This is a genomic window from Bacteroides stercorirosoris, assembly GCF_900142015.1.
Lineage (GTDB): Bacteria > Bacteroidota > Bacteroidia > Bacteroidales > Bacteroidaceae > Bacteroides > Bacteroides stercorirosoris.
In genome coordinates, this window is sequence record NZ_FQZN01000014.1 from 57672 (window position 1) to 115342 (window position 57671).

41 protein-coding genes and 1 pseudogene (2 of these 42 cut by a window edge) are annotated in these 57671 nt (G+C 47.7%); 20 read left to right on the forward strand and 22 right to left on the reverse strand.

The window, feature by feature from the left end; all coding sequences use genetic code 11:
• Both BUC01_RS11890 and BUC01_RS11895 read right to left on the reverse strand, forming a co-directional pair.
• Nucleotides 1-352, reverse strand: partial view of a SusC/RagA family TonB-linked outer membrane protein gene (locus BUC01_RS11890; RefSeq protein ID WP_073313825.1) — the start only. 2648 nt of this gene lie to the left of the window's left edge; 352 of the gene's 3000 nt are visible here — the first part of the coding sequence; the start codon lies at nt 350-352; its stop codon lies beyond the left edge, outside the window.
• A gap of 248 nt (nt 353-600) precedes the next feature.
• On the reverse strand, nt 601-2259 hold the full coding sequence (locus tag BUC01_RS11895; RefSeq protein ID WP_025832302.1) for a DUF6377 domain-containing protein: 1659 nt from the start codon (nt 2257-2259) through the stop codon (nt 601-603).
• Nucleotides 2260-2618: 359 nt separating this feature from the next.
• Here BUC01_RS11895 and BUC01_RS11900 point away from each other — a divergent pair, with 359 nt between their 5' ends.
• Nucleotides 2619-3092: an alanyl-tRNA editing protein gene (locus BUC01_RS11900; RefSeq protein ID WP_025832301.1), complete on the forward strand. Its 474-nt coding sequence runs from the start codon at nt 2619-2621 to the stop codon at nt 3090-3092.
• A gap of 240 nt (nt 3093-3332) precedes the next feature.
• Nucleotides 3333-3761 carry an Hsp20/alpha crystallin family protein gene (locus tag BUC01_RS11905; RefSeq protein ID WP_175560878.1) on the forward strand — a complete coding sequence of 143 codons (429 nt, stop codon included), beginning with the start codon at nt 3333-3335 and terminating at the stop codon, nt 3759-3761.
• 99 nt (nt 3762-3860) lie between these two features.
• Here BUC01_RS11905 and BUC01_RS11910 read toward each other — a convergent pair whose 3' ends face one another.
• A complete protein-coding gene (locus BUC01_RS11910; protein WP_025832299.1) occupies nt 3861-5003 on the reverse strand; it encodes an acyltransferase family protein in 1143 nt (380 codons plus the stop codon).
• Between the two features lie 189 nt (nt 5004-5192).
• Between BUC01_RS11910 and BUC01_RS11915 the strand changes: the two genes are divergently transcribed.
• On the forward strand, nt 5193-6638 hold the full coding sequence (locus tag BUC01_RS11915; protein ID WP_025832298.1) for a S41 family peptidase: 1446 nt from the start codon (nt 5193-5195) through the stop codon (nt 6636-6638).
• Nucleotides 6639-6687: 49 nt separating this feature from the next.
• On the opposite strand, the gene BUC01_RS11920 is transcribed toward BUC01_RS11915, so the two are convergent.
• From BUC01_RS11920 to BUC01_RS11940, 5 genes are all read right to left on the reverse strand, one after another.
• Complete coding sequence (locus BUC01_RS11920; RefSeq protein ID WP_025832297.1) at nt 6688-7806, reverse strand: ABC transporter permease; 1119 nt, start codon at nt 7804-7806, stop codon at nt 6688-6690.
• A gap of 12 nt (nt 7807-7818) precedes the next feature.
• A complete protein-coding gene (locus BUC01_RS11925) occupies nt 7819-8922 on the reverse strand; it encodes an ABC transporter permease (protein ID WP_025832295.1) in 1104 nt (367 codons plus the stop codon).
• A gap of 13 nt (nt 8923-8935) precedes the next feature.
• Nucleotides 8936-10396 carry an ATP-binding cassette domain-containing protein gene (locus tag BUC01_RS11930; protein WP_073313789.1) on the reverse strand — a complete coding sequence of 487 codons (1461 nt, stop codon included), beginning with the start codon at nt 10394-10396 and terminating at the stop codon, nt 8936-8938.
• Between the two features lie 69 nt (nt 10397-10465).
• A complete protein-coding gene (locus tag BUC01_RS11935) occupies nt 10466-11371 on the reverse strand; it encodes an HlyD family secretion protein (protein WP_025832292.1) in 906 nt (301 codons plus the stop codon).
• 20 nt (nt 11372-11391) lie between these two features.
• Nucleotides 11392-12654 (reverse strand): TolC family protein, encoded by a 1263-nt coding sequence (locus tag BUC01_RS11940; RefSeq protein WP_025832290.1) that lies wholly within the window; start codon nt 12652-12654, stop codon nt 11392-11394.
• Between the two features lie 180 nt (nt 12655-12834).
• On the opposite strand from BUC01_RS11940, the gene BUC01_RS11945 reads away from it, so the two are divergent.
• A complete protein-coding gene (locus BUC01_RS11945) occupies nt 12835-13728 on the forward strand; it encodes a helix-turn-helix domain-containing protein (protein ID WP_025832288.1) in 894 nt (297 codons plus the stop codon).
• A gap of 21 nt (nt 13729-13749) precedes the next feature.
• Here the strand turns inward: BUC01_RS11945 and BUC01_RS11950 are convergent.
• The 13 genes and pseudogenes from BUC01_RS11950 to glmS form a co-directional block, all read right to left on the reverse strand.
• A pseudogene (locus BUC01_RS11950) lies at nt 13750-16866 on the reverse strand (ATP-binding protein).
• Between the two features lie 267 nt (nt 16867-17133).
• Entirely contained in the window at nt 17134-18456 is a 1323-nt protein-coding gene (fucP, locus tag BUC01_RS11955; protein WP_073313791.1) for an L-fucose:H+ symporter permease, read from the reverse strand.
• 21 nt (nt 18457-18477) lie between these two features.
• Nucleotides 18478-18867 (reverse strand): L-rhamnose mutarotase, encoded by a 390-nt coding sequence (locus tag BUC01_RS11960; protein ID WP_025832287.1) that lies wholly within the window; start codon nt 18865-18867, stop codon nt 18478-18480.
• Nucleotides 18868-19018: 151 nt separating this feature from the next.
• Nucleotides 19019-20467 carry a rhamnulokinase gene (locus BUC01_RS11965; RefSeq protein ID WP_025832285.1) on the reverse strand — a complete coding sequence of 483 codons (1449 nt, stop codon included), beginning with the start codon at nt 20465-20467 and terminating at the stop codon, nt 19019-19021.
• A complete protein-coding gene (locus BUC01_RS11970; protein WP_025832283.1) occupies nt 20467-21105 on the reverse strand; it encodes a class II aldolase/adducin family protein in 639 nt (212 codons plus the stop codon). Before BUC01_RS11970 ends, BUC01_RS11965 begins: the two co-directional genes overlap by 1 nt.
• A 19-nt stretch (nt 21106-21124) precedes the next feature.
• Nucleotides 21125-22897 carry an L-fucose isomerase gene (gene fucI, locus BUC01_RS11975; protein ID WP_025832281.1) on the reverse strand — a complete coding sequence of 591 codons (1773 nt, stop codon included), beginning with the start codon at nt 22895-22897 and terminating at the stop codon, nt 21125-21127.
• 100 nt (nt 22898-22997) lie between these two features.
• Nucleotides 22998-23978 (reverse strand): GntR family transcriptional regulator, encoded by a 981-nt coding sequence (locus BUC01_RS11980; protein WP_025832280.1) that lies wholly within the window; start codon nt 23976-23978, stop codon nt 22998-23000.
• 191 nt (nt 23979-24169) lie between these two features.
• Nucleotides 24170-24376, reverse strand: coding sequence for a hypothetical protein (locus tag BUC01_RS11985; RefSeq protein ID WP_009127263.1), 207 nt, complete (start codon nt 24374-24376; stop codon nt 24170-24172).
• Nucleotides 24363-24947, reverse strand: coding sequence for an ATPase (locus BUC01_RS11990; protein WP_073313793.1), 585 nt, complete (start codon nt 24945-24947; stop codon nt 24363-24365). The genes BUC01_RS11985 and BUC01_RS11990 overlap by 14 nt, the downstream gene beginning before the upstream one ends.
• 128 nt (nt 24948-25075) lie before the next feature.
• The gene (gene carB / locus BUC01_RS11995; protein WP_025832279.1) at nt 25076-28309 is read right to left on the reverse strand and encodes a carbamoyl-phosphate synthase (glutamine-hydrolyzing) large subunit; all 3234 of its coding nucleotides are present in this window, start codon (nt 28307-28309) and stop codon (nt 25076-25078) included.
• Nucleotides 28310-28320: 11 nt separating this feature from the next.
• Nucleotides 28321-29397 carry a glutamine-hydrolyzing carbamoyl-phosphate synthase small subunit gene (gene carA / locus BUC01_RS12000; RefSeq protein ID WP_025832278.1) on the reverse strand — a complete coding sequence of 359 codons (1077 nt, stop codon included), beginning with the start codon at nt 29395-29397 and terminating at the stop codon, nt 28321-28323.
• Between the two features lie 2 nt (nt 29398-29399).
• Entirely contained in the window at nt 29400-31283 is a 1884-nt protein-coding gene (locus BUC01_RS12005) for an amidophosphoribosyltransferase (RefSeq protein WP_073313795.1), read from the reverse strand.
• 87 nt (nt 31284-31370) lie between these two features.
• Nucleotides 31371-33215 carry a glutamine--fructose-6-phosphate transaminase (isomerizing) gene (gene glmS, locus BUC01_RS12010; RefSeq protein WP_073313797.1) on the reverse strand — a complete coding sequence of 615 codons (1845 nt, stop codon included), beginning with the start codon at nt 33213-33215 and terminating at the stop codon, nt 31371-31373.
• Between the two features lie 387 nt (nt 33216-33602).
• Here glmS and BUC01_RS12020 point away from each other — a divergent pair, with 387 nt between their 5' ends.
• The 16 genes from BUC01_RS12020 to BUC01_RS12095 all read left to right on the forward strand — a co-directional run bounded on the left by BUC01_RS12020 (nt 33603) and on the right by BUC01_RS12095 (nt 57130).
• Nucleotides 33603-34271, forward strand: a complete 669-nt coding sequence (locus BUC01_RS12020) for a lipoprotein signal peptidase (protein ID WP_025832276.1) — start codon at nt 33603-33605, stop codon at nt 34269-34271.
• Nucleotides 34272-34553: 282 nt separating this feature from the next.
• Nucleotides 34554-39161: a glutamate synthase large subunit gene (gene gltB, locus BUC01_RS12025; RefSeq protein ID WP_073313799.1), complete on the forward strand. Its 4608-nt coding sequence runs from the start codon at nt 34554-34556 to the stop codon at nt 39159-39161.
• A gap of 135 nt (nt 39162-39296) precedes the next feature.
• Nucleotides 39297-40637, forward strand: coding sequence for a glutamate synthase subunit beta (locus BUC01_RS12030; protein ID WP_025832275.1), 1341 nt, complete (start codon nt 39297-39299; stop codon nt 40635-40637).
• Between the two features lie 57 nt (nt 40638-40694).
• Nucleotides 40695-42389 (forward strand): asparagine synthase B, encoded by a 1695-nt coding sequence (gene asnB, locus BUC01_RS12035; protein ID WP_025832274.1) that lies wholly within the window; start codon nt 40695-40697, stop codon nt 42387-42389.
• 323 nt (nt 42390-42712) lie between these two features.
• Nucleotides 42713-44137: a polyamine ABC transporter ATP-binding protein gene (locus BUC01_RS12040; RefSeq protein WP_025832272.1), complete on the forward strand. Its 1425-nt coding sequence runs from the start codon at nt 42713-42715 to the stop codon at nt 44135-44137.
• A 16-nt stretch (nt 44138-44153) separates the two neighbouring features.
• Nucleotides 44154-44927, forward strand: coding sequence for an ABC transporter permease (locus tag BUC01_RS12045; protein ID WP_034524337.1), 774 nt, complete (start codon nt 44154-44156; stop codon nt 44925-44927).
• Nucleotides 44924-45715, forward strand: a complete 792-nt coding sequence (locus BUC01_RS12050; RefSeq protein WP_073313801.1) for an ABC transporter permease — start codon at nt 44924-44926, stop codon at nt 45713-45715. The genes BUC01_RS12045 and BUC01_RS12050 overlap by 4 nt, the downstream gene beginning before the upstream one ends.
• A 194-nt stretch (nt 45716-45909) precedes the next feature.
• The gene (locus BUC01_RS12055; protein ID WP_025833294.1) at nt 45910-47223 is read left to right on the forward strand and encodes an ABC transporter substrate-binding protein; all 1314 of its coding nucleotides are present in this window, start codon (nt 45910-45912) and stop codon (nt 47221-47223) included.
• A 61-nt stretch (nt 47224-47284) separates the two neighbouring features.
• Nucleotides 47285-48055, forward strand: coding sequence for a glycerophosphodiester phosphodiesterase family protein (locus BUC01_RS12060; protein ID WP_073313803.1), 771 nt, complete (start codon nt 47285-47287; stop codon nt 48053-48055).
• Between the two features lie 375 nt (nt 48056-48430).
• Entirely contained in the window at nt 48431-49246 is an 816-nt protein-coding gene (gene dapF / locus BUC01_RS12065) for a diaminopimelate epimerase (RefSeq protein WP_025833291.1), read from the forward strand.
• A gap of 14 nt (nt 49247-49260) precedes the next feature.
• Nucleotides 49261-50493: an LL-diaminopimelate aminotransferase gene (locus BUC01_RS12070; protein ID WP_025833290.1), complete on the forward strand. Its 1233-nt coding sequence runs from the start codon at nt 49261-49263 to the stop codon at nt 50491-50493.
• Between the two features lie 131 nt (nt 50494-50624).
• Nucleotides 50625-51344: a hypothetical protein gene (locus BUC01_RS12075; protein ID WP_073313805.1), complete on the forward strand. Its 720-nt coding sequence runs from the start codon at nt 50625-50627 to the stop codon at nt 51342-51344.
• 88 nt (nt 51345-51432) lie between these two features.
• Nucleotides 51433-51789 carry a P-II family nitrogen regulator gene (locus tag BUC01_RS12080; protein ID WP_025833288.1) on the forward strand — a complete coding sequence of 119 codons (357 nt, stop codon included), beginning with the start codon at nt 51433-51435 and terminating at the stop codon, nt 51787-51789.
• A 128-nt stretch (nt 51790-51917) separates the two neighbouring features.
• Entirely contained in the window at nt 51918-53345 is a 1428-nt protein-coding gene (locus tag BUC01_RS12085) for an ammonium transporter (RefSeq protein ID WP_025833286.1), read from the forward strand.
• Nucleotides 53346-53408: 63 nt separating this feature from the next.
• Nucleotides 53409-55598, forward strand: coding sequence for a glutamine synthetase III family protein (locus BUC01_RS12090; protein ID WP_073313807.1), 2190 nt, complete (start codon nt 53409-53411; stop codon nt 55596-55598).
• 236 nt (nt 55599-55834) lie between these two features.
• Nucleotides 55835-57130: a S28 family serine protease gene (locus tag BUC01_RS12095; protein WP_025833284.1), complete on the forward strand. Its 1296-nt coding sequence runs from the start codon at nt 55835-55837 to the stop codon at nt 57128-57130.
• A gap of 167 nt (nt 57131-57297) precedes the next feature.
• Here BUC01_RS12095 and BUC01_RS12100 read toward each other — a convergent pair whose 3' ends face one another.
• On the reverse strand, nt 57298-57671 hold the 3' portion of the coding sequence (locus BUC01_RS12100) for an HdeD family acid-resistance protein (protein ID WP_025833281.1). It continues 202 nt past the right edge of the window; the window shows 374 of its 576 coding nt (coding positions 203-576); the start codon falls outside the window, past its right edge; its stop codon occupies nt 57298-57300.

A 57671-nucleotide genomic window follows, 5' to 3' on the forward strand; every position in this document is an offset into this window, starting at 1 on the left:
TGGTTCCATAGCCTATCACCACCACTTCATCCAGCATCTCACTGTCCTCGGACAGCATTACCTGAATTTGTTTCTGTCCTTTGACGGAGATTTCCGCAGTCTTGTAACCCACAAACGAGACTACCAGAACGGCATCCGAAGGCACATTCAACAGGAAATCGCCATCGATACCTGTTATCGTTCCGTTCGTCGTGCCCTTCTGCACCACACTGGCCCCGATAACGGTTTCACCCGTCTGGTCCTTCACTACACCTTGTACTGTGATTTGCTGTGCGAACATGCACATCGGAAGTAACATTCCTATCAGACAAACCATGATTCGAAGCCTGATTGGCATTTTGTACTTTTGCATAATATAAGAATTTAAAGTTAATAATAAAACATAAGTCACATGCTGTTGCCCCTCCGTAAGAGGAACAATGCAAATGTATCGGATAAGAAGAACCGATGAAGGAGGAAAGAGTGAAAAAGTAGTGGCATCAGCCGTTTTACAAATCGCAAACAACTAATATCCAACAAAATACGATAGTAGTATTATCTCAAAAAAGTAGTAAGAATATAAGCGTAAAAAGGACACTAATAGGACCTGAAAGCGGCATTTCAGTCTTTAGATTTACCTATCTTCATCACTTCCTGTTCCAATAAGTCACGGTCGCCGGCAGCTTTGTTGCGAACCTTGGTACGGTAATTATATATGGTAGTCACAGAATAGCGCAGGAACTGGGCTATCTTCACACTATCGGTAATGCCCAAACGAATCAGGGCGAAAATGCGTAACTCCGTACTCATCCGTTCGTTAGCTTTCGGATAAATCTGTTCGCCATCGGCAAGCAAGGCATTGAAGTCTTCTACAAAGGTGGGGAACAGTTGCAGGAAGGTATTGTCGAAGTTCGCATAGAAGTCTTTCAGCTCTTCGTCTATGAATTTGGAAGATTTGATGTGTTTATACAGTTCGTCCACCTTACCACTTGCCGCTATCTTGCCCAACGAACGGCGGTAGTTATCCATCTTTTCCAGATATACGGAACACTGGTCCATGTATCGTCCGATGTATTCCTCTTTCAAATAGGAATTTTCGGCAATGATGTGGTTGGCCTCTTTCAGTTGCAGGTTGTAGCGGTGGAGTTCTTCATTCAATTCTTTCAGTCGCTTATTGGCATCCACCACTTCATGGCGTGCGGCGGCCACACGTTTCATCTGCTTATATACATAGAAGATGGCTATCAGAAGGAAGATGGACAACAGGCTGATAGAGACTAACGCCCACTCCATTTGTTCCTGTTGTTTCTCGGTCTTTTGTTGGTAAGCGTCGTTGATAAGGGGGAAGATTTGCAGGATTTCCAGAATACGCAACCGGGCATTGCAGAACACGGCATCGTCCATACAGAGCTTCAGATAAGAATAGGCACGGTCTATATCTCCTTCCTGATAGAGCAACACAGCCAGCTTTCGCAGAGAAATATATTCGCGCACCGCAGACTTCATATCTGCGATGGAGGAAAGAATCAGATATTCTTTCTCTTTTTCGGTGTCTTCTTTCAAGCGGTATGATTCCGATAATGTGTAGGCACAGATGGCTACATCGTGTACATTATCTATCTGTCCTGCCAGATAGTCCGTCAATAACTGAATGGCATTCTCAAACTCACCCCGCACATTGTACTGGTCGGACTGAATCAGCGTGTACACCAGAAGGTTGTCTTTGTTGACCAATAGCAAGGAATCGCGATATTTGTCCGTTATTTCGGCATAGAGTTTTTTCTCCTGCTCCGTAACGGCATAATCAGCCATCAGGCCGTAGACTGTACGGTAGATATGATAATAGTATGGGTGAAGCTCATCAGGTAATTGATTGATATGTACGTTTTGCATCAGGTCAATGGCTTCTTTGTACATGCCTGCCGTACCCATAATCTCGGCGGTATTCATAAGGGCGTTGTCCTGATGTTCTTTGTTCTTCATCCGCAGTGCCACCTGGTATCTCTCGCGGGAGATGTAAAGGGAAGAGTCTGTGTTATAGGAACGGTATTCATCCAGGTACTCTCCTAACAGGGTAAAGCGGTTCTCGTCGGAAATACGTTGTCTGAGGGCTTTTCGCAAGTCATTCAGTTTCTTTTCTTTTTGTTCTATGTATACGGGACGGTTTTGGATTACTTGGTCCAGTTGTGATAAAAGGGAGTCTACAACATTATTGGTAGCAGCATGAAGCTGGCACATACATACACCACATATATATAGGAATATGATTATTTTCTTCATCCGATTCTCGATTAGTTAAAGGTTACTTCTATAGGAAGTTCTATGCAAAAATAAGTAAATTCTGATAGATTCCTATTTATAGTAGCATTTAAATCACAATATCTTTAAAGGTAAAGCGACGTTTCTTTAAAGAATAGTGTTACCGACATGGGGGTGTAAGCACTACCAACACCCCCATGTTGGTATGACTGACATCCCCATGTTAGTAGTACCAACACCCGGGTGTTGGTAAGATGATTGTTTAAAGATAAAGAGAAGAAGGTTAGTAGATTCCATTGCTAATACTTACCTTTGTAGGCATCACAAAAAGATAGGAACAACAAATGCTATTAGCATTATATTAACTATTGAAATAATTTATGGAACAACAAATTCAACTCAACGACCACAACAAGCAGGAATACCCGCCGATGCACACCTGCGAGCATATTATCAACCGAACCATGATGAACCTCTTTGGTTGCGGACGATCAGTATCGGCACATATAGAAAGAAAGAAAAGCAAATTGGATTATGCATTGGAGTCCGCTCCTACCGAAGACGATGTGAGGCGACTGGAAGAAGCAGTAAATATAGTGATAGCACAAGGATTGGATGTTACCACAGAATTCATCACCCAAGAAGAAGCCCAGGGACGTTTCGACCTGAAACGGTTGCCGGATGACGCTTCGGAAACGGTACGCGTAGTGAAAGTAGGCAATTATGATGAATGCCTTTGCTTGGGAACACACGTAAAGAATACCTCCGAGATAGGGACCTTCAAAGTCATCAGTCACGACTGGAATGAAGAAGCCAAGCGATGGAGAATGCGTTTCAAATTAGTAGCCCCATAAAGCAATTTTATATAAAAAACGTACAAAACGGCATAAACCAAGTAATTTTGTCAGAAATTTAGTGACATTTTGTTAATCAGCGAAACCAAAAGCAATTGGCACGCGTTTTGCGATAACGTTTATGAACAACGGTTCAGAAACCGCACGAAAGCAGTTGAAAAACAGCAACCGAAAGGTAAATACGGACCGGAAGTTCAAAACTAACTGAATGTTTAACTTAAAGGATAGGAGACTAAAATTATGATGCCTGTTAGAAGAACTCAAAGTTGGTTACCAAGTATCTTTAATGATTTCTTTGATAACGAATGGATGGAAAAAGCCAATGCAACCGCTCCGGCTATCAACGTGATGGAAACGGAAAAGGAATACAAAGTAGAGTTGGCTGCTCCGGGAATGACCAAAGATGATTTCAACGTTCATATCGACGAAGACAACAATTTGGTTATCAGCATGGAAAAGAAGACTGAAAACAAGGAGGAAAAGAAAGACGGTCGCTATCTGCGCCGCGAATTCTCATACTCTAAGTTCCAACAGACCATGATATTACCGGACAATGTGGACAAGGAAAAGATTGCAGCACAAGTAGAAAACGGTGTGCTGAACATCAACCTGCCGAAGTTCTCAGCCGAAGAAAAACAAAAGAACAAGAAATCCATTGAAGTGAAATAAATTTTTCCACTGAAACCAACAGATGAATTATTAAAAATGAGAACGGGCAACTTCCACAAAAAGAAGTTGCCCGTTTCCTTATATCATCAGGAGAATAATTCATTTCACCTTGCGACTACCTTTCAGAAAACGATTCGTCAGCCATTTGCGTACAGGCTCATCGTAGAGTTTCAGACAGGCGTAAGCAAGAACAAAGGCACCAACAAAGGTCAGTATCATATAAGGAAGACCTTCGGCTATCGTAGCATTGTTGTTGCACGCCCATGCCGTGTAAGTATATATCAGTGGATAGTGAGTGATATATACAGGATATGAAATATCACCCAGAAACTTACAAATTCCTACGGAACGTTTGCCAGTCACCTTTCCGCCCGCTCCCATAGATACAATAACCGGGAAGATGAAAATGATGCAGAGAGCTTCATAGAGTCCGTTCATCCAGAAATGGTCTTCACCACCGATGCGGGGAACAGAAAGAATCACCACAATCATCAGGCTGCACCACCAGAATGCACGCTTCTTCACTCGTATCAGCCAACCCAGACGAGACAACAGCAACCCGGCAAAGAATGGATAGAGCAAGCGGACAAAGCCCACATACTGTTGTTCCCAATTCAATGCCCAACCGCCAACAATGTCACCCTTCGGAGCCGTGAGACAAAGATGCAACGTAGCGCAAGCCGCCAGGAAAACAAGTACAGACAGTGCAACCTTATTGAACTTACGTACAAACAAAGCATACAGTATGTTACCGATATATTCATAATAAAGTGACCACGCCGGACCATTCAACGGATGCATTTCCGTCCATCCACGAATGTCCCACTTCAAAGGAAGCGGAAGCAACGTACAACCATAAAGCATAATTATCAGCACGGTTCCCACTGAAACATTATCCATCCCTGGGAAACAAGGGGACTTCTGAAAGAAAAAGAAAGCAGCACCGATAATGCTACCCATAATCACCATAGGATGCAGACGGATGACACGGCGTTTAAAGAAAGTACCGATGCTCATCCGGCTCCAGCGATCATCATAGGCATAGCCGATTACGAAGCCCGAAAGCATAAAGAAAAAGTCTACGGCAAGATAACCGTGATTGATAATTTGCGTGAGATGGCTGCCACCCGAATGTGCTTCGAAAAGGTGGAAAGCTACGACCATAACAGCGGCTACACCACGTAATCCGTCAAGAATTTCATAATGTGGCTTAGAGGCAAGATAAGTTGTCTGCGTGTTCATTGAGGTATCAGATATTTTAAATTTGATTGCAAAAGTAGGATAAAAAACAATAAAACGAAATTACTCACTATATATATTGCCGTAAATAAGAATAAATCACTCTATTATCCTATTAAATTAATCTTTTTACTTGTTTATATGGCTAATTTTACGTTCGTTTGTAGTTGCTTAATTATAAAAACATTACATATGAAAAAAATATCTTTATATGCAATCATCGCTTGGTTAGGCTTGCTATGCGGCCCAGCCCTGTTTATTTCATGTTCCGATGATGATTCCGGGAAAACACCTGATACTCCCAACGAAGGTTTGGAAGTAAATCACTGGATAGAAGAGACTATGCGGGAAAACTATTTGTGGTATAATGAAATCCCACAAGAAAGCAAACTGAACTTCGATGCCGAACCGGAAACATTCTTTCGTTCTCTGCTTAGTCTGAAAGATGGAAAAGCTCGCAATGGAACACATCACTACTATTCATATATTGAGAAAAACAAAGACTATGTGTCCGGTACACGTACCAGTATTGATTCGGATGATACATACGGGATGGAGTTTGTGACTTTCAATATGGTGGATCAGAATGGTAAACCTTTGGGGTATTACCGTTCATGGGTGCTATACGTCCTCCCCGACAGTCCGGCAGAAGAAGCCGGAATTAAACGGGGAGACTGGTTGACCTACATAAATGGTGTCAAATTGAATCAGAACAATTTTACGCAATTGCTCAAAGGTCCGGCAATTGAGTTAACAATCATGTTAGATCCATCGGATGAGAATAAAACAAAAAATGTGGCATTATCCGCCTCTCGAAAGGTAGAAGATAATCCGCTATACTGTCACACAACGCTTGACGCAGGTGGCAAAAAGGTTGGATATTTACTTTATAACCATTTTACAACAGGACCAGATGGCTTTAACGACAAAGCTTATGATAATGAAATGAAAGAGATTCTCGGTGAGTTTGCTTCACAAAATGTAGATGAATTCATACTTGATTTGCGCTATAATGGGGGTGGATACCTAAGTTCGGCAACCATACTTGCCAGTTTATTAGTGGATGAAAGCCATAAGAATGATATATTCGGGATAGAGACAGACAATAAAGGTAAATCTTTTAACATCAGGTTCAATGCTGAGGGAGAAACTACACATTTAAAGTTGAATCGACTGTTCATTCTGACAAGTTCATCAACTGCTTCCGCATCTGAAGCTGTAATAAACGGATTGATACCTTATTATGGAAAAGATAATATCATTCTTATCGGTGAAACTACGGAAGGTAAAAACGTAGGTTCCCTTCATTATTCTGATAAGAAATACGAATGGGCTATTCAGCCGATTGTGATGCGTATCACGAATAAAGAAGGAGCAAGTAACGATTATAGCGCAGGACTCGATCCGAATTATCCGCTTGACGAATTTGAGAGCAAGCAGTTACTTCCCTTAGGTGATCCTAACGAATATATGCTGAATTATGCATTAAAAGTGATTAATGGTACAGTGCCCTCCTCGCGTGCTGTTGATTCTCCCAAAGAAGGAATGCGCATACCTGTTTACCAGTCTATTGAAAGACACAGTACAAACGGGGTATTACTGCCTCCGGATTATCTGAAAAGCAGAGTTACTGAATAATACTAAAGAGGTCGGAAAATTAAGTTTTCCGACCTCTTTGTTACTTACCCTAACTACTTTTCCGATAACTCTTCACAGCCCACAGGTTAAAGAAAACCGCAAAGACAAGCAAGGTTCCCAACTGCGGTAAGAGATCCGCAAAACCACCTCCACGCAGATATATAGTACGCATTACTTCTACAAAATATTTCAGCGGATTGAGGGCGGCTATAAATTGTGCCCATTGCGGCATGCTATGTATAGGCGTAAACAAACCGCTCATCAGAATAAGAATCAGCATAAAGAACCACATGACAAACATCGCCTGTTGTAAAGTGCCCGAATGATTGGAAATTACCAGCCCAAAGCCCGAAACCACCAGCAAAAAAACCATCGAGAAAAGATAAATAGTCAGGAAGTGCCCGGCGGGCAAAATGCCATAAAGCAACCAAGCCAAGAAAAAGCAGATAGTAAGTACTATATACCCAATCAGCCAGTAAGGGATCAGCTTTGCGAGAATAAAGGTGAATTTCCCGACAGGAGTCACATTGATTTGCTCAATAGTCCCCGCCTCTTTCTCGCCAACCACATTGAGAGCCGGAAGAAAACCGCAAATCATTGTCAGCAACATAACCATCAATGCCGGTACCATGAATAGTTTATAGTTCAGGTTAGGATTGAACAAATTCTGAGTCGTTATACTCACTTTCGGGAGTGCCCTGCCGGAATGCATTCCATGTGAAGAAGATTCCGCCTGCAACTCGCGTGTATAATCACTGATAATGGAGGAAAGATAAGAACTTCCCAAACCACCCTTAGTCCCATTCACCGCATTGGCAGCAATCAGCAGACGGGGACTTTTGCCATGCACCCAATCCTTTTCAAAGTCACGGGGAATCTCCAAAATGATGTCAGCAGTGCCAATCTCCACGCTTTCCAAGCCCTCGTCATATGTCTTGGGAAGGGCCGTCGTGCGGAAATAGGTGGATGCACCTATCTTGTCTACAAGGCGGCGGGAAAGGGTACTATGGTCATTATCCACAATATTCAGGTTGATGTTCTTTATTTCCAGATTCGCGGCCCACGGCATCAGTATCATAATCATACACGGGAAAATGAAAATCATCTTCGGCAGGAATGAGTTGCGCAGTAATTGCTTGAATTCTTTTTCTATCAGAAATTTTATCATAACAGCTCCCTCCTATTCTAATCGGTTCTTAAACTTCTTGAAACTGATAGTTATCAGTATCGTTGCCATTGTAGCAAGAATGCCGACTTCCATCAGAACAAGCGAAATATCCACTCCCTCAATCATCAGTTTACGTACAGCCTGAATGTACCAACGGGCAGGCAGCACGGCTGAAATGCCTTGCAGTATCACCGGCATACTCTCTATCGGAAATATCATGCCGGAGAGCAACATGGTAGGCATCATCAATATCAATCCGGACGCAAGCATGGCGGCAACCTGTGTCCGCGTCACCGAAGAAATAAGCAATCCTAGAGCCAGCGAAACAAAGATAAAGAGCAATGACACCGTTATGAGCCAGAACAGACTACCTGCTACGGGTACATCGAGCACATAGACTGAAAGCAACAGGATAGTCGTAAGATTGACAAACGACAATACAAAATAAGGCACCGCTTTTGCAAGAATGATGAACAAGGGTTTCACGGGAGATACCAACAGAATTTCCATCGTACCCGTTTCTTTCTCACGGACAATGGAGATGGAAGTCATCATTGCACAAATCAGCATCAGGATAAGCCCCATCACACCCGGCACAAAGTTGTACGCACTCTTCATCTGCGGATTATAAAGCAGCTTGACTTCGGGAATAATGGAAGCAACCCGCACACCCGGAGGAAGCATTTCCCGTCCGGCAGCGGTTATGATATTGGCAGCATATCCCTCCTGCGTAGTTGCCGTATTAGGGTCGGTAGCATCGGAAATCAACTGCACGCGGGCCTCACCTGTATAAACACGGTTGGCAAACTGCTCGTTAAAGATGAGCGCCAAGTCTATGTCTCCCCGCTTGAAAGTAGCTTCCACCTCTCCGGGAGAATGCAGGTAAGTAGTTACGGAAAAGTATTCGCTGGCATCCAGACGGTCGATGATACGGCGGGTAACCATATCGTTGGACGGGTCTAGAACCGCTACACGTACGTTCTTCACTTCCGTTGTGATGGCAAAGCCGAAAAGGATAATCTGTACAACAGGCATACCCAGCAATATGAGCATCGTACGCCTGTCGCGGAAGATATGGAAGAATTCCTTTCGGACAAAAGCTATGAATTGTTTCATTGTCTATTCTTTATTAATCCGCCGTCCGCACTGCCTCCCGTGCAAGTTTCTGGAACACATCATCCATAGTGACGGCATTGAATTGTCGTTTTAGTTCATCAGGCGTATCAAGGGCGCGAATCACACCGTCCACCATAATGGAGATACGGTCGCAATATTCAGCCTCATCCATAAAATGGGTGGTGACGAAGACAGTGATGCCACGGTCGGCTGCTTGGTAAATAAGCTCCCAGAACTGGCGTCGGGTGGCAGGGTCCACACCGCCGGTAGGTTCATCCAGAAAGACGATTTTCGGCTCATGGAAGATGGAAACGGAGAAAGCAAGTTTCTGCTTCCAACCTAAAGGAAGGCTTTTCACTAGCGTATCACGTTCCGCACCCAAGCCGATACGCGTAAGGAGTTCATCGGTCTTCCGTGCTATTTCATCTTCCGCTATGCCGTAAATTCCGGCAAAGAGGCGGATATTCTCCCATACTTTGAGATCCTCGTAAAGAGAAAACTTCTGGCTCATATAGCCGATGTTTTTCTTCACTTCTTCCGTTTGGGTAGCTACGTCGAAACCTGCTACATGTGCCATGCCTTCCGTCGGGTGACTCAGTCCGGTGAGCATACGCATGGCAGTGGTCTTTCCGGCGCCGTTGGCACCCAGGAAACCAAAGATTTCTCCTTTATGAACGCGGAAAGAGATATGATCGACGGCGGTGAAATTTCCGAAACGCTTGGTAAGTCCGTCCACTTCAATGACGTATTCCTCTTTCTGTTCTGCCTTGCCATGCTGCAAGCCTGCCGGACAAAGTATATCTGAGAATTGTTCCAAAATACGCTTCGGAGTATCTATTCCATGTATCTGCCCTTCATTGATGAAGGCGATGCGGTCGCACTGGCGCGCTTCGTCAATGATGGGTGTAGAGGCAATGATGGTGATACCCTGCTCTTTCAGACGACGAAGCATTTCCCAGAATTCCTTACGGGAGACAGGGTCGACACCCGTAGTAGGCTCATCGAGAAAGAGAACGTCCGGCTTGTGGATAAGCGCACAACTAAGGGCGAGTTTCTGCTTCATGCCTCCGGACAATGCTCCGGCACGGCGTTTCTTGAAAGGTTCTATTTGCTGGTAGATATCTTTCACCAGGCCGTAGTTTTCTTCAATGGTGGTGTGAAAAACGGTGGCAAAGAAGTTCAGGTTTTCCTCCACCGTCAGGTCTTGATAGAGGGAGAAACGTCCGGGCATATAGCCCACACGGCGACGGATTTCCTTATAATCCCGCACCACATCCAGGCCGCAGACGGAGGCAGTCCCGCTATCGGAAAGCAGCAAGGTGGTGAGGATGCGGAAAAGAGAAGTCTTCCCCGCCCCGTCGGGCCCGATGATTCCGAACAACTCCCCGGAAGGAACCGTCAGGGAAACACCCTTCAACGCCTCCACCGCCCCATATTTCTTGGTAACGTTATCTACAACAACCGCATGTTCCATAAACTTATCACTTTATCACTCATCACTTTATCACCTATCACTTTATCACTCTATCACTCTATCACTCTATCACTTATCACTAAACTCCACTCCTCCATACATACCTATCTTCAGATAGCCTTCATTCTTCACGGCTATCTTGACGGCATACACCAGATTGGCACGTTCATTCTTAGTCAGAATGGTCTTCGGAGTAAACTCGGAAGTGTCCGAAATCCAGGTGACAACGCCCGGATATTGCTTATGCTCATCGGTGCCATAATCAGAGAAAACGGTAACCTTCTGCCCCAGCTTCACTTGTGACAATTGTTCGGAAGTGATGTATGCGCGAAGATACATCTGCTGCGTATCGGCAATCTTGAAAAGTGGCGTACCCACAGCGGTCAGCTCTCCTGCTTCGGCATATTTAGCCAGCACGGTTCCGGTTATCGGAGAAGTGATATAACACTTCTTCAATTGGTCTTCCACCTGAGCCACCTGGATGCCGACAGAAGAACTCTGCCATGTCAGGCTCTGGTGACTATTGGATAATGTGGAGTTCTGTGCCACGAGTTGTTTCCGGAGCACTTCAAGCTGGTCGTCCGCATCATCCAGTTGTTTCTGGTTGGCGGCACCCACTTTTAGTAAGTTTGCCACACGGTTACGTTCCCGTTCAGCAGCCGTTATCTGCTCTTTGGTGGCAGCCACTTGCTTCAAGATATCGGGACGCTGTTCTTCAACGGATTTGATGTTGGCTTCCAGTTGCAGCTTTTTCAGATAGAGTTGCACAGTGTCCACCACACCAACTTCCTGACCTGCTTTCAGCACAGTGCCCTCTTCTATATTGAAGTAAAGCAACTTGCCCGATGCTTCGGCGGACACCAGTACTTCGGTGGTTTCGAATGTTCCGGTAGCATCATATTTCGGAGTACCATTTCCACAAGCGGAGAAAAGGGCCAATAGGGAACAAAGTCTCAGTAAATTCTTTGATTTCATAATGATGTATATTTTTGCCTTTAATTATTCAATGTATATTTCAAATTCCAAAGATTCATCAGCAATTGCACTTCATGTGCAGCTTTAGTCTGGCGTGCCAGATTCTCTGATGTAATTTCACGTAACATATCGGTAACGGTGAGTGTTCCGTTCGCAACTTTTGCCTCGGCAGCCTTTCTGATGTTGACACGCAAACGGATAATCTCGTCATCATCCGCCATCTGTTTGCGCATGGAAAGTATGGCGGAATTCTGTTGGGTGGATTGCAGATGGGTATTGAACAGAAAAACATCGCGGTTTGTCTCCAACAGCCTACGATTATTGTCAATCAGCTTGCGGTCGTTGCGCAAAGTATACAGACTGCCAAAGTTCCATGACATACGGACTCCCGCCACATAATATGCAGAGAAATCATCCTTCAGCATATTCAGCCCCGGATTGCCGTAAGCTCCCTGCACAAACAGCCCGAAGCGAGGACGCAAACGAGTTTTCAAGGCAGACTCCTGCACATTCAGTTGGCTCCCCTGTGCATCGAACCAGCGAAGTTCGGGACGGTTGTTCACAAGTGAAGCTGATTCAAGAATATCCGCAGGTTTCTGCAAGGTAGTTCCGGCAGCGATTTCCTTTCCTATAAATATGGAAAGCATACTCAAATATGCTTGTCGTGAAGACTCCAATTCTATGCGCTTCTGGCGGGTATTCAGTATCTCCACGCTCACGGCATCCAGGTCGCTCTGATTGGCAATGCCATTCGCCATATAGTCAGAAACCTGTTTATGGGTACGCTCCAGGTCTTCTTGCAGAAGCTGGTTTTGTCGCAACTGTTCGTCCAGTAATAAAATACCGAAGTAAACCTGATTCACACGGTCGTTCAATGCATACATATCCACATCCTGTTTCTCACGATCTACGTCCGAAGTAGCCCGCATCAGTTGCTTTTTTGAGTGTATGTCGCCACCATCCCAAATGTTCTGCGATACTTCAAGCATCACCTGATACTGGTCTTTAGGCATACTTTTTATATCAACGCCCGGTATCTCCACCGGAAGTTTCGTGACATCGCTCTGATACGTCGCTTTTCCCGAAATAGAAAACTGCGGCAAATATCCCTTTCCGGCATTGGCAAGATTATATTCACGTGCCTTCTCTATCAGCCCGTACTGGCGTACCAGCGGATAGTTGACCTGTGCTTGATGATGACATTCTTCCAGTGTCAACTGGGCGTGCATCAGCGCAGCCGTGAACAGAAAAGCAAAAGAAAAAATCGTTCGTTTCATGTCTATATCTATTTCTTGTTAATTAGCTACGAATTACAGTGCAAAGATAGACCATAAAGCTACACAAATACTTTCCATTAATCGAATGATATGTTCCATTTGTTCGATATATGATCGAATAGAGCATTAAATAACACTATTTTCTTACCTTTGCCACAGATACACATCCTTAACAGAAACCAAACAATGAAGAAAAATAAACCTCTGAATCTCGATTTTCAGGAAATAAAAGATAATGCAAACCTCATCACCCGTGCTGAATTCCGTTCTATCCACCGGGGCATCGGAATGGTTATCAGCTTTGCCCAGATGCAAAGTTCACTGTTCCGCGTCGGACAACCCTACCGCGCAAAAGAGAGCCGCATCATTCGCGTCACCCAAGGCGTAGGGAGAATCTCCATCAACTTGGTAGAGCATGATGTGAAAAAGCAGACAATAATCGTCATTCCCCCGAACTCACTTATAGAAGTAATAGATATAAGTCCGGATTATGATTTTCAAGTCATTGTCCCTGAGAATGATTTCCTGCCGGCTGTGCAGAGCAATAGTATAACAGACTTATACGGCAGACAGGAAATTGTACTCTCCCTAAGTGCGGAAGAATGGGAACATACCGGCGAGTTTTTCTCTCTGCTTTGGGAAAGCATGCACCGTTCACCCTTCCGCACCGAAGTGGTACAGCATCTGGTGACTGCCGTGCTATATGATATACGATATATGCTCGACCAGAAACAGACAGCCTCCCGCACACACTTTTCCCGTCAGGAAGAGACGTTCAACCGTTTTATAACTTTAGTAAACGAGCATGGCAAACATGAACGTAACATAAGCTTTTACGCCGACAAACTATGCCTGACACCCCATTACCTGAGTACGGTGATTCGTGAAACCAGCGGACAAACGGTCATGCAATGGATTAACCAGGCAGTAGTGCTCGAAGCGAAAGTGCTACTTAAACATAGTGATATGCTGGTATTCCAGATTTCGGATGAACTGAATTTTCCCAATCCATCGTTCTTCTCAAAGTTCTTTAAGCGAATGACCGGAATGACTCCGGCAGAGTATCAGAAGAATACGTAAAAAGACAAAATAAAAAGTGTCTTACAACAGGATAATGCGTTTCTGCATGATATCTATCAACTGCGCTTTCAATTGTTTGGCATTAATAGGTTTGGGCATATATCCATCGAAACCGCTTTCCATAACCTTTTGTTCGTCCGAAGCATAGGCAAAGGCCGTGACGGCAATAATGGGAGTCTTTGCCGAGTACTTGCGAATTTCCTGGGTAGCTTCGTAACCATCCATCACAGGCATATTGATATCCATCAACACAATCTGCGGATTATGTTCCCTGAACATCTCTACCGCTTCCCTGCCATCCCAGGCATGAATCAACTGATAGTCGAATTTCAGGATAGACTCAAACAGTTTGTAATTACTTGCATTGTCTTCGGCAACCAGGATGGTTAACTTGCCCTTTTCCACTACGATGGGTTGGGCGTCCTCCTGTTTCCTCGTTTTATCTACATCCACAGCCGATGAATAAGGCAATGTGAACCAGAAAGTCGAACCTTGTCCTTCTTCCGACTCCACACCGATCTTTCCACCCATGTGCTCCAGCAGCGTCTTGCAGATGGAAAGCCCCAATCCGGTCCCCTGTGCAAAAGAATTCAGTTTGACGAAGCGTCCGAAGATGTTCTGCTGCTTATCTTTAGGAATACCGCATCCGGTATCCGCTACATAAAAATACAATTCCTTTTCCCGCAATTCATAGCCGAAACGGATACTCCCCTTTTGGGTGAATTTAATGGCATTAGTCACAAGATTTATCATCAACTGGGATAACCGGTTTTTCTCCGTATGGGCTATGCAAGGTTTTGCCGGTTCCACAAATTCCAGTTTCACCGCATTTGATTTCACTCTCAGCAACAAGCCACATTCCAATTCTTTCATCAATGCATTCAGATTGACATTGGAATATTTTAAATCCAGCGTGCCGGCTTCTATCTTCGATAGGTCGAGAATATCACTTATCAGTTGCAACAACAACGTGTTATTATTCTCGATGATGCTGACGTATTCCTGTTTCTCCTGCTCCTCTTCAGTAGATGCCAATATCCCTGAAAAGCCGACAATCGCATTCAGCGGAGTACGTATCTCATGGCTCATATTGGCAAGGAAAGCCGATTTCAGACGATTGGATTCTTCGGCACGGTCTTTCGCCGTGGTGAGTTCCTGCTCCATCTTCTTGCGATTGGTAATGACGAGGGAAGACCCAACCAACGTAAGCGGCTTCCCATTCTCGTCGCGTGTTTCGACGGCAGCCTGGGCTTCTACCCAATCTATCTTGCGCAAATTGTTTTTCTGTACGTTGACTATCCGGTATTCCTCTTTTACTTTCTCCGAACGTCCCTCAATCAAGTCCTGATATGCCTTTTCCACCCGTTGGCGGTCTTCCTTGAATATCTTGGCAAAATATTGCGAATCGGGCACAGCCAGTTGCTCTTCTTCCACTTCTTTCCCGGTGATACTCAACTCTATCGGTTTATTGATGTCGCATAAAATGGTTTTGCTCAATAAATCCTACTTCCAAGGAACAATGTTGGCTACATCAAGAGCCATGGCAAGCTTGTTGTTCGTAGCACTCAGTTTCTGCTGTGCTTTATGTAGTTCCGTACTGTTCAGGCAGAACACATCAATCATATTGCCTTGATTCGTACCTTTCAATATCACATCATAGAAAGTATTAATGGCCTTAAAGTAATAAGGGAATGTAATTGCCCTGTTCTCCGCCAATGCAATCTTGGTGAAGTGCAGGAACTCAGCCATAGATTCAGGAAATATTTCACTGGCTTTTTTGCCGACAACCTCTTCTTTGCGATAGAAGTGTTTCTCAAATTCTGAATTTACATTCCTGTAAATCAGTTCGACAGGCGTACCATTTTCATCGGTAACCAGTTCCTCCCGCATATAAAGCAGAGGCATATTATTCACCAGATTCTTATAGGTAGCCATCATGTCTATCTCTTTCTGTTGTGCCTTCTTTAGCTCATTCAGGTTGCGAATGCGATAGAGGAAAAGCAGTGTCAGTAACAAGATACTGAAAAGCATTCCCAAAATGAAATATCGGTAGTGCTCCCAGAATGTAAGAGGCTTATTCAGGAAACGAGTATTTGCAGGACACCGTGAAGGAGAAAGCCCCTTGCGCAGCAACACTTCGTAATTAATGACAGGTGCTCCATCAACCGGAATATAAAACGGTATGTCACGCGCTTGTTTTCCTCCCAGTATTTCCGCCATTACCTGGGTCAACCTTCGATTATAATACTCCTGATCATTGGTATATCCGCCTACCATACCATCTTTTCCGCTCGCAATATCTATAAAATTCAAAGAAAACAGAGGAGCGTTAGCCGTAGCTATGAGTTTATGAGAATTAGTAGCCAGCGAAGTATTGCCTGCAAACGTGGATTTATAGTACCATGAAGCGAACAATACTCCTGTCGTCTTTGAGTCTACATAATATAAGGAGTCCAGCAACTGATTCGTGGTCATCTTTTCAGAAGACAGAAACTGGAACTTGATGTGCGGATAGTTCGCTCTCAACTCTTCTTCTATAATTGCCGCATTGTTCTGATTGATTTGCCGTCCATCACCGATATATACCAGTTTCTTCATATCGGGGACGATCTGTTTCATCAATTGAATATTTTCGGGAAGATAGAGGTCGGCATACAAGAAAGTCAGGTTATAAGGGTCAGCCAATTCGGAGACAGGAACCCTGTCGAACTTCCTGATAGGCTGTTTCCGAAGATATACTTCCTTGGGGCCTACGTAATCTTCCTGTGCACAAAGGATGATAGGAATATCTCCCCACATCTTTCTCAATTCATCCCGCAACATCAATGCCGGATTTCCCAGTAGAACTAACATACGGGGGCGCTTCTGATATTTACTTAAAACATCATGCTTAAATTCTTCCAGAATGGTATCCTTATCAATCAGCAGCACATTCATATGCTCTGCATAAAGAGTGAGGTTAGGGTCTTTCTGCACAAATTCCGTCATACATGAAATTACCCGGCTGCTCCAGGGGGAAGCATCTGTATATGAGTTGATACATAAGATGTAACATTTCGCATCTATTTCATCTCCCTGTGCACAAACTGTATTTATAGTCAAAAGGCACAGAAGAAAAAAAGAATATAGTACTTTCATCCGTGTTAGGGGGCTTTTATGTTCCGCAAATATTTGCTCGTTTTACCTTGCGCTGCAAAAGTAGTGAAAAAGAAGAAATAAGAAACAGTCTTTGTTTATTTATTCCATAATGCCACACTTTAATGCCCGAAATGCCACACTTCAACAACTGGAATGCCACACTTAAAGACCATAAATGCCACACTTCGGCTCTCTCCGAGTGTGGCATTCCAGTTGTTGAAGTGTGGCATTTATCTGCATTATCCAACAGCAGATAAAAGATGTGATTTACAATTTTCTTTTCTCCCTGCAATACGACCGGTGTCCATAAACAACAATCACCACGAAACAGATGAACGGAAGGATAAATGAAAGGTTGACGGCAGGCATACCCAGCAATGTATGGCAATCGATGATACTTGCCTGAACCGGAGGCAATACCGAACCTCCCAGAATAGCCATAATCAATCCCGCAGCACCAAATTTGGCATCATCACCCAATCCCTGCAAAGCGATACCATAAATTGTGGGGAACATCAGAGACATACAGGCAGATACGCCCACCAGACAATACATTCCCCAGATATTCTGGAAACCGATTACTCCGGCAGTAAAGAAACAAGCTACAATAGCCAACACCTTCAATAACAGCCCCGAACTGAGGTATCGCAGAATAAATGTACAGATGAAGCGGCTGGCACAGAAAATAATCATAGCTATGATATTATACTGTTGCGAAAGGACTTCCGCCGCTTTCTCTTCCATGCCTTGCGACATGAACAAGCGTGTACCGTACTGGATGACAAATGTCCAGCACATGATTTGCGCTCCCACATAGAAAAATTGGGCAACCACTCCTTCACGGTAATGGTGTATCGTGAATATCCGCTTCAACGTAGGCAGAAAATTAATGCCATGAGACTGGTCGCCATTCTTCGGCATCTTCACCATTCGGATTACGAGCAACATGGCCAGAATAACAAGCCCGATGATGAGATAAGGGGCGATCAATACCATCAGATCAGAATCGCGCACAGCGGCAAATTCCGTATCCGAAAGCTGACTGCGTTCCACCGTATCCATCGGATTGAGGCGGTTCTGGATGAAATTCATAGCCACATACATGCCCAGCAACGAGCCCATCGGGTTGAAAGACTGCGCCAGGTTCAGGCGGCGAGTAGAGGTAGCCTCATCACCCATAGAGAGGATGTAAGGATTACAACTCGTCTCCAGGAATGACAAACCGCACGTCAAAATAAAATAAGCAATGAGAAAAGGATAATAATTTCCCGTCAGCATGGCGGGATAGAACAGGAATGCCCCTATGGCATACAGTCCCAATCCCAGCAGCACACCCGCCTTATAGGAATACCTGCGGATGAAAATAGCCGCCGGAAATGCCATAGCGAAATAGCCGCCATAGAAAGCCACCTGCACCAATGCCCCGTCAGTGACGCTCATACGGAAGATTTTGGAGAAGGCTTTCACCATCGGATTAGTGATGTCGTTGGCAAAGCCCCACAAGGCGAAGCAACTGGTGATAAGTATGAACGGAATGAGATAACTTACTCCGTCTTTGCTGATAATACTGGTTTTCTTGGTGTTGTTCATGGTATTTCTGTCTTTTGTCAGTTAGTCATATAAGTGGAAAATTCGTTCCATCGGCTGCCATTTCTCTGCGGCAGTGGAACCGGGTTTCACAAGCTGGAAGATAGCCATATAGTCTTCCCATTCCTGTTGCCGGGGCAGGGAGGCAAGGCGTTCCATAGCCATATCCCAGTCGAAGCCCACAGGTACTTCGACAATCATGAACAGGCGGGTGCCTAACAGATAGATTTCCATTTCCAGGATGCCGACTTCACGAATGCCGGCGGGTATTTCGGGCCAGATGGCTGCCTGGCTGTGACGGCGACGGTATTCGGCTATCAGTTCCGGGTCGTCACGAAGTTCCAGTGTCCGGCAAATGCGTTCCACAGGTTGGTGGTGCTCTTTGGCAGGATAACGTTTGATTGGTGTGTCCATAGTTATTTTATTAAAATGCAAATAAAAGCAGATTTTTACAGAATAAAAAGCTGCGGGATAATTCTTTTTTGAGGAAAAATGTTTTTTTCCAATAGGAGAAAAATATTTCTCTTATTGGGAGATAAATTATCATTTATGTACCCAGTCGTTTTTAAGTGTTACTATACTCTTTTATCTCCTCCCGACTAGCAATTTCTCCTTTTGCTATAGCTTGCACCAGAATATTCCCGATAGCAGTTGCCTCCACAGGTCCCGCTATGATAGGAATGCCCAATGCATCGGCAGTCAGGCGATTCAGCAATGCATTGCGGCAACCACCGCCGATGATGTTCAGTTGCTCTATCGGAGACGGAAGTAGGCGGTTCAGTTGCTCAATAGCCCGTTTATAACGTTGAGCAAGTGATTGAAGTACGCAACGCACATACTCGCCCGGAGTGGCAGGAATGGGTAACTGATGTTCACGGCAATACCCGGCTATGGCAGCTTGCATATCTGCCGGATTCTGGAATACTTTATCGTCCACATCAATGACGGAAGAAATATCTGCACTTCCGGCAGCAGAAAGCAGTACATCATAGCCACACTCCTCACCCCGCTCCTTCCATTGCGCCATGAGGCGTTGAAGTATCCACAGCCCGGTGATATTCTGGAGAAAACGAATCTTTCCGCCTACTCCACCCTCGTTGGTGAAACCGCATATCCGGGCTTCTTCCGTGAGGATGGGTTCGTCCAACTCCACGCCCAGCAAAGACCAGGTTCCCGAACTGAGAAACGCACAACGCGACTTATCCACATGAGTTTCAGGAATGGCAAAAACGGCGCTTGCCGTATCGTGAGAGCCGACGGCAATCACATCCACTTCTTCCGTGAGGCCTATTTCTTCGGCAATCTCCGGTTTCAGTCTGCCGCGCACGGTGCCCGGCATCACAATATCACCAAAGAGATGTTCAGATACTCCCAAACGACGGATTAACGCTCGGTTCCAGCTACGGCTACGGGCATCAAGCAATTCGGAGGTAGAGGCAATGCAATACTCATTGTTCGCCACCCCGGTCAGGAAGAAACTGAAAAGATCGGGCATGAACAAAAGGCGGTCTGCCACTTCCAACTGCATATCATCACTCTTCTTCATACTGTAGAGTTGAAAAAGCGTATTGATAGACATCACCTGTATCCCCGCTTCGGAATAATGACGGGAAAGGCTTCCACCGGGATGGTTATTGGAAACCTTAGCATCCATGCACGAGGCATTCATCTCCAAAGTATCAAAGAATTCTTCCGGCAAACCATCCGTCCGCAAATCGCGGTAGCAAACAGGATTTCCCAGCAGATTTCCCTTCCTGTCTATCAAAGCAAAATCCACGCCCCAGGTGTCGATACCGATACCTCTGATATGATACCCTTTGCGCACAGCCTGCCGAAGCCCGTTCTTCATTTCATCGAACAAGGCAAGGAAGTCCCAATACACATGATTTCCCATCCGCACCTGACGGTTCGGAAAACGGTACACCTCCTCCAGTTTCAGCGTACCCTGGCAGATGGAACCGGCCATCACGCGACCGCTTCCACCTCCAAAATCTACTGCCAGATAGGTATTCATCATTTGGTTTTCTTCCCTAAGATGTACGTTTCAAGGTCATCTATCTCTTCGGGAGTAAGCACCGTATAGTCGCCTCCGGACTGGATGATGATGCGACACGCCATCTCAAAGAACATGGCACGTTCAAAAGCCTGGTCAAAGTCTTTTCCGCACACCACTTGCCCGTGTTTCAGCAACAAGACGGAATTATGGTCTTTCAAGGCATCAATCACCCCTTGCGCCAGTTCCTTCGAACCGGGACGGAAATAAGGTACTACCGGAATCTCACTCCCTACGTGACAAGGCACCTCTGCCGTCACATTGAAGTTCGTAGGACGATTCTTCATACAAGCTACAGCCGTAGCATAGTGGGACTGGAAGTGCAGGACTACATTCACATCGGGACGTTCCCGCAATACACCGAGGTGGAAACCGCTCTCCATCGAAGGTTTCACCCCATTCAGCACTTCTCCGGTGGAAAGGCGGCAAACGGCCACCTTCTCTTTCGTAAGAGAAGGTACCCATGAGCCTGTACCCGAAAGCAAAACCTCGTCGCCAATGCGCCAGGAAATATTGCCGCTACTGCAAATTGTCAATCCGGCATCTCCTACCCGATGCGCCTGGGCAATGAATTGTTCTATCTGTTCGTTAGTTATCATGTTTCTATTACTTTAGTGTTTATTTATAAATCGGACCGTACGTTGTGCAAGCGCGATAATCCGCCCCTTCCTTATCCATACCGAACGCATTCCATGCAGCCGGACGGAAAATCTTCTTCTCGTCTACATTGTGCATGCAAACCGGGATGCGAAGCATAGAAGCCAGCGTAATCAAATCCTGACCGATGTGTCCGTAGCTGATAGCACCGTGGTTGGCTCCCCAGTTGTTCATCACCGAATATACATCTTCGAATGCCGGTTTATCGCACAGACGGGGTACAAACCAAGTGGTAGGCCAAGTGCGGTCTGTACGTTCATCAAGCAGCTTGTGAACTTCCGGATCAATTTCCACTGTCCATCCTTCTGCAATCTGGAGCACGGGGCCGAGGCCTTTCACAAGATTCAGACGGCTCATCGTCACAGGCATGCCGCCTTTAGACAAGAAGTTGGAAGAGAAACCACCGCCACGGAAATAATCACAATTGGCAGGATACCAGGTAGTTGCTTCCAGGCATTTTTCCATCTCAGCTTCCGAGATTTCCCAATGAGGCTTCATCACAGGCTCACCTTGGGCATTTGTTTGCTGTCCTGTACCGTCCAAAGTAGTGGCACCGGAGTTAATCAAGTGGATGATGCCATTAGCGGCCATACCGGTAAGTTCTTTACCCGTAACGCGCTTCACAGCTTCGGGGCTCCAATACGTACGCACATCCGAGAAGATTTGGGCACGGTTCGTCAGCAAATGGCCGAAAAGCATAGCCACACCATTGCAAGCATCGTTTTCAGTAGCCACTACGTATGCCTCGCGGATACCGTTCCAGTCGAATGAAGTGTTGAGCAGAGCTTCGGAGTAGTCGCCGTTCGGATAGAAATCCGTCCACTGCCGCTGTCCCTGGAAACCGGCTGCAATGGCATTATGCCCAAGCGCTTCTTCCTTGAAGCCCATCTCACGCAGCTTCGGATTGCCTTGCATCAGGTCGCGCATGATGATGGTCATCTTTACAATAAATTCCCAATCTTCATCTTTCTGCTCGCGGGTCTTGGTCTTGGCGGGAAGATTGAAATCCTTGCCTTCATTCTTCTTGCAATACTTCTCTGTCCACGCCATCGCTTTAGCAAACTCTTCCTTATCATAAATGCCTTCGGTCATGCGGCGGATGATTTCAGTCAGGTCAACAGATTCGCAACGGATGCCCAGATATTCCTGGAAGAAATCGGGATTGACGATAGAACCTGCGATACCCATGGAAACGCTACCCATTGACAGATAAGATTTTCCCCTCATGGTTGCCACTGCCTGTGCGGCACGGGCAAAACGAAGTAGTTTCTCAGCCACATCAGCAGGGATCGAATTATCGTCCAAATCCTGCACATCACGGCCATAGATACCGAATGCAGGCAAGCCTTTCTGTGCATGTCCTGCCAGTACGGCAGCCAGATACACCGCTCCCGGACGTTCCGTACCGTTAAAGCCCCAAACAGCTTTCGGATACTGCGGATTCATGTCCATCGTCTCGGCACCATAGCACCAGCAGGAAGTTACCGTAATGGTAGAACCTACTCCTTCGCGCTCAAACTTCTCAGCACAGGCTGCACTTTCCGCTACGCGTCCGATGGTACTATCCGCAATCACACATTCCACGGGACTTCCGTCACCGTTTTTCAGATTAGCGGTAATCAACTCGGCTACTGCCTTTGCCAGATTCATGGTCTTTTCTTCAAGACTCTCACGCACGCCACCCTGGCGGCCATCGATGGTGGGACGAATCCCGATTTTCGGATACTTTTTCATACTCTTATTTTATTGGGTTAATAATACTTTCATCTTTATTATTTGAACTCATAGCTTTTTATCTATGCTGAACTGTGCTGAAATTACTTCATAAAAAAGGCTATAAAGAGCCTCTTAAATGAATTTTTGTCGGCAAATATACTTGCACGGACTTACCCGTCAGGATAAAGTCTGCCGTCATAGTCCCCATCTCTTTCCAGTCTATACTCATGGCTGTAATGCCTTTGTCAATCACTTCGTAAGCAGGGGTATCGTTGTAGGCTATCAGACCAAAGTCCTCCCCACACGTCAACCCTGCGGCACGGCTCCTTTTCACTATCTCCACAACATCCACCTGACGGATAGCAATATAAACTTCTCCGGCATGTACCTCTTGTTCATCCATTGTCTCTATAACGGTATAATCCAGACGATTATCCATGCAGAACTTCTTGAAGTATTCGCATGTCTCTTTAGGATGCTTGCTCTCTTTCGGCAGAAAAAGAATAAGCCGGTGATAGCGTTGCAACCTATCGGACAATTGAGACATTGCCCCGTAGAATGCCTCGCCAAAGTCCTGGCAGATGTACGAATACTCCCGTTTGTCGAACCGCCCGAAATCAAGCAGCAACAATCGGGAAGCATCTATTTTATAGAGGTATGGAGAGAATTTTTCATTGTCGAAGTTCATCACAACGTACTTATTATACCGTCCGATGGAGTCGCGAAGCAGAGCATTGAATAATGACTCATTGTACTGATGGAACCAAAGATCTACTTTATACTGAGTGGAAAGGCGACGGACGAAGCTGTTATAGAGTGTGTCCTTGAAAGGGGAATATTCATCGAGCAGGAACAGGATATTCTTCTGGCGGTTGACTACATAATAGCCTTTACCGGGTGTAGAGTCTATAATTCCCCGCTCTTTCAAGTCGATAAATGCCTTGAACACCGTGTCACGGGAAACTTTATAATCATGGCTCAACTGATTGATGGAAGGCAGAGCGGTATCTGTCTTATAGCGCCCCATAGAGATATCCTGACTGATGAGGTCGGCCAGTTGTTTTACCTTCGTTGTCTGTTGAGTGAAAATTGTTTTCATACTGATACAGGTTTAATCAAGGCTCAGAACAGCAAAGCCAACTATGCTGAACTGTGCTGGTGCAAAGTAAGATTATTTATTTGAAATCAGGAAGAAAGAGGCGTATGTTTTGCAACATATAAAATAAATAGCCCCCGTTGCATCTTTCACAATGCAACGGGGGCTATTCTACAATTTATCAAAAAGGATATTTATTCCTTATTGACTTTAATTTCTGATGACTTGCCATACATCTTGCGCAATAGCCTCCGTGCCGGCACAGCCTTAATCTGCCCATCTGATGTTCCTTGTATCACATCTTCATTCCGCAGGGCTTTCTCTTCAAGCATTCTCCGCTCAGCCAACGCCAGGCCATAATGCAGTTTACGACTTAGTTCTTTTCTTTCATCGTCCGACATAGTCTTGTATGGTATTAAAAAGTTCAACATCCTGTATTTCCATTTCCTGATTTCGGCCTCCTTCTGCTACTATTACACGAGGAGTATAACTATTATCTGCCAAAAGCCAATAATCAACCTGTGGTATATAAATATCAAATAAATTATTGATTCCGGCCTGATAACGACGATAAATCACATCTTCGGGTATATCGTGCCCACCATTACTTACACGCTGCTTCACACGACTAACTGCCAATTGCGGCGAATTTAACCAAAAATAAATAAGACTGACCTTGTAGCCTTGTTTCTGCGCATTAGTAACAAGGCGAATATAGGAACGTGTAGCAAGAGTAGTTTCAATAGAAAAGCTTTCCTGATTTTTCAGCAATTCATCTATCCGTTGCAGCATCAGGCGTCCAGCTTCAATAGCCATGCTACTGGGATTGAAAGGAGATAGTCCACGGGCTATTTCATCAGCATTGACGAATTCCTTGCATTGCAGCACATTGGGCAATACAGTATAGGATGCAGTCGTTTTGCCTGCTCCATTACAACCGCTAATAATATAAAGTTGCTTCGTGCTACTCATCTCTAACTTGATTTCTACTGCAAACTTACTACAAAATATTGAAATATAAACAACTGACAGTCATAAAATGATTAGTGATAAGCAGACAGCTTATCACTAATCACTAAACACTCATCTCTAAAATAAGTCTATTTGTACTCTTCCCACGACTTAATCGCAATATCATCCACACTCATCGTACAGAAAGCATTGATGAAAGCGCTTGCCAGACGGGCATTCGTAATCAGCGGCACATTGAGGTCAATGGCAGCACGGCGTATTTTGTAACCGTTGTCCAACTCGCCTGCGGTAAGGTTCTTCGGAATATTCACTACCATATCAATCTCCTTATTGTGCAACATATCCAGTGCCTGCGGATGATTTTCCGGTTCACTGGGCCAGTAAACGCGGGTATTCTCCACCCCGTTCTCCGTAAGGAAGTTGCTGGAACCGCCTGTGGCAAAAATCTTATATCCCCTCTTCTGCAACATACGGGCGGCAGAGAGCATATCCACTTTCTGTTTCGGCGTCCCCGTAGAAAGAAGAATATTCTTCTTCGGAATACGGTAACCAACCGAGAGCATGGCTTTCAGCACAGCGCAGGATGTATCGCTTCCGATACAACCCACTTCTCCCGTAGATGCCATATCCACACCCAACACCGGGTCTGCTTTTTGCAAACGATTGAAAGAGAACTGGCTGGCCTTGATGCCCACATAATCGAGTTCGAACAGGTTCTTGTTCGGTTTCTCCACCGGAAGCCCCAGCATGACTTTCGTAGCCAGCTCAATCAGATTTATCTTCAATACCTTGCTGACGAACGGGAAACTACGCGAAGCACGCAAGTTACACTCAATCACCTTGATATCATTCTCACGGGCCAGATACTGGATGTTGAACGGACCGGAGATATTCAACTCCCGTGCAATCTCGCGGCTGATACGCTTAATGCGGCGCACAGTCTCCACGTATAATTTCTGTGGCGGGAACTGGATAGTTGCATCACCGGAGTGCACACCGGCAAACTCGATATGTTCGGAGATGGCGTATGCCACAATTTCACCGTTCTGTGCCACGGCATCCATTTCCACTTCCTTGGCATGCTCGATGAACTGGCTGACAACAACCGGATGTTTCTTCGATACATTAGCCGCAAGCTGCAGGAAACGTTCCAGTTCTTCCTGGTTGGAGCAGACGTTCATTGCCGCACCGGAAAGCACATAAGACGGACGCACCAGCACCGGGAAACCTACTTCTTCCACAAATTCGTTAATATCGTCCATGCTCGTAAGTTCGCGCCAGCGAGGCTGATCTACGCCGATACGGTCCAGCATGGCTGAGAACTTCTCACGGTCTTCGGCGTTGTCGATGCTCTTGGCGGAAGTACCGAGGATGGGCACATTCTGTGCATCCAGACGCAAAGCGAGATTGTTCGGTATCTGTCCTCCCGTAGAAACAATCACTCCGTGCGGATTTTCCAGTTCGAGGATATCCATTACCCGTTCAAAGGTGAGTTCGTCGAAGTAGAGACGGTCGCACATATCGTAGTCCGTAGATACGGTTTCGGGGTTATAGTTAATCATGACGCTACGATACCCCTCCTTGCGGATGGTATTCAATGCCTGCACGCCACACCAGTCAAATTCCACCGAAGAACCGATACGGTACGCACCGGAACCGAGAACAACAATGGATTTTCGGTCGCCCAGATAACGGACATCGTTAGCAACGCCGCTATACGTCAGGTACAGATAATTGGTCTGTGCAGGATACTCTGCTGCAAGGGTGTCAATTTGCTTCACCACAGGAAGGATGCCAACACTCTTGCGATGGTTGCGTACATAGAGAATACCGTCTTCCATATCTCCCTCATAACCAATGGCACGGGCAATCTGGAAATCGGAGAAGCCTTGTACTTTTGCTTTTTTCAGTAACTCCAAAGGTAATTCTGAAATCTGTTTGTGGTTCTTGCTCCATTGTTCCAGCTCCTTGCTGGTATTCATGATGTTCATCAACTTCTCCAGGAACCACTTGTCAATCTTTGTCAGTTCGTGCACCTGGTCTACGGTATATCCGGCGCGGAAAGCCTTTGAAATAACAAAGATGCGCTTGTCCGTCGGTTCGCGCAGTGCCTTATCTATATCGGCAATGACGAGTTCCTTGTTCTCCACGAAACCGTGCATGCCCTGCCCTATCATTCTCAAACCTTTCTGAATAGCTTCTTCAAAAGTACGCCCGATAGCCATCACCTCGCCTACGGACTTCATTGAAGAACCAAGCTCCTTGTCCACTCCATGAAACTTACCCAAGTCCCAACGGGGAATTTTGCAGACTACATAGTCCAGCGCAGGTTCAAAGAAAGCACTCGTGGTTTTCGTCACGGAGTTCTTCAGGTCGAACAAGCCATAACCGAGTCCGAGCTTGGCGGCAACAAAGGCAAGCGGATAACCCGTAGCCTTAGAGGCCAAAGCCGAAGAACGGCTCAAGCGGGCGTTCACCTCAATCACCCGATAATCTTCACTTTCGGGGTCATAGGCATATTGCACATTACATTCTCCCACAATGCCTATGTGACGGATGATACGGATAGCCAGTTCGCGCAATTTATGATAATCCGTATTCGAAAGCGTCTGTGAAGGGGCAATAACGATAGATTCTCCCGTATGAATACCCAGCGGGTCGAAGTTCTCCATGTTGCAGACGGTGATGCAGTTGTCGAAGCGGTCGCGCACCACCTCATACTCCACTTCCTTCCAGCCACGCAGTGATTTCTCAACGAGCACCTGCGGAGAGAAGGAAAAAGCTTTCTCAACCAGCACATTCAGTTCTTCCTCATTGTCGCAGAAGCCGGAACCCAGTCCGCCAAGTGCGTAGGCAGCGCGGACAATGACCGGATAGCCCAACGTAGCAGCAGCACGACGAGCATCAGCGGCATTTTCCACGGCTTCGCTTTGGATAGTCTTTACATGTATCTGGTCGAGTTTCTGAACAAAGATTTCACGGTCTTCCGTGTCGATAATGGCTTGTACGGGGGTGCCAAGCACTTTCACGTCATATTTTTCGAAGATGCCTTCTTTGTAGAGGGCAACACCGCAATTCAGTGCAGTCTGTCCGCCGAATGCAAGCATGATGCCGTCCGGTTTTTCTTTCGCAATGACTTTTTCCACGAAATACGGGGTGACGGGCAGGAAGTAAATCTGGTCGGCAACTCCTTCCGAAGTCTGCACAGTGGCAATATTGGGGTTGATAAGAACGGTATGAATACCCTCTTCTTTCAACGCTTTGAGCGCCTGGCTGCCGGAGTAGTCGAATTCACCCGCCTCACCGATTTTCAGTGCGCCGGAACCGAGCAACAGGACTTTCTTTATATTGTTTTCTTTCATTGTCTTTTATCTTATAATAGTTTCACAAACTCATCAAACAAGAATTCCGTGTCCGTCGGTCCACTGGCAGCTTCTGGATGGAACTGTGCGGAGAACCAGGGATTCCGTTTATGTCTGATGCCCTCGTTGGAACCATCGTTCATATTGATAAACAGCGGTTCCCAGTCCTCAGTCAGCGTATTATTATCCACTGCATAACCGTGGTTCTGCGAAGTAATGAAACAACGCTCCGTGCCCACCATACGCACCGGCTGGTTGTGACTGCGATGACCATACTTCAGTTTATAAATCTTCGCTCCGCCCGCCTTGCTCAGCAACTGGTTTCCCATGCAAATACCAAAGATGGGCAACTTCTCATTTGCCATCGCCTTGCGGATATTCTGCACGGCAGCATCACACGTATCCGGGTCGCCCGGGCCGTTACTGATGAAAAGCCCGTCGAATTCCAGTTCGTTGTAATCATAATCCCAGGGCACGCGGATGACTTCCACATCCCTCTTCAACAGACAACGGATGATGTTCGTTTTCACACCGCAATCCACCAGTACCACTTTCTTCTTGCCCGCCCCTTCATTGTAGCGGATCACCTCTTTGCAACTCACTTTATCCACATAGTTCACTCCGGCATAAATGGCCTCAGGTGCATTCTCCGGTTCATCGTCGAAAACAATCTTGCCCATCATCACACCATGTTCACGCAGCACCTTTGTCAGTTCGCGCGTATCGATGCCCGTAATACCCGGCACCTGTTCACGTTTCAGCCAGTCGCTAAGGCTCTCCACAGCGTTCCAGTGACTGAAATCTTCCGAATAATCGCTTACGATGATGGCTTCCGCATGGATGCGTTCGCTTTCCATGAAAGTAGCCAGTCCGTTTGATTCGATGGTGAAAGGCGGCACACCATAGTTACCCACTAACGGATAAGTGAGCGTCATCAACTGTCCGGCATACGAGGGGTCTGTCAGGCTCTCGGGATATCCCGACATAGCTGTGTTGAAAACCACCTCTCCCGCTACCGGCTTTTCGTAGCCAAACGACTTGCCGTGGAAGCGGCTCCCGTCGTCGAGGATAAGAGTTACATTTCTCATATTTAAAATTGATAGACTTGTTCTATATAATCAATAAATGCATTGTTCAGCAGCTTCACCCCACCCGGCGTGGGATAATCACCACTGAAGTACCAGTCGCCCCGATGCTTGGGGCATGCTTCATGCAGTCCCTGCAAAGGCTGGTACACGATTTCCACTTTCGCTTTCGTGCCGGCTGGCGTCAGCAATTCCACCATCTTGGCAGAGATTTCCTCATCGGTGAAGGGTGCATAGATTTCCTTCACGTAGTTCACCATCTGCTCCTTCGGTATTCCCACCTGGTCTTTCGACTTACGGTAGGCGGCGGCAATCACATCTTTCATATCCCGGTCTTTCAGCAACTCGATGGCAGCCTTGAAAGCGATGAATTCGCTCATTTTCGCCATGTCTATGCCGTAGTAGTCGGGGTAGCGCACCTGCGGAGAAGAAGAAACAATCACAATCTTCTTCGGATTCAGGCGGTCGAGGATACCGATAATACTTTGTTTCAGCGTTGTTCCGCGCACAATGCTGTCGTCAATGATAACGAGGTTATCCACACCCGGCACAAGACTGCCGTAAGTGATGTCATACACGTGCGCAGCCAGGTCGTTCCTGCTGTTTCCCTCTGCGATGAAAGTGCGGAGTTTGATATCCTTGATGGCTACCTTCTCACTGCGGATGCGGCGGGAAAGTATCTGTTCCAGTTCTTCCAGATTGGGGTTATGCCCCAGTGAAGCTATCTGCCGCACCTTTTCTTCATTCAGGTAATCATCCAGTCCCTGAAGCATGCCGTAAAAGGCAACTTCCGCTGTGTTCGGGATGAATGAAAAGACGGTATGATCCACATCGTTATTAATGGCTTTCAGGATGTTAGGTACCAGTTTCTCACCTAACAGTTTACGTTCCTTGTAGATATCCACATCGCTACCCCGGGAGAAGTAGATGCGCTCGAAAGAGCAGGGTTTCAGTTCGCGCACCTTGTTGATTTGTGTGGTACGCAACTTACCCGCCTTGTTTATCAGCAAAGCCTGTCCCGGCATCAGTTCTTTAACGCTGTCTGCCGGTACATTGAGGGCGGTCTGTATCACAGGACGTTCACTGGCAAGCACCGCTATTTCTTCATCCTGATACCAGAATGCCGGACGAATGCCCCACGGGTCGCGCACGGCGAAAGTCTCGCCGCTTCCGGTCAGGCCGCAAATCACGTAGCCCCCGTCCCACTCTTTGCTTGAGGTGCGGAGCACGTTTGCCAGGTCGATGTGGTCTTCAATATAATGGGTCACGCCCATGCCCGTCAGCCCTTCGGCTTCGGCAAGGTTGAAAAGGCGCTCCACTTCACGGTCGAGGCGATGGCCCACCTGTTCAAGCATGATGTAAGTATCGGCATACTTGCGCGGATGCTGGCCTATGGCGGTGATACGGGCAAAAATCTCGTCCACATTCGTCATATTGAAATTACCGCAAAGGGCGAGGTTCTTCGCGCGCCAGTTGTTCCGTCTCAGGAAGGGATGCACATAAGAGATGCCGCTTTTTCCGGTGGTGGAATAGCGCAGGTGTCCCATGTAAACCTCACCGGCAAAGGGGAGTACACTCTTAGCGTATTCCGCATCGTGCAATTGTTTTTTTGTCAGGTCTTTGAAGTTGCTCTGCACCGTATCGAATATTTCGGTAATGGCGCCCGAACCGAGTGCACGCTCGCGGAACATATATTCTTCACCGGGATTGGCTTCCAGCTTTACGCAAGCCAACCCGGCACCTTCCTGTCCGCGGTTATGCTGTTTCTCCATCAGCAGATAGAGTTTGTTCAAACCGTACATCCATGTGCCGTACTTCTGTTCGTAGTACTCCAGAGGTTTCAGCAGGCGTATCATGGCGACGCCACATTCATGCTTCAGTTCTTCCATCTTATACGTTATTGTTTATAAGTTTTGCAAATGCGAATTTAGCAATTAAAATACAGAGTATATAGAGTTTAGCATCTATTATTAATCTTATTCAACAGTTACGCTTTTTGCCAGATTACGGGGCTGATCCACATCCATACCTTTGCACACGGCAATGTGATAGGCCAGTAATTGCAAGGGCACCGTAGTAATCAACGGGTCAAGGCACTCTATTGTTTCCGGCAGTTCGATACAAGTGTCGGCAATTTTACTGATGACCGTATCTCCTTTTGTCACCAGGGCAATCACTTTACCCTTGCGCGCCTTTATCTCCTGTATATTGCTCAGCACTTTCTCGTAAAGCCCGTTCTGCGTGGCAATCACCACTACAGGCATTTCAGCATCCACCAGCGCGATAGGTCCATGCTTCATTTCGGCAGCCGGATATCCCTCGGCATGGATATAAGAGATTTCCTTCAGCTTCAACGCACCTTCCAAGGCTACGGGATAGGAATAACCACGCCCCAGGTAAATGAAGTTATGCGCATAGGTGAATATCTTGGAAAGCTCGGCAATATCCTTGTTCAGCTCCAGCACCTCCTTCATTTTGTCGGGGATGCGGTTCAGTTCCTGCACGATGGCAAGATATTGCCCTTCGTCTATGGTATTCTTCTCTTTAGCGAGCGTCAACGCCAGCATAGTAAGCACCGTCACCTGCCCCGTAAATGCTTTGGTAGATGCCACACCGATTTCCGGTCCTACGTGGATGTAAGAACCCGTATGCGTAGCCCTTGGAATGGACGAACCGATAGCATTACAAATGCCGTAAATAAATGCCCCGCGGCTACGTGCCAGTTCCACAGCAGCCAGTGTATCCGCCGTCTCGCCACTCTGCGAAATAGCTATCACTACATCGCTGCTATCAATCACCGGATCGCGGTAACGGAACTCCGAAGCGTATTCCACCTCCACCGGTATGCGGCAAAAGCTTTCTATCAGATGTTTTCCGATGAGGGCAGCGTGCCAGGAAGTACCGCACGCTACGATAACGAAGCGTTTAGCTGCCAGCAAGCGTTCTTTATAATCTATCACGGCGGAAAGCACCACGTTCGTATTCTCCACATTGATGCGCCCACGCATACAATCGTGAATGCAATCGGGTTGCTCGAAGATTTCTTTCAGCATGAAGTGCGGATATCCGCCTTTCTCCAACTGTCCCAGGTTCAGCGCCACCGTTTTCACTTCGTGGGGACACTCCACATTTTTCAGGTTCACCACTTTCAGTTTCTCCCCGCGGTGTATCACGGCAATCTCTTCATCTTCCAGATACACCACTTTATCCGTATATTCCACGATAGGCGTAGCATCCGAAGCCAGGAAAAACTCATCTTCACCGATACCCACCACCAGTGGACTGCTCTTACGGGCGGCAATAATCTCATCCGGATTATCTTTGTCCAGCACGGCAATGGCATATGCGCCTATCACTTCACGCAAAGCCAGCTGCACGGCAGTCAGCAAATCGGTGTTTTTGGATTTCTGGATGAATTCTATCAGTTGCACCAGTACCTCGGTATCCGTACTGCTTTTGAATGAATAGCCTTTAGCTTGAAGTTTTTCTTTGAGAACGGCGTAGTTTTCGATGATGCCGTTGTGGATGAGAGCGAGACGTTCGGAAGAAGAATAATGAGGATGGGCGTTAGCAGAACAAGGTTCCCCGTGCGTAGCCCAACGGGTATGGGCAATTCCGATGTTACCGGAAATATCTTTTTGAGTAACGAAAGTCTCCAGTTCCGAAACTTTACCTTTCGTTTTGTACACATTCAACTGTCGGTTATCACTGATTAATGCTACCCCTGCACTATCATATCCACGATACTCCAATCGCTTCAATCCTTTGATAAGAATGGGGTAGGCTTTTTTTTGACCAATATAGCCTACGATTCCACACATAATATATTCAGTATTTGATTTTGCGTTGCAAAGATAAGTATTCTTAAGAACATAAAGTTAATATTTTCCCAATTTATTTATCAAAAGAATAGAAAAAAGTTGTTTTCATGTCAAAACGTTAACAAAAACAAACTTATTAAAGCAAAAGGCTGTTACTTGCAATTTCATATCAAGCGACGGAAATTTAGTTTTATATTGAAAGAAGATTACGGAAAATTCTTCCAATCCGACAAGGGAAACACTTTCCCGTATTACCAAATTGCCACATTGCCATATTACCATTTGCATAAGCGGTGGCAGTTTTACTGCTAACAATCAAATTAAATCCGTACATTTGAGGCGTATAAAAAGAAGAACCAACAAACAACACTATAATTTTACTATAACATGAAGAGTACTTTTTCTAAAGGATGGCTTTCTATTCTTATTGTATTGGCAGTTTTAATTATTGACCAAATCGTAAAGATAGAGGTTAAAACAAATATGAGCTATGGTGAGAGCATCCGTATCACCGACTGGTTTTATATTCATTTTGTAGAAAACAATGGCATGGCTTTCGGGATGCAGATACTACCTAAGGTCATTCAGACCATTCTGCGTATCTTGTTTTCCGGCGTAATCATATGGTATATTTCCATACTTGCAAAAGCTGACTATAAACGCGGCTATATCGTTTGCGTTTCATTGATACTGGCAGGAGCCATTGGCAACATCATCGACAGTATATTTTATGGCGTTATTTTCAGTAAGAGCACATTCACTGAGATTGCAACGTTTGTACCTGTGGGGCATGGATATGCCGACTGGCTATATGGAAAAGTAGTAGATATGCTACACTTTCCTCTTTTTGAATTCAACTGGCCTGATTGGATACCCTTTATAGGAGGAAATCATTTCCTGTTCTTTAGTCCGGTGTTCAACATTGCAGATGCGGCTATCAGCTGCGGAATATTCATCCTGATCTTATTCTACTCAAGAAGTTTTAATAATAGTTTCCATTTGGTCAAGACCGAATTTCAAAATCTTTTAAAGAAAAATGATTCACAGGCTCATTAAAAAGTAACAAGACAAGCTTTTTTTCATAGAATATTCATTTCAGTAGTACGGATGACCATTACACCATATTACAATATAAAACTTAAAACGCCTATTTATGTTTTAAAACGAATATAAATAGCATATTTTTCTTTCATTCTAAAACATTATCCCTGGCAGTTGATATTTTACAAGTCAGAAGTTTCACCATCACTGCATCATTTTGAAACCAAATTCATATCTTTGCCAAGCATTTTGATAGCAATAATAGGTATTACCACAGAATAAAGTAAACTTAAAAGGATGAAAGAAGAGCTTTTTAACAACAAAACAAAGGAAAAAGCCGGCCAACAGAAAACCGGTCAGAGTCAACAGTCCGTTTGCCAGCGACAGCCCAGGCAGTTGGGCTTGTATGATACAGACAATGAGCATGACGCTTGTGGCGTGGGTATGCTGGTGAATATCCACGGAGGTAAATCGCATGAGTTGGTGGAGTCAGCATTGAAAGTATTAGAAAATATGCGCCATCGTGGTGCGGAAGGTGCGGACAACAAAACCGGAGATGGTGCCGGCATCATGCTGCAAATACCGCATGAGTTTATCCTCCTGCAAGGCATCCCCGTTCCCGAGAAGGGAAAGTACGGCACCGGACTTCTATTTCTCCCGAAAGACGAGAAAGACCAGTCCGCTATTCTAAGCATCATCATCGAAGAGATTGAAAAAGAAGGATTGACACTGATGCACCTGCGCAATGTTCCTACCTGCCCCGAAATACTGGGTGAAGCGGCACTTGCCAACGAACCGGACATCAAACAGATTTTCATCACCGGATTCACGGAAAGCGAAACGGCAGACCGTAAACTCTATATAATAAGGAAGAGAATAGAAAATAAAGTGCGCAAGTCGGACATCCCGGCACGGGAGGATTTCTACATCGTCTCACTGTCCACGAAGAACATCATCTATAAAGGTATGCTCTCCTCGTTGCAACTACGCAACTACTTCCCTGACCTGACAAACAGTTATTTCACCAGTGGACTGGCACTGGTGCACTCCCGTTTCAGTACCAACACCTTCCCCACCTGGGGACTGGCACAGCCCTTCCGTCTCCTGGCACACAACGGCGAAATCAACACCATCCGAGGCAACCGCGGCTGGATGGAGGCTCGCGAAAGTGTACTCTCCTCCCCTTCGCTGGGCGACATCAAAGAGATACGTCCCATCATCCAGCCGGGCATGAGCGACAGCGCCTCACTGGACAATGTACTTGAATTCCTCGTGATGTCCGGCATGAGTCTGCCCCACGCCATGGCTATGCTGGTACCGGAGTCCTTCAACGAAAAGAATCCCATCAGCGAAGACCTGAAAGCCTTCTACGAATATCACTCCATCCTGATGGAACCGTGGGACGGTCCTGCCGCACTGCTGTTCAGCGACGGGCGTTTCGCAGGTGGTATGCTCGACCGTAACGGGCTGCGTCCGGCACGCTACCTCATCACACACAACGACATGATGGTGGTGGCGAGCGAAGTGGGTGTCATGGACTTCGAACCGGGAGACATCAAGGAAAAAGGCCGCCTGCAACCCGGTAAGATATTGCTGGTGGACACCGAAAAGGGAGAAATCTACTACGATGGCGAACTGAAAAAGCAACTTGCCGAAGCCAAGCCTTACCGCAATTGGCTGGCAACGAACCGCATCGAACTGGATGAATTGAAAAGCGGCCGCAAAGTGGAGCACACAGTGCCTGATTATTACCGTATGCTGCGCACCTTCGGCTATTCCAAAGAAGACGTCGAGCGCCTCATCGTTCCTATGTGTACCACGGGTGCCGAACCCATCAACTCTATGGGAAACGATACGCCGCTGGCTGTGCTCTCTGACAAGCCGCAGCTTCTATATAATTATTTCCGCCAGCAGTTCGCCCAAGTCACCAACCCGCCCATCGACCCCATACGAGAGGAACTGGTGATGTCACTGACGGAATATATCGGTGCCGTTGGCATGAACATCCTCACACCCAGCGAAAGCCATTGCAAGATGGTGCGCCTCAATCACCCCATCCTGAGCAATGCACAACTGGATATCCTTTGCAACATCCGCTACAAAGGGTTCAAGACGGTGAAACTACCTATGTTGTTCGAGGTGTCCAAAGGGCGTGCCGGACTGCAAGAAGCACTCACCACCCTTTGCAAACAGGCGGAAGAATCTGTCAGCGAAGGCGTAAACTACATCGTACTGACCGACCGCGACGTGGACGCCACCCATGCCGCCATCCCTTCATTGCTGGCTGTCAGCGCCGTGCACCATCACCTCATCTCGGTAGGAAAACGCGTGCAGACGGCACTGGTAGTGGAAAGCGGTGAGATACGCGAAGTGATGCACGCCGCCCTGTTGCTGGGCTTCGGCGCCAGTGCACTGAATCCGTACATGGCATTTGCCGTGATAGACAGGCTGGTGGCGAAGAAGGAAATACAACTGGACTACGCTACGGCAGAGAAGAAATATATCAAATCCATCTGCAAGGGATTATTCAAAATCATGAGTAAGATGGGGATTTCAACCATCCGCTCCTACCGGGGTGCGAAGATATTCGAAGCGGTGGGATTGAGCGAGGAACTGAGCAATGCTTACTTCGGCGGATTGAAATCCACTATCGGTGGCATCCGTCTGGATGAGGTGGCACGTGACGCGATAGCATTCCACGATGCAGGCTTTGCCGGACAAATAGAAGATTTACTTCCTAACAATGGCTTGTACGCCTTCCGCAAGGACGGTGAAAAGCATGCCTGGAACCCTGAAACCATCTCAACCCTGCAACTGGCTACACGCCTGGGCAGCTACAAGAAGTTCAAGGAATTCACTCGGCTGGTGGACGAAAAGGAAGCGCCTATCTTTTTGAGAGATTTCCTTGATTTCCGCCACAGTCCGATACCCATTGACAAAGTAGAGCCGGCAGAAAGCATCATGCACCGTTTCGTGACGGGTGCCATGAGCTACGGTTCCATCAGCAAAGAAGCCCATGAGGCGATGGCTATTGCCATGAATAAGATTCACGGCCGCAGCAACACCGGTGAAGGTGGTGAAGACAGTGCCCGCTTCGCTCCGCGTGAAGACGGAACTTCCCTGCGCAGTGCCATCAAGCAGGTAGCCTCGGGACGTTTCGGCGTGACAACGGAATACCTGGTGAATGCCGACGAAATACAAATAAAAGTGGCGCAGGGTGCCAAGCCGGGCGAAGGCGGTCAGCTTCCGGGCTTCAAGGTAGACCAGGTGATTGCCAAGACACGCCACTCCATACCGGGCATCTCTTTGATTTCCCCTCCGCCCCATCACGACATTTATTCCATTGAAGACCTGGCACAGCTCATCTTCGACTTGAAGAACGTAAATCCACGGGCCAAAATCAGCGTGAAGCTGGTGGCGGAAAGCGGTGTGGGAACCATCGCCGCAGGTGTGGCAAAGGCCAAAGCCGACCTCATCGTCATCTCCGGTGCAGAAGGGGGGACGGGAGCTTCTCCGGCTTCCAGCATCCGTTATGCCGGTATTTCTCCGGAACTTGGTTTGAGCGAGACGCAACAGACACTTGTCTTGAACGGCCTTCGCGGGCAAGTGATGCTACAAGTGGACGGGCAGCTGAAGACAGGCCGTGACATCGTGCTGATGGCAATGCTGGGAGCCGAGGAATTCGGTTTTGCCACCAGTGCGCTGATTGTGCTGGGTTGCGTCATGATGCGCAAATGCCATCAGAACACCTGTCCCGTGGGTGTGGCAACACAGAACGAAGAACTGCGCAAACGTTTTCACGGACGAAGCGAATATCTGGTGAATTTCTTCACTTTCCTTGCGCAGGAAGTGCGCGAGTATTTGGCTGAAATTGGCGTGGAGCGTCTGGATGACATCATCGGACGGACTGATCTTATCGTAAGAAAAGGACAAGGGGATGAGTTGACAAAAAGAGAAAAAGCAATAGAGGGGAATCCTAAATTCGAGCTTCTCGACTTCTCCAGGCTTCTGGCACGCATCCCGAACAATGCCGCCATCCGCCACACCATCGACCAACAGCACGGTATCGATCACGTGAAAGATGTGGAAATGCTACATGCCGCCGCCGAAGCCTTGGAGAGCCAGAAAGAAATCTCGCTGGAGTACACCATTGCCAACACCGACCGCGCCTGTGGGGCTATGCTCTCCGGTGCCATTGCCGCAAAGTATGGGGAAGCAGGTCTGCCTGCACACACGCTGAACGTAAAATTCAAAGGCTCGGCAGGGCAGAGTTTCGGCGCATTCCTTGTACCGGGTATTAACTTTAAATTGGAAGGTGAAGCGAACGATTACCTCGGCAAAGGATTGTCGGGCGGACGTATCGCCGTCCTGCCTCCGGTACGCAGCAATTTCCAGGCCGAAAAGAACACCATTGCCGGAAATACCTTGCTCTATGGCGCTACAAGCGGTGAAGTGTATATCAACGGGCGTGTAGGCGAACGCTTTGCCGTCCGCAACTCCGGTGCCATCGCCGTAGTGGAGGGCGTAGGTGACCACTGTTGCGAATATATGACAGGCGGCCGTGTCGTAATCCTCGGCTCTACGGGACGTAACTTCGCAGCCGGAATGTCGGGCGGCGTAGCTTACGTCTGGAACCGGGACGGTAACTTCGATTATTTCTGCAATATGGAGATGGTGGAACTCTCACTCATCGAAGAGGCTTCGTACCGCAAGGAATTGCACGAGCTTGTCCGCCAGCACTATCTCTACACAGGCTCCAATCTGGCACGCACGATGCTCGACGACTGGAACCGCTATGTAGACGAATTTATCCAGGTAGTCCCCATTGAGTACAAGAAAGTACTGCAAGAGGAACAGATGCGGAAGCTGCAACAGAAGATTGCGGAAATGCAACGTGATTACTGAATCGCGAATTAATAATGAAAGAATGAAAAAGCGGGATAGTGTACGGCTTATGTTCACTTTTCTCTTTCTCTGTTCCTCTTTCATTCTTTAATTTGTTCATCCCCTTTTATTCTTTAACTCTTTAATTTGTTTATCATGGGAAATCCAAAAGCATTCTTAACCATACCACGACAGGAAGCGGGTTACCGCCCTGTCCACGAACGCATCACCGACTTCAGTCAGGTGGAACAAACTTTGAACAGCCACGACCGCAAACTCCAGGCATCACGCTGTATGGACTGCGGTGTCCCTTTCTGCCACTGGGCATGCCCGCTGGGCAACAAGCAACCCGAATTTCAAGACGCACTCTATAAAGGCAAATGGCGTGAGGCTTACGAGGTCCTCGCTGCTACCAACGACTTTCCCGAGTTCACGGGACGCATCTGCCCCGCCCTCTGCGAGAAATCATGTGTACTGAAACTCTCCTGCGATGAGCCTGTCACCATCCGTGAGAACGAAGCCGCCATTGCCGAAGCTGCCTTCCGCGAAGGCTACATCACTCCTATCCGCCCCGAACACAACGGAAAGCGGGTAGCCATCATCGGTGCCGGCCCTGCCGGATTGTCCGCCGCCTGCCGGCTGAATGCCCGGGGGTATGAAGTAACCCTTTTCGATAGCAAACCCATGCCCGGTGGATTATTGCGCTATGGTATTCCTAATTTCAAACTCGACAAAGCAGTAATCGACCGCCGCATGCGGGTACTCGAAGCCGAAGGCATTCAATTTGAGATGGGCGTAACCGTAGACGTGCAGAAACTTCCCGCAGGCTTCGACGCCTATTGCATCTGTACCGGAACCCCACAAGCACGCGACCTCACCATCCCCGGACGCGAACTGAAAGGTATCCACTTCGCCCTTGAAATGCTGTCACAACAGAACCACATTCTCGACGGAGAAACTTTTCCGAAGGATAAGTTGGTAAATGCCAAAGGCAAGAAAGTCCTCGTCATTGGTGGTGGAGATACCGGTTCGGACTGTATCGGTACAAGCATCCGCCAGGGAGCCGTAAGCGTGACGCAGATAGAAATCATGCCGCAACCTCCCGTAGGACACAACGACTCCACGCCCTGGCCGCAATGGCCCATTGTGCTGAAGACGACTTCGAGCCACGAAGAAGGTTGCACCCGTCGCTGGAGCCTTGCTTCCAACCAGTTCATCGGGAAGAACGGCAAGGTATGCGGCGTAGAGGTGGAAGAGGTGGAATGGACTGCGGCACAAGATGGCGGACGCCCCACCATGAAGCTCACCGGAAAGAAAGAAATCATTGATGCCGACATGGTATTGTTAGCTATGGGCTTTCTGAAACCGGAACAACCGGAATTCCCAGAGAATGTGTTTGTGGCAGGAGATGCTGCCAGAGGTGCAAGTCTCGTGGTTCATGCGCTGGCTGACGGACGCAAGGCGGCGCAGAGAATAGATGAATATTTAAATAAATGATAATTTAGCGGCAAAGCCGCTAAATTATCATTTACTAACCCTAAAACAAATACAATCATGTGTGGAATAACAGGCATCTTCAACATCCAATCTCAATCCCAGGAATTGAGAAGTAAAGCGCTGAAAATGGCGCAGAAAATCCGTCACCGCGGACCCGACTGGAGTGGTATCTACGTAGGTGGCAGTGCCATCCTGGCACACGAACGGCTTTCCATCGTCGACCCCGAAAGCGGTGGGCAGCCTTTGTACTCATCCGACAACAAACAAATCCTCGCCGTAAACGGTGAAATCTATAACCACCGCGAAATACGTGCCCGTTATGCCGGGAAATACACTTTCCGGACAGGTTCGGACTGCGAAGTCATCCTCGCCCTCTACAAGGACCGGGGCATCGACTTTCTTGAAGAATTGAACGGCATCTTCGCTTTCGCCCTCTATGACGAGGAAACCGATGATTTCCTCATCGCCCGTGACCCGATTGGCGTCATCCCTCTCTATATAGGCCATGACGACCAAGGCCACATCTACGTGGGCAGCGAACTGAAAGCGCTTGAAGGTTTTTGCGACGAATACGAGCCTTTCCTCCCCGGCCATTACTATCGGGGAAGCGAAGGCAAGATGCAACGCTGGTACAAGCGCAACTGGACCGAATATGACACCGTAAAGTCAGACGACACCGCCGCCCGCCATGCCACACGTCAGGAAATAGACAGCATAAAGCTTTCTCTCGAAGCTGCCGTCCAGCGCCAACTCATGTCCGATGTTCCTTACGGGGTACTCCTTTCCGGTGGACTCGACTCCTCCGTCATTTCTGCCATTGCCAAAAAGTATGCCCGCAAGCGCATCGAAACCAACAACCAAAGCGAAGCCTGGTGGCCGCAACTCCACTCCTTCGCCGTCGGCCTGCGCGGTGCACCGGACTTGATAAAAGCCCGTGAAGTGGCCGAATACATCGGCACCGTCCATCACGAAATCAACTATACCGTGCAAGAAGGTCTCGATGCCTTGCGCGACGTCATTTACTTTATCGAAACCTACGACGTCACCACCGTCCGCGCTTCCACACCGATGTACCTGCTGGCACGTGTCATCAAGAGTATGGGTATCAAGATGGTGCTCAGCGGTGAAGGAGCTGACGAAGTTTTCGGAGGATATCTCTACTTCCACAAAGCGCCCACCCCGCAAGCTTTCCATGAAGAGACGGTACGCAAACTCTCCAAACTGCACATGTACGATTGCCTGCGTGCCAACAAGAGCCTGGCCGCTTGGGGAGTGGAAGGGCGTGTACCTTTTCTTGATAAAGAATTCCTGGATGTAGCCATGAGCTTGAATCCCGCCGTCAAGATGTGTCCGGGCAAAGAAGTAGAGAAACGCATCGTCCGCGAGGCTTTCGAGGATATGCTGCCCGAAAGTGTGGCCTGGCGACAGAAAGAACAGTTTTCGGACGGTGTAGGCTACAACTGGATTGATACGCTGAAAGCCGTCACATCTGCTGCCGTCACCGACCACCAGATGGAGCATGTGGCCGAACGATTCCCCATCAATCCACCGCAGAACAAAGAGGAGTATTATTACCGCAGCATCTTCGAAGAGCACTTCCCCAGCCGGTCGGCAGCTTTCAGTGTTCCCAGCGTCCCCAGCGTGGCATGTTCCACAGCCGAAGCCCTTACCTGGGATGCCACACTGCAAGGAAAGAATGATCCGAGCGGACGCGCTGTGGTAGGAGTGCACGAAGCGGCATATACATTATAAAATAGTAATGCCACACTTCAGCAAGTAAAATGCCACACTTGAATGAACACAATGCCACACTTCGTGATTGTTGAAGTGTGGCATCATCCTCATTATAGTGTGGCATTTTACTTGCTGAAGTGTGGCATTATGACTACTCAGATGTGGCATTTCCCTCATACTGTTTCCCCTCGCTGCCAACAAACAACTAATGCTTTATATCTAAATATAACTTCTCTCCCCCTCCTCTTTCATATTCCCGATTAATTCCCTACCTTTGCCCCGCTTTTTTCGAAAAAGCAGAATTCGTTCAATTCGTTTTTGGGTTAAACTTAATAACGCTTATGCAAAAGTCTGACTGCATCATTGGTGTAGAGCACGTATCGAAATACTTCGGAGACAAAGCCGTACTGAATGATGTAAACCTCTCTGTCCGTAAGGGCGAATTTGTAACTATCCTGGGACCCTCCGGCTGTGGCAAGACTACCTTGCTTCGCCTGATAGCCGGTTTCCAGACCGCCTCGGAAGGCATCATCACCATCGGCGGACGTGACATCACCCAGACACCGCCGCACCAGCGACCGGTGAACACCGTCTTCCAGAAGTATGCTCTCTTCCCTCATCTGAATGTGTACAACAACATCGCCTTCGGACTGAAACTCAAGAAAATGCCCGAAGCCACTATCGGCAAGAAGGTGAAGCAAGCCCTCCGCATGGTAGGCATGACGGATTACGAAGACCGTGACGTCGACTCCCTCTCCGGCGGGCAACAGCAGCGCGTAGCCATCGCCCGCGCCATCGTCAACGAACCGGAAGTGTTGCTACTGGACGAACCCCTCGCCGCCCTCGACCTGAAAATGCGCAAGGACATGCAGATGGAACTGAAGGAGATGCACCAGAAGCTCGGCATCACCTTCATCTACGTCACCCACGACCAGGAAGAAGCCCTCACCCTGAGCGACACCATCGTCGTGATGAGCGAAGGCCGCATCCAGCAGATAGGTACCCCGACCGACATTTACAACGAGCCTATCAACTCTTTCGTTGCCGACTTCATCGGCGAGAGCAACATCCTGAACGGACTCATGCTCCAAGATAAATCCGTCTCCTTTGCCGGACACGAATTTGAGTGTGTGGACAAGGGCTTCGGCGTCAATACCCCTGTCGATGTCGTCCTCCGTCCCGAAGACATTTATATCTTCGAGCCTTCTGCCGCCGCCCAACTGACAGGCACCGTCACCTCCTGCATCTTCAAAGGCGTGCACTACGAAATGATGGTGCAGACCAACGAAGGTTACGAATTCATGGTGCAGGACTATCACAGCTTCGAAGCCGGACGCCAGGTGGGCCTGCTCGTAAAGCCCTTCGATATCCACGTCATGAAGAAGGAACGCACCTGCAACACTTTCGCCGGACGACTGATCGACGGACAGCACGTCGAGTTCCTCGGCTATACCTTTGAGTGCGCTGAAGTGCAAGGCATCGAGCCGGGCAGCGACGTACAGGTGGAGATTGATTTCCAGAACGTCATCCTCGAAGATAACGAAGAAGACGGCCATCTGACTGGTGAAGTGAAATTCATCCTCTACAAAGGCAACCATTACCATCTCACCGTGTTTACGGACTGGGATGAAGATATCTTTGTCGACACCAACGACGTCTGGGACGACGGCGACCGCGTCGGCATCACCATCGCTCCGCAGAACATCCGGGTGATGAAACCCTCTGCTATTGTTGAACCCACTAATAAGAAAGGAAGTGCTCAGTAATATATCCCGCTTCTTCATGCGTCGCCGGAACTGGACTGTTCCCTACGCTCTGTTTCTCGTCATCTTCGTGGTGATGCCCTTGTTGCTCATTGTGCTCTATGCTTTCACGGACGCCGAGGGCGCGTTCACATTCGCCAACTTCCGCAAGTTCATGGTGCACCCCGAAGCCATCAACACATTTGTTTACTCCATCGGGATAGCCGTCATCACCACGCTGGCATGCTTCATACTGGGTTATCCCGCAGCTTATATCCTGAGTCAGAAACGCTTCAACACTTCCCAGACCATGGTTGTACTGTTCATCCTGCCTATGTGGGTGAACATCCTGATACGCACACTTGCCACCGTGGCGCTGTTCGACTTCCTCAACCTGCCGTTGGGCGAAGGTGCGCTGGTGTTCGGTATGGTCTACAACTTTCTGCCGTTCATGATATACCCCATCTACAACACGTTGCAGAAGATGGACGGCAGTCTGATAGAAGCCGCCCAAGACTTGGGCGCTACGCCCCTGCAAGTGTTCCGGAAGGTGATTCTGCCCCTCTCCATGCCGGGCATCATGAGTGGCGTGGTGATGGTTTTCATGCCCACCGTCTCCACCTTTGCCATTGCCGAATTGCTGACAATGAACAATATCAAACTGTTCGGTACCACCGTGCAGGAGAGCATTTATAACGGAATGTGGAACTACGGCGCTGCCCTGTCGCTCATCATGCTGTTGCTGATTGGCGTCACTGCCTTGTTTACGAACGAGAACGACAGTGCTCAAAATGAAAGCGGAGGTGTGATATGATGACACGTATATTTGCCAAAGGATATTTGTGGCTGCTGTTGGCGCTGCTCTATTCGCCCATCCTGATTATTATGATTTTCTCCTTCACCGAAGCCAAGGTGCTGGGCAATTGGACAGGGTTCTCCACCAAATTATACAGTTCACTCTTCACCGGCGGGATGCACCACTCGCTGATGAGTGCCATCTGGAACACATTTGCCATCGCGCTGATTGCGGCTACGGCATCTACCTTGCTGGGCAGCCTGGCAGCCATCGGCATCTTCAACCTGCGTTCCCGTGCCCGGCAAGTGATGAACTTCACCAATGCCATACCGATGATGAATGCAGACATCATCACAGGTGTGTCGCTATTCCTGTTGTTTGTCAGCTTCGGCATCTCACAAGGATTCACAACGGTGGTGCTGGCACATATCACTTTCTGTACTCCGTATGTAGTGCTCAGTGTCATGCCCCGCCTGAAAAAGATGAATCAGAACGTTTACGAAGCCGCCCTCGACCTGGGCGCTACGCCTTTCCAGGCATTGCGGAAGGTTATCTTTCCGGAGATCCTGCCGGGAATGATAAGCGGGTTCATCCTTGCTTTCACCCTTTCCATTGATGATTTCGCAGTGACCATTTTCACCATCGGAAACGAAGGTCTGGAAACGCTTTCCACCTATATCTATGCCGATGCGCGCAAGGGGGGATTAACCCCGGAATTGCGCCCGCTGTCAACTATCATCTTCGTAACGGTGTTAGTGCTGCTGATTGTGATAAACAAGAGAGCGGAACGTTCAAAGAAAGAATAAAAACAAAAATGATAATTTAGCGGCTTTGCCGCTAAAAATTGACAATTAACAATTGACAATTGACAATTACCATTCGGAACGATTGTTTAAGCACAATATAGCGCAGCCTAATTGTTAATTGTCAATTGTCAATTGTCAATTTTTAGCGGGCATCCGCCCGCTAAATTATCATTTACCACATAATCATATCAACAATGAAGAAATACATACCCCTCCTCCTCTGCATCCTTCTTCTCGCTTCTTGCACCAGCTCCGGCGAGAAACGTAGCCGTGTCCTCAAAGTCTACAACTGGGCTGACTACATCGACGAGAATGTCCTTGCCGAATTCCCCGCCTGGTACAAAGAACAAACAGGCGAAGACATCCGCATCATCTACCAGGTATTCGACATCAACGAAATCATGCTCACCAAAATCGAGCGTGGGCAGGAAGACTTCGACCTCATATGCCCCTCGGAATACATCATTGAGCGTATGTTGAAAAAGGATCTCCTCCTCCCCATCAACCGCGACTTCGGCAAAACCCCGGATTACATCCCCAACATCTCCCCTTACATCCGGAAAGAACTGGAGAAAATCAGCCAGCCCGGCCGCCACACCAACGACTACGTTGTTCCCTATATGTGGGGTACTGCCGGCATTCTCTATAACAAGAAGTTCAAAACCCTCGAAGAAGTCAGCACCTGGGGATGCCTTTGGGATGCCGTCAACCGTGGTAAAATCTTGATGAAGGACAGTTACCGCGACGCTTACGGAACTGCCATCATCTACGCCCACGCCCGCCAGCTTGCCGACAGCACCATCACCGTGGAACAACTGATGAACGATAATTCCCCCGAAGCCATCGCCTTGGCAGAGCAATATCTGAAATCCATGAAACCCAATATCGCCGGGTGGGAAGCCGACTTCGGCAAAGAGATGATGACCAAGAACAAGGCATGGCTCAACCTCACATGGAGCGGTGATGCCGTCTGGGCCATCGAAGAAGCCGAAGCTGTGGGTGTCAGCCTCGATTATACGGTTCCCCGCGAAGGCAGCAACATCTGGTACGATGGCTGGGCCATCCCCAAGTACGCCCGCAACGTGAAAGCCGCCAGTTACTTCATCAACTACCTTTGCCAACCGGACATTGCCCTGCGCAACATGGATGCCATAGGTTACGTCAGTGCCGTAGCAACCGCCGAAATCATGGAGGCAAAGATTGATACGACTCTTGAACAGTTCTCCGACCTCAGCTACTTCTTTGGCCCCGGAGCAGACAGCATTCAAATCAATCCTATCCAGTACCCCGACCGTCAAGTAGTAGAGCGCTGTGCCATGATCCGCGACTTTGGCGACCGCACGGAACTCGTCCTTGAAATGTGGAGCCGCGTCAAAGGTGATAATCTGAACACTGGTATTGTGCTCCTTATCTTTGCCGTTTTCGGTGCACTATTTGTCTGGATTGTATGGAAACGGATCAGTATCTATAAGCAGAAGAAACGCCATCGCCGTCGCAGACGGAGATAGTAGTTATTAAATATTATCGAATTATTTCGTAACTTGCAACGAATTTAAAAATCACGCACCTATGAAACTGAAAAACCTTTTATTCGCCTCTATCCTGACTATTGCCGCATACGGCACTGTACAGGCACAAAACACCCAAGTTATCGCCCACCGTGGCTTCTGGAAAACTGACGGCTCCGCCCAAAACAGCATTGCCGCTCTGGTGAAAGCCGACTCCATCAACTCTTACGGCTCCGAGTTCGACGTATGGCTCACTGCCGACAATAAGCTCATCGTAGACCATGACGGTGTCTTTAAGGGTGTCCGCATGGAAACATCCACCAAGAAAGAGTGTACTTCCATCATTCTCGATAATGGGGAAAACCTCCCAACCCTGAAACAATACCTCAGCAAAGCCAAGCAACTGAAAACCCGTCTGATCCTGGAGCTTAAAGCACATAAAACTCCCGAACAGGAAACCCGAGCCGTAAAACAAATCGTGAAAATGATAAAGAAAATGGGCCTGGCAGACCGCACCGAGTACATCACCTTCTCCCGCCACGCCTGCAAAGAGTTCATCCGTCTCGCCCCGAAAGGCACTCCCGTCTACTATCTGGAAGGCGACCTCAGCCCGAAAGAGTTGAAAGAATGGGGATGCGCCGGCCCCGACTATCACTTCAGTGTATTCAAAAAACACCCCGAATGGATTAAAGAATGTCACGACCTCGGCATGAAAGTGAATGCCTGGACAGTGAACGATGCCAAAGACATGGAATGGCTTATCGGCGAAGGCGTGGACTTTATCACAACCAATGAGCCTGTATTATTGCAGGAGATATTGAAAAGGAAATAACTTTTTTAAAGATAGTAACAAGGTGTTTCCTGAAATACATTTAGTCACCAAAAAACAATAAAACCGTTTCATAATGTCATTTATGAAATGGTTTTTTCATTCCATAAACTTCACTTTTCTGCAAAAACCAAGCATTTACCTCCTTTTTCACACAGAATGAATATGCAGAAAGAATTCCATAAATAACAAATCCACTAAATATCCCCCTGCAAACTTTTAAATTGAAACTTGAATAGTGTATATTTGCAGCGACTGAAAGATTAGACTCCTAAAATAGAAATAAGGTATTGTTTTTATTAAATAACAATCAAAATGTCGTATCTTTGCATCGTGATTAAAACAAAAGGAAACATTAATTCACCAACAGAGTACAAAATGACAAGAATGATTAAATTCACCAAGATGCACGGAGCGGGTAACGACTACATCTATGTAGACACCACGAAATACCCCATCGAAAGTCCTGAAAAGCTTTCGGTTATATGGAGCGCCCCGCACACAGGAATTGGAAGTGACGGTCTGGTACTTATCGGCAGTTCGGACAAGGCTGATTTCAGCATGCGCATCTTCAATGCGGATGGTTCCGAAGCCAAAATGTGTGGTAACGCCAGCCGTTGCATCGGCAAATACCTATATGAATATGGATTGACCTCAAAGCCAGCAGTCACCCTCGATACCCTTTCGGGCATCAAAGTGCTGAAGCTCCACATAAAAGACGGAAAAGTAGATACCGTCACCGTGGACATGGGCATCCCTACCGGTATGCAGGAGCAAACCGTAGAAGCCGACGGACGGAAATTCACCGGGACCACCGTCTCAATGGGAAATCCGCATCTGGTAATCTTCGTAGATGATATAAAGGAAATAGACCTCGAAAGTATCGGCCCGAAACTGGAAAACTACCCGTCATTCCCCGGACGAATCAATGTAGAGTTCGCCCAGATACTTGAAGACGGCAAAATCCGGATGCGGGTATGGGAAAGAGGTTCGGGCGTCACCCAAGCCTGCGGAACAGGAGCTTGCGCCACCGCCGTAGCCGCCGCCCTCACAGGAAGAGCCGGAAGATCATCAGACATCATCATGGATGGAGGCACACTCACCATCGAGTGGGACGAAAAAAACGGGCACGTAATGATGACCGGAGGAGCGGTCCGGGTATTCGATGGGGAGATAGAGATAATTAACGCTTAAAACAACAAGAAAGTATGGCATTAGTAAACGAACATTTTTTGAAATTACCGGGAAGTTATTTATTTTCAGACATAGCTAAAAAGGTGAATACTTTCAGGATAACACACCCTAAGCAAGAAGTCATCCGTCTGGGTATCGGCGACGTTACCCGGCCACTGCCACCGGCCTGCATCGAGGCGATGCACAAGGCGGTGGACGAGATGGCAAACGGGAAGACTTTCCGCGGCTACGGCCCCGAACAGGGATACGATTTTCTGATTGAGGCCATCATCAAGCACGATTACGCCCCGAGAGGTATTCATTTCAGCCCTACGGAAGTGTTCGTCAATGATGGAGCCAAGAGCGATACGGGTAACATCGGAGATATCCTCCGCCACGACAACAGCGTGGGAGTGACCGACCCCATCTACCCGGTATACATAGACAGCAATGTGATGTGCGGCCGTGCCGGAGTGCTGGAAGAAGACGGCAAATGGAGCAACGTGACCTACATGCCCTGTACCGCCGAAAACAACTTCGTCCCCGAGATACCGGACAAGCGCATCGACATCGTTTATCTCTGTTACCCTAACAACCCGACGGGAACCACACTGACGAAACCTCAGTTAAAGAAATGGGTGGATTACGCACTTGCCAACGACACCCTCATCCTGTTTGATGCGGCATACGAGGCATTCATACAAGAAAAAGATGTGCCCCACTCCATCTACGAGATAAAAGGAGCCAAAAAATGTGCCATCGAATTCCGCAGCTTCTCAAAAACAGCCGGATTCACCGGGGTACGTTGTGGATATACCGTGGTTCCGAAAGAACTGACAGCCGCCACACTGACCGGTGATCGCATCGCACTGAACCGCCTGTGGAACCGCCGTCAATGCACCAAGTTCAACGGCACCAGCTACATCACCCAACGGGCTGCCGAGGCCATATATACCCCGGAGGGCAAACGACAGATAAAGGAAAACATCGATTACTATATGAACAACGCCCGGACGATGAAAGAAGGTCTGGAAGCAGCCGGACTGAAAGTGTACGGCGGCGTAAATGCCCCTTACATCTGGCTGAAAACACCGAACGGAGTCGGTTCGTGGCGATTCTTTGAACAAATGTTGTACGAGGCCAACGTGGTGGGGACACCCGGCGTAGGTTTCGGTCCCAGCGGAGAGGGTTACATCCGGCTGACTGCTTTCGGCAATCACGAAGATTGCACGGAGGCGATGAAGAGAATCAGAAAATGGTTGATGTAGAGAGAAGAGATGATTCGACAAGCTCAGCATGACAGATGGCATCGACTTACAGAAAACATTATACTTAAATAACAGCTGTTTCACCGGACTGATCATCCGCAATTTTTCTAAATTTAAAAAGGTAAAAGGATATGGAAACAAAAAGCGTAAAATTGAAGGCAATAGCAATCGCATTATTATCAGTAGCCCTGCCCTTCACGGCAAAGGCACAGGACAAAGTGGAAGCATCAGTCGGTGCCGACCTGGTAAGTGGTTACATCTGGCGCGGCACGGACTGCGGCGGAGTGAGCATTCAGCCCAGCATGTCGGTAGGATATAAAGGCCTGTCACTGACGGCATGGGGTTCGGTAGGAATCGACAAAGACGATGCCAGGGAAATTGACCTTACACTGGGCTACAGCACAGGCGGTTTCAGCGTGGCAGTCACCGATTACTGGTTCTCCTATCACAAAGAAGACGGTGGATATACGGGAGATTACTTCAAGTATGGTGCACACAGCACGGCACATATCTTTGAAGCGACTCTGGGATACGACTTCGGCCCTTTGGCACTAAGCTGGAACACTTATTTTGCCGGTGACGACTACACGAAAGAAAATGGTGACAGAGCCTATTCCACTTATGTAGGCATCAGCGCCCCTTTCAAACTGGGTGGTCTGGATTGGTCGGCAGAAGTAGGTTTCACCCCGTGGGAAGGTGCATATGCCGACAAATTCAACGTCACCAACCTCACACTGAAAGCTGAAAAAGAGATCAAATTCAGTGACTCCTTCTCACTGCCCACTTTCGCGCAGTTGACGTTCAATCCCCATACACAGGGAGCTTACTTCGCAGTGGGAGTTAGTTTTTAAAGAAGAATAAACAGGTATTAGGTATTTACAGATGCGCCGAATGGCAAATCGTAAATCGTAAATTGTCTAATCGTAAATATAGTAAGGTATGAAAAAGATTGAAGCAATTATCCGTAAGACCAAATTCGAGGATGTAAAGGACGCATTGCTCGAAGCGGACATCGAATGGTTCTCCTACTACGACGTAAGAGGTATAGGAAAATCACGCCAGGCCCGCATCTACCGCGGTGTAATGTACGACACCAGTTCCATTGAACGTATCCTGGTCTCCATCGTGGTACGAGACAAGAATGCGGAAAAGACCGTGCAAGCCATCATCAAGTCCGCACAAACCGGAGAAATCGGCGATGGACGTATCTTCGTCATTCCCATTGAAGACGCCATCCGCATCCGCACTGCCGAAAGGGGCGACATCGCACTCTATAATGCCGAACAAGAAAGATAGGCAGCTACAAACCACAACAAAAAAGTGAGCGATGCACTACCTTATAAGGGAGAAGCTCACGCCCTTGTAAGGGAGAAGCTCACTATAGAAAGACAAAGAATACAAGTACAACAAAAAGCAAAAAACTTATGGATAAATATAGAAAACGCAGCATTGCCAAGCTGTGGATAGCCGGTGCTGTCCTTATGGCAATCTGCATGGCAACAGAAACTTTCGCACAGAATACCGCCACGGCGGACAACCTATCAACCACAGTAATAGCCGTCACAGAGCAGACAGCCACAGAAGAAGCTGCTCCCGACACTTTAGGAGAACTGATAAACGGACTTAACACTGTATGGATGCTTCTCGCCGCCATGCTGGTATTCTTCATGCAACCGGGCTTCGCACTGGTGGAAGCCGGTTTCACACGGGTGAAGAACACCGCCAACATCTTGATGAAGAACTTCGTGGACTTCATGTTCGGCTCCCTTCTCTACTGGTTCATCGGCTTCGGACTGATGTTCGGCGTAGGCGGTTTCGTGGGAATGCCCCACTTCTTCGACCTCTCGTTCTATGACGGCGGCGGACTACCCACAGAAGGTTTCCTGGTTTTCCAGACCGTATTCTGCGCCACAGCGGCTACCATCGTATCAGGAGCTATGGCGGAGCGCACCAAGTTTTCCATGTATCTGGTTTACACCATCTTTATCAGCGTACTGATTTACCCTGTATCCGGTCATTGGACCTGGGGCGGCGGATGGCTGATGAACGGTGAAGAAGGTTCGTTCATGATGAATCTGTTCGGCACTACGTTCCACGATTTCGCAGGGTCTACGGTGGTTCACTCCGTCGGTGGCTGGATTGCACTGGTAGGTGCGGCTATCCTCGGCCCGCGTATCGGCAAGTATGGCAAAGACGGCAAATCGAGAGCCATCCCGGGACACAACCTTACGATGGCAGCTCTGGGCGTATTCATCCTATGGTTCGGCTGGTTCGGTTTCAACCCCGGTTCACAGTTGGCAGCAGCCTCTACGGCCGATCAGGAAGCTATCTCACACGTATTCCTTACCACAAACCTTGCAGCCTGTGCAGGCGGTTTCTTTGCACTGGTAGTCAGTTGGTTGAAGTTCAGCAAACCGTCCTTGTCACTCACCCTGAACGGTATCTTGGCAGGTTTGGTAGGCATCACGGCAGGTTGTGATGCGGTTTCCCCACTGGGTGCAGTCATCATCGGTACCATCTGCGGCATCGTAATGATCTTCTCGGTGGAATTCATCGACCAAGTACTTAAGATTGACGACCCTGTAGGTGCCTCTTCCGTACATGGTGTCTGCGGTTTCCTCGGAACCATACTCACGGGGCTTTTCTCCACCAGCGAAGGTCTCTTCTACGGTGCAGGTGCAGGTTTCCTGGGTGCACAGGTATTCGGTGCCCTCGTGGTAGGCGCATGGGCGGCAGGTATGGGTTATCTCATCTTCAAAGGACTCGACATCGTGCACGGTCTCCGCGTTCCGAAACGGGTGGAAGAAGAAGGACTCGATATTTACGAACATGGCGAATCAGCTTATAACTAAACAAGAGTTTTTTTACTCTAACAAATATATTTTTATAAACCAACAATTACAACTCGAGGTATTATGTCAAAATTGAGATTCAGAGTAGTTGAAACGGCGTTTAAGAAGAAACCCGTTGCAGTGGCAGCCCCCGCGGAACGTCCGTCGGAATATTATGCCAAGTATGTGTTCAACAAGGAAAAGATGTTCAGGTATCTGCCCAGCAAGGTATATGCCAAACTGATTGACGTGATCGACAATGGTGCTCCGCTGGATCGCAGCATTGCTGATGAAGTGGCAGCCGGTATGAAGAAATGGGCACTCGAAATGGGCGTTACCCACTACACTCACTGGTTCCACCCGCTCACCGAAGGTACGGCCGAGAAGCACGATGCTTTCATCGAACACGACGGCAAAGGCGGTGTGATGGAAGAATTCACAGGGAAGCTCCTCGTTCAGCAGGAACCGGACGCATCCAGCTTCCCCAACGGTGGCATCCGCAATACTTTCGAAGCACGCGGTTACAGCGCATGGGACCCCTCCTCTCCGGCTTTCATCGTCGATGATACGCTCTGCATCCCTACCATTTTCATTGCATACACCGGCGAGTCTCTGGACTACAAGGCACCGTTGCTGAAAGCCCTGCGTGCTGTAGACAAAGCTGCCGTAGACGTATGCCGCTACTTCAATCCCGAAGTGAAAAAAGTGGTTGCCTACCTGGGTTGGGAACAGGAATATTTTCTGATTGACGAAGGACTTTATGCTGCCCGTCCCGACCTGTTGATGACCGGGCGCACGCTCATGGGCCACGACAGTGCCAAGAACCAGCAGCTCGAAGACCACTATTTCGGAGCCATCCCCACCCGCGTGGCCGCTTTTATGAAGGAATTGGAGATTGAAGCATTGAAACTCGGTATTCCCGTCAAGACCCGTCACAACGAGGTAGCTCCCAACCAGTTTGAGTTGGCTCCTATCTTCGAAGAATGTAACCTGGCGGTAGACCACAACATGCTTATCATGGCACTGATGCGTAAAGTAGCTCGCAACCACGGCTTCCGCGTGCTGTTGCACGAAAAGCCTTTCAAGGGCGTCAACGGTAGCGGTAAGCACAACAACTGGTCACTGGGCACGGACACCGGTATCGGATTGATGGGACCCGGCAAGTTGCCCGAAGAAAACCTACGCTTCATCACCTTCGTAGTGAATACCCTGATGGCGGTTTATAAGCACAACGGATTGCTAAAGGCAGCTATCTCCAGCGCCACCAACGCACACCGTCTGGGTGCCAACGAAGCGCCTCCCGCAATCATCTCCAGTTTCCTTGGCAAGCAGTTGTCGCAGGTGTTGGAGCACATCGAAGAGAGCACCAAGGATGACCTCGTAAGTCTCAGTGGCAAACAGGGTATGAAGCTGGACATCCCTCAGATTCCCGAATTGCTCATCGACAACACCGACCGTAACCGTACCAGCCCGTTCGCCTTCACCGGCAACCGTTTTGAGTTCCGTGCCGTAGGTTCCGAAGCCAACTGCGCCTGCGCCATGATAGCCTTGAACGCTGCCGTGGCAGAGCAACTGGTAGAATTCAAGAAAGATGTGGATGCCCTCATCGAAAAGGGTGAACCGAAGATTTCGGCCATCCTCGAAGTGATCCGCAAATACATCAAGATTTGTAAGCCCATCCATTTCGACGGCAACGGCTACAGCGACGAATGGAAAGCCGAAGCCCTGAAGCGCGGTCTGGATTGCGAGACCAGCGTACCCCTTATCTTCGACAGCTATCTGAAACCGGAAAGCATCAAGATGTTCGAAGCTACCGGTGTCCTGAACCGCAAAGAGCTGGAAGCCCGTAACGAAGTGAAATGGGAAACTTACACTAAGAAAATCCAAATTGAGGCCCGTGTATTGGGTGATCTGGCCATGAACCACATCATCCCCGTGGCAACACAATATCAGACGGATCTCATAGACAACGTTTACAAGATGAAGGACTTGTTCCCCGGCGATAAAGCTGCAAAACTATCTGCCAAGAACCTGGAACTCATCGAAGAGATTGCCGACCGCACCGCTTTCATCAAGGAGCATGTAGATGCCATGATCGAAGCCCGTAAGGTTGCCAACAAGATTGAAAGTGAACGTGAGAAAGCCATCGCCTACCACGACACCATCGTGCCGGCCATGGAAGAGATCCGTTACCACATCGACAAGCTGGAACTGATTGTTGACAACCAGATGTGGACGTTGCCCAAATACAGAGAACTCTTGTTTATAAGATGATTTTGAGATTTATGATTTACAATTTATGATTTATGCCATGCGGCATAATAGCACAGCCTATAAATCTGAAATCATAAATCTTTCTATTTCTTTTGTTGGTTGTTTTAAGTTTGCAGGGGGAGAGGTGCCGTGAGGTAGTTCTCTCTCTTTTTTATGACTAAATTATCATTTATCCCAAACGTCTCTCCTTTTCGCAAAAAGTAGTATCTTTACCCCGAATTTAAAATCCTATTATGATGAAGAACATATACATTCGCTACGCGACGCTTTTACTCCTTGTATTGCTGGCAGTTCCGGCATCTTTATCCGCACAAACTGCCCTGAAGCAAAAATTAAACAAAATTTCCGCCATCAAGGAAGTCCGTCCGTTAGAAACCTCTGAATTCGCAGAGAAGTACGTCACCTATTTTACCCAACCGTTGGATCACCGCCATCCGGAGAAAGGCAGTTTCCGTCAGCGCGTCATTGTCGCCCATATTGGTTTCGACCGTCCCACAGTCATCGTCACCGAAGGTTATGGCGCCGCTTATGCCCTCCGCCCCAAATATCGCGAAGAGCTGTCAAAGCTTCTCAATGCCAACATGATATTCGTGGAATACCGTTATTTTCTGGAATCCACCCCCGAACCCAAAGACTGGCAATATCTGACAGCCGAAAGCTCCGCAGACGACCTGCACGCCATCACCACCGCATTCAAGAACATCTATCCGGGCAAATGGATCGCCACAGGCATCAGTAAGGGTGGACAAACCACCCTCCTCTACCGCACCTTCTATCCGGACGATGTGGATATTTCCGTCCCCTACGTAGCGCCGCTTTGCTATGGAGTAGAAGATGGCCGTCATGAACCTTTCCTGCACAATGTATCTACTGCCGAAAACCGCAAGAAAATTGAAGATTTCCAATTGGAAGCATTGAAACGGAAAGCAACCTTACTCCCCCGTTTCGAGAAGTACTGTGCCGAAAAGAAATATTCTTTCAACGCTCCTATCGAAGAAATCTACGATTATTCGGTATTGGAATATTCCTTCGCCTTGTGGCAATGGGGCACTCCCATCACTTCCATTCCCGCCACTACCGCTTCCGACGACGACATTTTCAAGCACTTGCTTGCCATCAGCGAACCCGGCTACTTCACTCCCAACAGTCCGAACGCTTCTTTCTTCGTGCAGGCAGCCCGCGAACTGGGTTACTATGGTTATGACGTCGAACCTTTCAAAGAATACCTTTCTATCAAGTCAAGTAAAGGTTATCTGCACCGTCTGATGCTCCCCGAAGAACTGAAAGATATGGATTTCGATAAAACTCTCAGCAAGAAAATAACAAAGTTCCTAAAGAAAAACGACCCGAAAATGATTTTTATCTATGGTCAGAACGACCCGTGGACAGCAGCAGGCGTCACCTGGCTGAAAAACAAGAAGAATATTCACGTATTCATCCAGCCCAATGGGAGCCATCTGGCGCGCATCAATACGTTACCCGAAAAAGAAAAGAAAGAGGTGATGAAACTGATAAACGAATGGCTGGAATAAATGATAATTTAGCGGGCGGATGCCCGCTAAAAATTGACAATTGACAATTGACAATTAACAATTAACAATTAGGCTGCGCTATATTGTGCTTAAACAATCGTTCCGAATGGTAATTGTCAATTGTCAATTGTTAATTGTCAATTTTTAGCGGCAAAGCCGCTAAACTATCATTTATCTTCTATAATTTCCGCATCCTCAATATCCCTATCCTTCGGTGCAGTCGGCATCTTCGGACGTTTACGCGTGAACGTAAACCAGTTCACTAACTCTGAAACTGCATAAATTATGCTGGTGACACCGATAATAATGAACGCTGTCGAGCGCACCCCTGTCGGATTGAACAAGGCTACCAGCCCTGCAATCAGAATGAGTACCGGAATGACATAAAATCCTGCACGAACCGGCATCCAACGGCGGGCTGCCGACAACGACGCAATCTGTTGTACACCTCCCAGCACCAGGATAAATCCTAATACAAACGTCAGCAAATCAGCAAAGAAACCGGGCATAATCACCAGCCAAAGACCGAACAACAAGCTAC

Coding starts and splice junctions, on each gene's coding strand:
- BUC01_RS11895 (WP_025832302.1), bottom strand. CDS start 2,259: ATGAAGAAAATAATCATATTCCTATATATATGTGGTGTATGTATGTGC.
- BUC01_RS11900 (WP_025832301.1), top strand. CDS start 2,619: ATGGAACAACAAATTCAACTCAACGACCACAACAAGCAGGAATACCCG.
- BUC01_RS11905 (WP_175560878.1), top strand. CDS start 3,333: ATGATGCCTGTTAGAAGAACTCAAAGTTGGTTACCAAGTATCTTTAAT.
- BUC01_RS11910 (WP_025832299.1), bottom strand. CDS start 5,003: ATGAACACGCAGACAACTTATCTTGCCTCTAAGCCACATTATGAAATT.
- BUC01_RS11915 (WP_025832298.1), top strand. CDS start 5,193: ATGAAAAAAATATCTTTATATGCAATCATCGCTTGGTTAGGCTTGCTA.
- BUC01_RS11920 (WP_025832297.1), bottom strand. CDS start 7,806: ATGATAAAATTTCTGATAGAAAAAGAATTCAAGCAATTACTGCGCAAC.
- BUC01_RS11925 (WP_025832295.1), bottom strand. CDS start 8,922: ATGAAACAATTCATAGCTTTTGTCCGAAAGGAATTCTTCCATATCTTC.
- BUC01_RS11930 (WP_073313789.1), bottom strand. CDS start 10,396: ATGGAACATGCGGTTGTTGTAGATAACGTTACCAAGAAATATGGGGCG.
- BUC01_RS11935 (WP_025832292.1), bottom strand. CDS start 11,371: ATGAAATCAAAGAATTTACTGAGACTTTGTTCCCTATTGGCCCTTTTC.
- BUC01_RS11945 (WP_025832288.1), top strand. CDS start 12,835: ATGAAGAAAAATAAACCTCTGAATCTCGATTTTCAGGAAATAAAAGAT.
- fucP (WP_073313791.1), bottom strand. CDS start 18,456: ATGAACAACACCAAGAAAACCAGTATTATCAGCAAAGACGGAGTAAGT.
- BUC01_RS11960 (WP_025832287.1), bottom strand. CDS start 18,867: ATGGACACACCAATCAAACGTTATCCTGCCAAAGAGCACCACCAACCT.
- BUC01_RS11965 (WP_025832285.1), bottom strand. CDS start 20,467: ATGAATACCTATCTGGCAGTAGATTTTGGAGGTGGAAGCGGTCGCGTG.
- BUC01_RS11970 (WP_025832283.1), bottom strand. CDS start 21,105: ATGATAACTAACGAACAGATAGAACAATTCATTGCCCAGGCGCATCGG.
- fucI (WP_025832281.1), bottom strand. CDS start 22,897: ATGAAAAAGTATCCGAAAATCGGGATTCGTCCCACCATCGATGGCCGC.
- BUC01_RS11980 (WP_025832280.1), bottom strand. CDS start 23,978: ATGAAAACAATTTTCACTCAACAGACAACGAAGGTAAAACAACTGGCC.
- BUC01_RS11985 (WP_009127263.1), bottom strand. CDS start 24,376: ATGTCGGACGATGAAAGAAAAGAACTAAGTCGTAAACTGCATTATGGC.
- BUC01_RS11990 (WP_073313793.1), bottom strand. CDS start 24,947: ATGAGTAGCACGAAGCAACTTTATATTATTAGCGGTTGTAATGGAGCA.
- carB (WP_025832279.1), bottom strand. CDS start 28,309: ATGAAAGAAAACAATATAAAGAAAGTCCTGTTGCTCGGTTCCGGCGCA.
- carA (WP_025832278.1), bottom strand. CDS start 29,397: ATGAGAAATGTAACTCTTATCCTCGACGACGGGAGCCGCTTCCACGGC.
- BUC01_RS12005 (WP_073313795.1), bottom strand. CDS start 31,283: ATGGAAGAACTGAAGCATGAATGTGGCGTCGCCATGATACGCCTGCTG.
- glmS (WP_073313797.1), bottom strand. CDS start 33,215: ATGTGTGGAATCGTAGGCTATATTGGTCAAAAAAAAGCCTACCCCATT.
- BUC01_RS12020 (WP_025832276.1), top strand. CDS start 33,603: ATGAAGAGTACTTTTTCTAAAGGATGGCTTTCTATTCTTATTGTATTG.
- gltB (WP_073313799.1), top strand. CDS start 34,554: ATGAAAGAAGAGCTTTTTAACAACAAAACAAAGGAAAAAGCCGGCCAA.
- BUC01_RS12030 (WP_025832275.1), top strand. CDS start 39,297: ATGGGAAATCCAAAAGCATTCTTAACCATACCACGACAGGAAGCGGGT.
- asnB (WP_025832274.1), top strand. CDS start 40,695: ATGTGTGGAATAACAGGCATCTTCAACATCCAATCTCAATCCCAGGAA.
- BUC01_RS12040 (WP_025832272.1), top strand. CDS start 42,713: ATGCAAAAGTCTGACTGCATCATTGGTGTAGAGCACGTATCGAAATAC.
- BUC01_RS12045 (WP_034524337.1), top strand. CDS start 44,154: ATGCGTCGCCGGAACTGGACTGTTCCCTACGCTCTGTTTCTCGTCATC.
- BUC01_RS12050 (WP_073313801.1), top strand. CDS start 44,924: ATGATGACACGTATATTTGCCAAAGGATATTTGTGGCTGCTGTTGGCG.
- BUC01_RS12055 (WP_025833294.1), top strand. CDS start 45,910: ATGAAGAAATACATACCCCTCCTCCTCTGCATCCTTCTTCTCGCTTCT.
- BUC01_RS12060 (WP_073313803.1), top strand. CDS start 47,285: ATGAAACTGAAAAACCTTTTATTCGCCTCTATCCTGACTATTGCCGCA.
- dapF (WP_025833291.1), top strand. CDS start 48,431: ATGACAAGAATGATTAAATTCACCAAGATGCACGGAGCGGGTAACGAC.
- BUC01_RS12070 (WP_025833290.1), top strand. CDS start 49,261: ATGGCATTAGTAAACGAACATTTTTTGAAATTACCGGGAAGTTATTTA.
- BUC01_RS12075 (WP_073313805.1), top strand. CDS start 50,625: ATGGAAACAAAAAGCGTAAAATTGAAGGCAATAGCAATCGCATTATTA.
- BUC01_RS12080 (WP_025833288.1), top strand. CDS start 51,433: ATGAAAAAGATTGAAGCAATTATCCGTAAGACCAAATTCGAGGATGTA.
- BUC01_RS12085 (WP_025833286.1), top strand. CDS start 51,918: ATGGATAAATATAGAAAACGCAGCATTGCCAAGCTGTGGATAGCCGGT.
- BUC01_RS12090 (WP_073313807.1), top strand. CDS start 53,409: ATGTCAAAATTGAGATTCAGAGTAGTTGAAACGGCGTTTAAGAAGAAA.
- BUC01_RS12095 (WP_025833284.1), top strand. CDS start 55,835: ATGAAGAACATATACATTCGCTACGCGACGCTTTTACTCCTTGTATTG.